The sequence below is a fragment of the Enterococcus sp. 7E2_DIV0204 genome (assembly GCF_002140855.1).
GTDB lineage: Bacteria > Bacillota > Bacilli > Lactobacillales > Enterococcaceae > Enterococcus_L > Enterococcus_L lemimoniae.
Genome location: NZ_NGKY01000001.1, coordinates 1679627 through 1737297 on the forward strand (window position 1 = coordinate 1679627; position 57671 = coordinate 1737297).

At 38.3% G+C, this 57671-nt stretch carries 59 protein-coding genes (1 of these 59 cut by a window edge); 50 read left to right on the forward strand and 9 right to left on the reverse strand.

Annotation, left to right across the window (positions count from 1 at the left end):
* Positions 1-296 precede the first annotated feature (296 nt).
* Both A5819_RS07825 and A5819_RS07830 read left to right on the forward strand, forming a co-directional pair.
* Positions 297-1517 (forward strand): hypothetical protein, encoded by a 1221-nt coding sequence (locus tag A5819_RS07825; RefSeq protein ID WP_086282419.1) that lies wholly within the window; start codon positions 297-299, stop codon positions 1515-1517.
* A 366-nt stretch (positions 1518-1883) separates the two neighbouring features.
* The gene (locus A5819_RS07830) at positions 1884-2501 is read left to right on the forward strand and encodes a hypothetical protein (RefSeq protein WP_254907245.1); all 618 of its coding nucleotides are present in this window, start codon (positions 1884-1886) and stop codon (positions 2499-2501) included.
* Positions 2502-2704: 203 nt separating this feature from the next.
* Here the strand turns inward: A5819_RS07830 and guaA are convergent, their stop codons facing one another.
* Positions 2705-4261 carry a glutamine-hydrolyzing GMP synthase gene (guaA, locus tag A5819_RS07835; protein ID WP_086278152.1) on the reverse strand — a complete coding sequence of 519 codons (1557 nt, stop codon included), beginning with the start codon at positions 4259-4261 and terminating at the stop codon, positions 2705-2707.
* A 335-nt stretch (positions 4262-4596) separates the two neighbouring features.
* Positions 4597-5520, reverse strand: a complete 924-nt coding sequence (coaA, locus tag A5819_RS07840) for a type I pantothenate kinase (protein WP_086279667.1) — start codon at positions 5518-5520, stop codon at positions 4597-4599.
* A gap of 158 nt (positions 5521-5678) precedes the next feature.
* Here coaA and A5819_RS07845 point away from each other — a divergent pair, with 158 nt between their 5' ends.
* The gene (locus tag A5819_RS07845; protein WP_086278156.1) at positions 5679-6269 is read left to right on the forward strand and encodes a GDSL-type esterase/lipase family protein; all 591 of its coding nucleotides are present in this window, start codon (positions 5679-5681) and stop codon (positions 6267-6269) included.
* A gap of 10 nt (positions 6270-6279) precedes the next feature.
* The gene (locus A5819_RS07850; protein WP_086278158.1) at positions 6280-6885 is read left to right on the forward strand and encodes a class I SAM-dependent methyltransferase; all 606 of its coding nucleotides are present in this window, start codon (positions 6280-6282) and stop codon (positions 6883-6885) included.
* A 67-nt stretch (positions 6886-6952) separates the two neighbouring features.
* On the opposite strand, the gene A5819_RS07855 is transcribed toward A5819_RS07850, so the two are convergent.
* Positions 6953-7288 carry a RidA family protein gene (locus A5819_RS07855; RefSeq protein ID WP_086278160.1) on the reverse strand — a complete coding sequence of 112 codons (336 nt, stop codon included), beginning with the start codon at positions 7286-7288 and terminating at the stop codon, positions 6953-6955.
* A 259-nt stretch (positions 7289-7547) separates the two neighbouring features.
* Between A5819_RS07855 and A5819_RS07860 the strand changes: the two genes are divergently transcribed.
* The 6 genes from A5819_RS07860 to A5819_RS07885 all read left to right on the forward strand — a co-directional run bounded on the left by A5819_RS07860 (position 7548) and on the right by A5819_RS07885 (position 14920).
* The gene (locus A5819_RS07860) at positions 7548-8429 is read left to right on the forward strand and encodes a sugar ABC transporter permease (protein WP_254907304.1); all 882 of its coding nucleotides are present in this window, start codon (positions 7548-7550) and stop codon (positions 8427-8429) included.
* A 15-nt stretch (positions 8430-8444) separates the two neighbouring features.
* Positions 8445-9365 carry a carbohydrate ABC transporter permease gene (locus A5819_RS07865; protein WP_086278164.1) on the forward strand — a complete coding sequence of 307 codons (921 nt, stop codon included), beginning with the start codon at positions 8445-8447 and terminating at the stop codon, positions 9363-9365.
* A gap of 27 nt (positions 9366-9392) precedes the next feature.
* The gene (locus A5819_RS07870) at positions 9393-10859 is read left to right on the forward strand and encodes an ABC transporter substrate-binding protein (RefSeq protein WP_086278166.1); all 1467 of its coding nucleotides are present in this window, start codon (positions 9393-9395) and stop codon (positions 10857-10859) included.
* Between the two features lie 178 nt (positions 10860-11037).
* Entirely contained in the window at positions 11038-11652 is a 615-nt protein-coding gene (locus tag A5819_RS07875; RefSeq protein ID WP_086278168.1) for a YesL family protein, read from the forward strand.
* Positions 11645-13411: a sensor histidine kinase gene (locus tag A5819_RS07880; protein WP_086278170.1), complete on the forward strand. Its 1767-nt coding sequence runs from the start codon at positions 11645-11647 to the stop codon at positions 13409-13411. The genes A5819_RS07875 and A5819_RS07880 overlap by 8 nt, the downstream gene beginning before the upstream one ends.
* 12 nt (positions 13412-13423) lie before the next feature.
* Complete coding sequence (locus A5819_RS07885; protein ID WP_086278172.1) at positions 13424-14920, forward strand: response regulator transcription factor; 1497 nt, start codon at positions 13424-13426, stop codon at positions 14918-14920.
* Between the two features lie 47 nt (positions 14921-14967).
* Here A5819_RS07885 and A5819_RS07890 read toward each other — a convergent pair whose 3' ends face one another.
* Both A5819_RS07890 and A5819_RS07895 read right to left on the reverse strand, forming a co-directional pair.
* Positions 14968-17109, reverse strand: coding sequence for a GH92 family glycosyl hydrolase (locus A5819_RS07890; protein WP_086278175.1), 2142 nt, complete (start codon positions 17107-17109; stop codon positions 14968-14970).
* Between the two features lie 4 nt (positions 17110-17113).
* Complete coding sequence (locus A5819_RS07895) at positions 17114-18148, reverse strand: substrate-binding domain-containing protein (RefSeq protein ID WP_086278177.1); 1035 nt, start codon at positions 18146-18148, stop codon at positions 17114-17116.
* 160 nt (positions 18149-18308) lie between these two features.
* On the opposite strand from A5819_RS07895, the gene A5819_RS07900 reads away from it, so the two are divergent.
* The 5 genes from A5819_RS07900 (at position 18309) to A5819_RS07920 (ending at position 27431) form a co-directional block, all read left to right on the forward strand.
* Entirely contained in the window at positions 18309-19598 is a 1290-nt protein-coding gene (locus A5819_RS07900; RefSeq protein ID WP_086278180.1) for a glycoside hydrolase family 125 protein, read from the forward strand.
* 22 nt (positions 19599-19620) lie between these two features.
* The gene (locus A5819_RS07905; RefSeq protein ID WP_086278182.1) at positions 19621-22311 is read left to right on the forward strand and encodes an alpha-mannosidase; all 2691 of its coding nucleotides are present in this window, start codon (positions 19621-19623) and stop codon (positions 22309-22311) included.
* Between the two features lie 18 nt (positions 22312-22329).
* Positions 22330-23193 (forward strand): ROK family protein, encoded by an 864-nt coding sequence (locus A5819_RS07910; RefSeq protein WP_086278184.1) that lies wholly within the window; start codon positions 22330-22332, stop codon positions 23191-23193.
* A gap of 1 nt (position 23194) precedes the next feature.
* Positions 23195-24490: a family 20 glycosylhydrolase gene (locus tag A5819_RS07915; protein WP_086278186.1), complete on the forward strand. Its 1296-nt coding sequence runs from the start codon at positions 23195-23197 to the stop codon at positions 24488-24490.
* 196 nt (positions 24491-24686) lie between these two features.
* Complete coding sequence (locus tag A5819_RS07920) at positions 24687-27431, forward strand: discoidin domain-containing protein (protein ID WP_086278188.1); 2745 nt, start codon at positions 24687-24689, stop codon at positions 27429-27431.
* A gap of 128 nt (positions 27432-27559) precedes the next feature.
* On the opposite strand, the gene add is transcribed toward A5819_RS07920, so the two are convergent.
* The gene (gene add, locus A5819_RS07925; RefSeq protein WP_086278190.1) at positions 27560-28567 is read right to left on the reverse strand and encodes an adenosine deaminase; all 1008 of its coding nucleotides are present in this window, start codon (positions 28565-28567) and stop codon (positions 27560-27562) included.
* A gap of 192 nt (positions 28568-28759) precedes the next feature.
* On the opposite strand from add, the gene A5819_RS07930 reads away from it, so the two are divergent.
* The 14 genes from A5819_RS07930 (at position 28760) to A5819_RS07995 (ending at position 42690) form a co-directional block, all read left to right on the forward strand.
* Positions 28760-29245: an AmiS/UreI family transporter gene (locus tag A5819_RS07930; RefSeq protein ID WP_086278191.1), complete on the forward strand. Its 486-nt coding sequence runs from the start codon at positions 28760-28762 to the stop codon at positions 29243-29245.
* A 203-nt stretch (positions 29246-29448) separates the two neighbouring features.
* Positions 29449-30477 (forward strand): LacI family DNA-binding transcriptional regulator, encoded by a 1029-nt coding sequence (locus A5819_RS07935; protein WP_086278193.1) that lies wholly within the window; start codon positions 29449-29451, stop codon positions 30475-30477.
* A gap of 123 nt (positions 30478-30600) precedes the next feature.
* The gene (locus A5819_RS07940; RefSeq protein ID WP_086278195.1) at positions 30601-31902 is read left to right on the forward strand and encodes a pyrimidine-nucleoside phosphorylase; all 1302 of its coding nucleotides are present in this window, start codon (positions 30601-30603) and stop codon (positions 31900-31902) included.
* Positions 31903-31920: 18 nt separating this feature from the next.
* Complete coding sequence (deoC, locus tag A5819_RS07945) at positions 31921-32583, forward strand: deoxyribose-phosphate aldolase (protein WP_086278197.1); 663 nt, start codon at positions 31921-31923, stop codon at positions 32581-32583.
* Between the two features lie 24 nt (positions 32584-32607).
* Positions 32608-33003: a cytidine deaminase gene (locus A5819_RS07950; RefSeq protein ID WP_086278199.1), complete on the forward strand. Its 396-nt coding sequence runs from the start codon at positions 32608-32610 to the stop codon at positions 33001-33003.
* Positions 33004-33189: 186 nt separating this feature from the next.
* Positions 33190-34287 carry a BMP family protein gene (locus A5819_RS07955; RefSeq protein WP_086278202.1) on the forward strand — a complete coding sequence of 366 codons (1098 nt, stop codon included), beginning with the start codon at positions 33190-33192 and terminating at the stop codon, positions 34285-34287.
* A 186-nt stretch (positions 34288-34473) separates the two neighbouring features.
* Positions 34474-36039, forward strand: a complete 1566-nt coding sequence (locus A5819_RS07960; protein WP_086278204.1) for an ABC transporter ATP-binding protein — start codon at positions 34474-34476, stop codon at positions 36037-36039.
* Positions 36032-37165, forward strand: coding sequence for an ABC transporter permease (locus A5819_RS07965; protein ID WP_176271384.1), 1134 nt, complete (start codon positions 36032-36034; stop codon positions 37163-37165). Before A5819_RS07960 ends, A5819_RS07965 begins: the two co-directional genes overlap by 8 nt.
* Entirely contained in the window at positions 37165-38127 is a 963-nt protein-coding gene (locus A5819_RS07970; RefSeq protein ID WP_086278208.1) for an ABC transporter permease, read from the forward strand. Before A5819_RS07965 ends, A5819_RS07970 begins: the two co-directional genes overlap by 1 nt.
* A 133-nt stretch (positions 38128-38260) precedes the next feature.
* Complete coding sequence (gene deoB, locus A5819_RS07975) at positions 38261-39427, forward strand: phosphopentomutase (RefSeq protein ID WP_086278210.1); 1167 nt, start codon at positions 38261-38263, stop codon at positions 39425-39427.
* Between the two features lie 10 nt (positions 39428-39437).
* Entirely contained in the window at positions 39438-40256 is an 819-nt protein-coding gene (locus A5819_RS07980) for a purine-nucleoside phosphorylase (protein ID WP_086278212.1), read from the forward strand.
* Between the two features lie 25 nt (positions 40257-40281).
* Positions 40282-40989 carry a purine-nucleoside phosphorylase gene (gene deoD / locus A5819_RS07985; RefSeq protein WP_086278214.1) on the forward strand — a complete coding sequence of 236 codons (708 nt, stop codon included), beginning with the start codon at positions 40282-40284 and terminating at the stop codon, positions 40987-40989.
* A 128-nt stretch (positions 40990-41117) separates the two neighbouring features.
* Positions 41118-42323, forward strand: a complete 1206-nt coding sequence (locus A5819_RS07990) for an iron-containing alcohol dehydrogenase (protein WP_176271385.1) — start codon at positions 41118-41120, stop codon at positions 42321-42323.
* Positions 42324-42354: 31 nt separating this feature from the next.
* Positions 42355-42690: a hypothetical protein gene (locus A5819_RS07995; RefSeq protein ID WP_086278217.1), complete on the forward strand. Its 336-nt coding sequence runs from the start codon at positions 42355-42357 to the stop codon at positions 42688-42690.
* Positions 42691-42733: 43 nt separating this feature from the next.
* On the opposite strand, the gene gpmA is transcribed toward A5819_RS07995, so the two are convergent.
* From gpmA to rpiA, 3 genes are all read right to left on the reverse strand, one after another.
* Complete coding sequence (gene gpmA, locus A5819_RS08000; protein ID WP_086278219.1) at positions 42734-43420, reverse strand: 2,3-diphosphoglycerate-dependent phosphoglycerate mutase; 687 nt, start codon at positions 43418-43420, stop codon at positions 42734-42736.
* Between the two features lie 189 nt (positions 43421-43609).
* Positions 43610-44194 (reverse strand): recombinase family protein, encoded by a 585-nt coding sequence (locus A5819_RS08005; protein WP_086278220.1) that lies wholly within the window; start codon positions 44192-44194, stop codon positions 43610-43612.
* Between the two features lie 130 nt (positions 44195-44324).
* Positions 44325-45002 (reverse strand): ribose-5-phosphate isomerase RpiA, encoded by a 678-nt coding sequence (gene rpiA, locus A5819_RS08010; RefSeq protein ID WP_086278222.1) that lies wholly within the window; start codon positions 45000-45002, stop codon positions 44325-44327.
* Between the two features lie 353 nt (positions 45003-45355).
* Between rpiA and rpsL the strand changes: the two genes are divergently transcribed.
* From rpsL to rplF, 21 genes are all read left to right on the forward strand, one after another.
* Positions 45356-45775, forward strand: coding sequence for a 30S ribosomal protein S12 (rpsL, locus tag A5819_RS08020; protein ID WP_069641179.1), 420 nt, complete (start codon positions 45356-45358; stop codon positions 45773-45775).
* Positions 45776-45831: 56 nt separating this feature from the next.
* Entirely contained in the window at positions 45832-46302 is a 471-nt protein-coding gene (gene rpsG / locus A5819_RS08025) for a 30S ribosomal protein S7 (protein ID WP_010761695.1), read from the forward strand.
* A gap of 82 nt (positions 46303-46384) precedes the next feature.
* The gene (gene fusA, locus A5819_RS08030; RefSeq protein WP_086278224.1) at positions 46385-48472 is read left to right on the forward strand and encodes an elongation factor G; all 2088 of its coding nucleotides are present in this window, start codon (positions 46385-46387) and stop codon (positions 48470-48472) included.
* A 141-nt stretch (positions 48473-48613) separates the two neighbouring features.
* On the forward strand, positions 48614-49801 hold the full coding sequence (gene tuf / locus A5819_RS08035; RefSeq protein WP_086278226.1) for an elongation factor Tu: 1188 nt from the start codon (positions 48614-48616) through the stop codon (positions 49799-49801).
* A 447-nt stretch (positions 49802-50248) separates the two neighbouring features.
* Positions 50249-50557, forward strand: a complete 309-nt coding sequence (rpsJ, locus tag A5819_RS08040; RefSeq protein ID WP_002389727.1) for a 30S ribosomal protein S10 — start codon at positions 50249-50251, stop codon at positions 50555-50557.
* A 24-nt stretch (positions 50558-50581) separates the two neighbouring features.
* Positions 50582-51211: a 50S ribosomal protein L3 gene (gene rplC / locus A5819_RS08045; RefSeq protein WP_010766222.1), complete on the forward strand. Its 630-nt coding sequence runs from the start codon at positions 50582-50584 to the stop codon at positions 51209-51211.
* A gap of 25 nt (positions 51212-51236) precedes the next feature.
* On the forward strand, positions 51237-51860 hold the full coding sequence (gene rplD, locus A5819_RS08050; RefSeq protein ID WP_086278228.1) for a 50S ribosomal protein L4: 624 nt from the start codon (positions 51237-51239) through the stop codon (positions 51858-51860).
* Complete coding sequence (gene rplW / locus A5819_RS08055) at positions 51860-52150, forward strand: 50S ribosomal protein L23 (RefSeq protein WP_010761688.1); 291 nt, start codon at positions 51860-51862, stop codon at positions 52148-52150. The genes rplD and rplW overlap by 1 nt, the downstream gene beginning before the upstream one ends.
* Before the next feature lie 38 nt (positions 52151-52188).
* Positions 52189-53019 (forward strand): 50S ribosomal protein L2, encoded by an 831-nt coding sequence (rplB, locus tag A5819_RS08060; RefSeq protein ID WP_086278229.1) that lies wholly within the window; start codon positions 52189-52191, stop codon positions 53017-53019.
* 42 nt (positions 53020-53061) lie between these two features.
* Positions 53062-53340, forward strand: a complete 279-nt coding sequence (rpsS, locus tag A5819_RS08065; protein ID WP_010761686.1) for a 30S ribosomal protein S19 — start codon at positions 53062-53064, stop codon at positions 53338-53340.
* Between the two features lie 21 nt (positions 53341-53361).
* Positions 53362-53709 carry a 50S ribosomal protein L22 gene (rplV, locus tag A5819_RS08070; RefSeq protein ID WP_010761685.1) on the forward strand — a complete coding sequence of 116 codons (348 nt, stop codon included), beginning with the start codon at positions 53362-53364 and terminating at the stop codon, positions 53707-53709.
* A 110-nt stretch (positions 53710-53819) separates the two neighbouring features.
* Positions 53820-54476, forward strand: a complete 657-nt coding sequence (gene rpsC / locus A5819_RS08075; RefSeq protein WP_010766221.1) for a 30S ribosomal protein S3 — start codon at positions 53820-53822, stop codon at positions 54474-54476.
* A gap of 2 nt (positions 54477-54478) precedes the next feature.
* A complete protein-coding gene (gene rplP, locus A5819_RS08080; RefSeq protein ID WP_002356208.1) occupies positions 54479-54913 on the forward strand; it encodes a 50S ribosomal protein L16 in 435 nt (144 codons plus the stop codon).
* Positions 54903-55091, forward strand: coding sequence for a 50S ribosomal protein L29 (rpmC, locus tag A5819_RS08085; RefSeq protein ID WP_010766220.1), 189 nt, complete (start codon positions 54903-54905; stop codon positions 55089-55091). The genes rplP and rpmC overlap by 11 nt, the downstream gene beginning before the upstream one ends.
* A gap of 23 nt (positions 55092-55114) precedes the next feature.
* Complete coding sequence (gene rpsQ / locus A5819_RS08090; RefSeq protein ID WP_010766219.1) at positions 55115-55381, forward strand: 30S ribosomal protein S17; 267 nt, start codon at positions 55115-55117, stop codon at positions 55379-55381.
* A 59-nt stretch (positions 55382-55440) separates the two neighbouring features.
* On the forward strand, positions 55441-55809 hold the full coding sequence (gene rplN, locus A5819_RS08095) for a 50S ribosomal protein L14 (protein WP_010766218.1): 369 nt from the start codon (positions 55441-55443) through the stop codon (positions 55807-55809).
* A 34-nt stretch (positions 55810-55843) separates the two neighbouring features.
* A complete protein-coding gene (rplX, locus tag A5819_RS08100; protein WP_010761679.1) occupies positions 55844-56152 on the forward strand; it encodes a 50S ribosomal protein L24 in 309 nt (102 codons plus the stop codon).
* Positions 56153-56178: 26 nt separating this feature from the next.
* On the forward strand, positions 56179-56718 hold the full coding sequence (gene rplE / locus A5819_RS08105) for a 50S ribosomal protein L5 (protein ID WP_010770625.1): 540 nt from the start codon (positions 56179-56181) through the stop codon (positions 56716-56718).
* A gap of 18 nt (positions 56719-56736) precedes the next feature.
* Complete coding sequence (locus A5819_RS08110; RefSeq protein WP_002356214.1) at positions 56737-56922, forward strand: type Z 30S ribosomal protein S14; 186 nt, start codon at positions 56737-56739, stop codon at positions 56920-56922.
* Positions 56923-56957: 35 nt separating this feature from the next.
* Positions 56958-57356 carry a 30S ribosomal protein S8 gene (rpsH, locus tag A5819_RS08115; protein WP_010761677.1) on the forward strand — a complete coding sequence of 133 codons (399 nt, stop codon included), beginning with the start codon at positions 56958-56960 and terminating at the stop codon, positions 57354-57356.
* A gap of 31 nt (positions 57357-57387) precedes the next feature.
* Positions 57388-57671, forward strand: partial view of a 50S ribosomal protein L6 gene (gene rplF, locus A5819_RS08120; RefSeq protein WP_025869795.1) — the 5' portion only. The gene runs 253 nt beyond the window's last position; only the first 284 of its 537 coding nucleotides appear in the window; its start codon is at positions 57388-57390; its stop codon lies off the right edge, out of view.

Below are 57671 nucleotides of genomic sequence, written 5' to 3' on the forward strand. Positions count from 1 at the left end.
AAAAGTATTTCTATTTTTTAGTTTTACTAGCAATACTTTGTATAGTTTATCCGTTACTATTAATTTATTCCCTCAACAATTTTAAACTGTAATAGATAAACAATCGTATGAACTTATAGTTACGTTCATACGATTGTTTTTTGTAAAATTAATATAGTTTATTCAATTGCTGTCTCTTATACACATCTAGATGTGTATAAGAGACAGACTTATAGATAAATCAATTGGTAAGAATATGTACTTAGTACTTAGTAGCAAATTTTTATTGACTGAAAAGAGAGGAAGATTAATTCTTCGTGAACAACATAATACTGCATTCATCAAAACAATTTTCTTTTACATCAAAAGAATTGAAAGGTAAACTAGAAAAAAAGAGAGAAAGGCATCAAACTGCTACTACGTATTCTAATACAGAAGCTTCATTATTATGGATTATACGTGGAGGTATTGACTATTTCGATAAGTTAAATAATGATTTTTTAGGAGCAGGAAATGCATCAGGTATTCCGAATATAGAAGCAGATCACTTTGCAAATAATATCTATCGATTAATCAATGCTATAGATTATTTTGGGGAATTATGGAAGCTAAAAATTGAAAAAACTGACGAGTTAAAACTATTGTTAGATATTCGTACATTAATTGTTCATTCTGGGCAACAATTGACTAAGCTGGAATCATTAGAATTAGAAGGGTATAAAGATAGTCAATTAGGGCGCATATTTAGTCATAAAGAGCACGACCCATTCCATTTTTTTAATGAGTTTTCTAATATGGATTACTGTATTCAAACATGGAACGATAAACATGATAAAACGAAAAAGTACAATGCATCAAAAGTTGATCATCATATAGAGAACGAAAGCTATTGTGATGTAGAGATTTATTTGAAGACGGCAGATGTAAGAGATGTCATATTGTGTCATGTTGAAAAGTTTCTTGAATGTGAAGGTGAATTAAGAATCAATGCGGAGTCAAAAGAGCTGCCTGATATAAAAAGTAAAGTTATAAATGAAGAAGCAGATAGTATTGATTTTGACAAAATTGCTGATTTAGTATCAAAAAATTTAAGAGGTGGATATATTAAGGAGAATGGGATGGAACATTGGGGTGGATTTGGTTTAAAAAGACTTTATGAGTACTCTCAAAGACGTTTGGATATCTCAGATGAAGTGCGAGGAATTATCAAAGGAAAAATAAATATAAGAATGTCGAAATATTGGGATGATTATCAAAATAAGGATTTAACAGATGATGAGTTGTCTGATTTAGATATTAGAACGTTGTTTTCAGAGTTCACACCAAAAATTGAAATGGATGGGGGAAAATTATTCTACCGTATTGCTCCATTTTTCAACACAAAAAATCAACATGATGCAACTGATATAGATTATTTAGCTCAATTCATTAATGAGGTGGAGAAGGCTTTAGGAAAGAAATTACTTCTAGAGCAGTCGGTTGATAGCTTAGTGTGCGAATATTTTGCTCAATCAATCCAAGTAAAAATTGACAGTTAGAAATTCAGTAGAAAAAGCATTTTCTTTTAATGGAATTTGGTGATGGAGGTATAAATTCATAGCAAGAAATGGGCTGGAGATTATATTCCATCATTAGAGTTAAGAACAATAGAACATGGAACAGGTGCAGAAATAGATGTTTTAGTAATCCATAAATCTTCAAGAGTCCCATTTTATATTAAAGAAAAATATCAAAGTGTACAACCTAATCAAATTTATGTTCGAAAAGGTGCAAAAAATACTTCGATTAATAAACAAGCTGAAATTCAAGATATTGAAAAATTATGGGAATTTAGGTTTGGGCTAGTTCCTTATCCGAAAGAAAGAGTACTAAATTATATAAAGGATATTGACTCGTGGATAAAAATGAAAAGTAGTTATGAAGGAATGTCATGGTATTATGAAAAATCCCCTGAATATACACTTGAATTTTTCGATGATCCTGAGAACGAGGACTTAAGAACCCCCCCTTTCGCTTTGATGCAGACTAATGCAAGAAGTTCATGGCATATTTTGAGGGTGAAGTATCATCAAACGATACTCTTAGAATTTTCAGCACATTATATTGATGAAACTCGAGGTATAGCAGTACATCCTAAAAGTGCGTTTCTCAAGTTATTTGCCAGTTATCCAAAAAGTGAATATGTAAATTCATACTATTATTATTTTGAAGATTCACCAGAAATAAATTTAATGTGGCTATTAAAATCATTGAATAATCATGATAATGGTGCTTGGTCTAAACATTTAAGTATGATCCCTAATTTTGAAAATTCACAACAGAAAGAATCTGTTGAAAAATTAATCAATAATGGTATCGAAGAGCATCAAAAATTGGTTTTTGAAAGTAAAGAAAAATGCTATGTTGGTTATAACAACAATCTTTCTGGTGAAGACCAAGAATATGCTCGAATCGATATGGCAACAACCTTGATGGTTAAAGCAGTCTTAAATGAATATAAAATTGAACAATTCTATCAATAAATGAAAACCATGTATTTATGAAGTATGCTATCTATAATATTCCTCATTTAAAAAATAGAATCACAAAAAATTCCCTGCTAAGTATTATCTTAGCAGGGTTTTATTTTGGTAGGGAACCATATCATTTTTAATGAAAATCAAGCATTTCATAAGTTGAAAAATGTTGATTTATCGGCATTCCCCATTCATATTATGTTGGCTCTTTATTCCCACTCCACAGTAGCAGGTGGTTTACTCGTAATATCATAAACAATCCGATTCACATGATCCACTTCATTCACGATCCTCACAGAAATCTTCTGCAAAACATCCCAAGGAATTCTCGCAAAGTCCGCCGTCATTCCATCAATCGAAGTCACTGCACGAATACCCACAGTATAATCATACGTACGGCCATCACCCATCACACCCACACTACGGATGCCAGGTAACACAGTAAAGTACTGCCAAATATCACGATCTAAACCAGCATTGGCAATTTCTTCACGTAAAATCGCATCAGAATCACGCACGATTTCTAATTTTTCTTCAGTAATTTCACCAAGTACACGAATTCCTAAACCAGGACCAGGGAATGGTTGGCGCCAAACAAGTGCTTCCGGCATGCCTAATTCGATTCCTAATGCACGAACTTCATCTTTAAATAACGTATTCAACGGTTCGATCAATTCAAATTGCATATCTTCCGGCAATCCGCCCACGTTATGGTGAGATTTGATCGTTTGTGCTGTTTCAGTTCCGCTTTCTACGATATCTGTATAAAGGGTACCTTGTGCTAGGAAGTCAATGCCATCAAGTTTTGTCGCTTCATCATCGAAAAGATAAACGAATTCATTCCCAATGATTTTACGTTTTTTCTCTGGATCAGAAACACCAGCTAATTTATCTAAGAAACGTTCTTTTGCATCTACTTTAATAATGTTTAAGCCGAATTTTCCGCCTAAACTATCCATTACTTGTTCTGCTTCACCTTTGCGCAATAAACCATGATCTACAAAGATACACGTCAATTGATCGCCTATGGCTTTTTGTAAAAGCACCCCAACAACGCTTGAATCCACGCCGCCTGAAAGGCCAAGAAGAACTTTTTTATCACCGACTTGTTCGCGGATTTTGTTGATTTCCATTTCGATGAAGTTGCCCATTGTCCAGTCGCCTTCGCAATGACAAATATCAAAAGTAAAGTGACGTAATAAGTCGTTACCATATTCAGAATGACGTACTTCTGGATGGAATTGCACACCGTAAAGGTTGCGGTCTGTATTTTGAACTGCTGCAAACGGACAATCTGAACTAGTTGCAACTGTTTCAAAGCTGTCAGGAATAGCGGCAACTAAGTCGCCATGACTCATCCAAGCGATTTGCTTTTCAGGTGTTCCTTTAAAAATAGGTGAATCAGGAATCAAAAGTGATAGCTCTGACTTGCCGTATTCACGGTTGCCGGCAGGTTCAACTTTTCCGCCTAGGTTATGCATCATCAACTGCATACCATAACAAATTCCTAGAATCGGAATCCCTAATTCATAAATTTCAGGATCGATTTGGAAGGCATTTTCATCATATACACTGTTGGGTCCGCCAGAGAAAACAATCCCTTTAGGAGCCATTTCGCGAATTTCATCCGCTGTGATTCGGTGGCTCAATAATTCTGAGAACACGCCAAATTCACGAATACGTCGAGTAATCAATTGGTTATATTGACTACCAAAGTCTAAAACAATAATTTTTTCGACAGTTGTCAAATCGGCAACATTGGTCACATTTATTACCCCTATCCATTTAGATTTATCTAATAAGAGGTTGTAAAAAAAGCGTTTAGGTTCGAGCAATTGGACTAAATCATGTAGAATCCTTTTTTTGGATTGTATATGATTTAGGAAATTGCCGAGAAACCTGCTTTTTTTACACCGTTTATGGAGAATTTTCCCTTAGGAAAATTCTGACCCCTTTAGAATCAAATTAAGTGTTGTTTTGTGATCTAGCTTCACGAACTAGTGCTTCGGAAAAAAGATGGAAAAGGCTAGTGACAAAAAGCGTCACAATCATTTTTCCCTATTTTTCTGTCAGCACTGAACGAGTTCACTCAGTTTTTCTTTTAATACTTCCGCATAAATATCTCATCAATAATATGATTTTCAGTCTTATGAAGTATAATATCCGCTCTGCCTCGAGTTGGCAAGATATATTCCTCTAAGTTTTTCAAATTCACCGTTTTCCAAACTTCTTTTGCCATCGCAAAGGCATCGTCACGATTGCCGATCGCATATTGATAATAGTAATTATCTGGATCAAGAAAAGCTGTATCAAGTAAGGCGCCAAAACGTTCAAGGTACCATTTTTCGATTAGCTTCGGTTCAGCATCTACAAAGACCGAAAAGTCAAAGAAGTCGCTGACGTAAATTTGCTGATTCGCTGGCAATTGCAGTGTGTTGATTCCTTCAACGATCAGAATATCTGGTTGTTGGATCACTTCATATTCGCCTTCGATAATATCATAGACACTATGAGAATAAAGTGGTGCTTTGATTTCATCTTGGCTATTTTTGACTTGATTTAAAAAGTCGATCAACTTTTCCATGTCATAGCTTTCTGGAAAACCTTTCCGATCCATAATGCCCTTTTCTTCCAATACTTTGTTCGGATACAAAAAGCCGTCCGTCGTAATCAGTTGGACATTGCGGCGTTTAAAGGTTCTGGATAAAATCAGCTGCAACAAGCGAGCGGTGGTACTTTTTCCAACAGCCACACTACCAGCGATCCCGATGATAAAAGGCGGAACAGGCACATATTCATGCAAAAACAGCCCTTTGCTAACAGTTAAAGACTCAAATTCTTTCATATATAAATGAATCAGGTGGGTCAGTGGCACGTAAATGTCCTGCACATCCTGCAATGAAATTTGATCATTGAAGCCTTTAATATCTTCTAATTCTTCTTCTGTCAGCGGCGCTTTGCCGTTATGATAGAAGCCCTGCCATTCCTTTCGTGAAATGGGGTAATAATTCATTTTATCGTCCATCGGTTCCTCCACCAAAGCCAACATTTATTTCTGCTCCTATTTTAACACAATTTAGCTAGACCTAACACCAATTACTGAAATAATTCTTTACCTCGGCAAAACAGTCTTTTCAATGGTATGATAAATAAAGAAAACAAGTCGAGAAAGGAAAATACCTAATGAAAAAAATCGTTTTATTTGGAGATAGTATCACAGCAGGATACGGCGAAGAAGCCATCACGCCGATTTTACAAAATCTAATCACAGAAGATCTAGCGGCTCAACATTATGAAGAAGTGATGATTGTAAATGCTGGGATGCCGGGAGATACCACGCAAGACGCAATGAAACGTTTAGAAAAAGAAGTCTTAGCGGAACAAGCTGACATCGTAACAATTTTCTTCGGTGCCAATGACACGAATAGCGACAATTTAGTTCCTTTAGAAAAATACGCAGAAAATATCGAAACAATGATCACTGAAATCAGCAAGGAGAAAGTCATTCTACTCACACCACCGTATGTAGATTGCGCTAGAAAACCAACGCGGGATGATGATCGGATTCGTGACTATGTAGAACGAGTAAAAGTAATCGGTGCTAAATATGAAATTCCTGTCATTGATTTATACAAAGCAATGGTCGTTTACCCTGGCACAGATGAATTTTTACAAGCAGATGGACTACATTTTTCCAAAACGGGTTATGACTTACTCGCTGCCTTGATTGTTCGGGAAATAAAAGGTAGACTGATGACAAAAGAAAATAGTTAGGAAGAAGAAAATGAATAATCATTATTATACAGAAAACCCAGACTTAGCTCATGATTTAGAGCAGTGGTCATTTGAATTAAAAGGAAAGAAGTTTCAGTTTTTAACCGATAGTGGGGTATTTTCTCGTAATACGGTGGACTTTGGTTCCCGTGTATTGATCGATGCGTTTGAGTGGGAAGATCTTCCAGAAGGGATGTTGCTGGATGTCGGCTGCGGTTATGGCCCGATTGGTTTAACATTGGCTTCATTTAGTGGCAGAACGGTAGAAATGATCGATGTCAATCAGCGAGCAGTCGCTTTAGCGCAAGAAAATGCGAAGAAAAATCATGTTGAAAATGTCGATATCCACACATCAAATATCTACGCTGATACACATGAACAGCAATATGCTGCAATTATTAGCAACCCGCCGATCCGAGCTGGGAAAAAAGTAGTGCATGAAATTTTGAGTGAGGCCCATCCTAGACTAGTTGTCGGTGGAACGTTGACTGTCGTGATTCAAAAGAAACAAGGTGCGCCAAGTGCTGAGAAAAAAATGGCGGAAGTCTTTGGCAATGTAGAAATCGTGACAAAAGACAAAGGTTACTATATTTTGAAAAGCGTAAAAGAAGCATAATTATAATAGGAATAAATGAGACACTCGTAAGCAGCTAAGCTTTTACGGGTGTCTCGTTTTTGATTTGCTAAAAAGCAGCGATCCCATCAATTTCTACTTTAAAAGCTGGATCGATCAATCCAGCAACAACAACCAATGTAGAGGTTGGTTTCGACTCCCCTACAAATTCAGCTAATTTACTTCTGAAACCCGGCAGATAAGAAACATCAGTAATATAGATCGTGATCTTAACTAAGTCATCAACAGTTAAATGATGTTCGTGTAAGACAGATGAGATTTTTTCTAGTACAACCTCTGTTTGTGCTTCAATACTTTGAGGTGTTATTCCGTCTTTACTTGGTGTTTGACCGGAAATATATAGGGACTTGTTGCTAGCGATTTTTGTGTTTTGATAAATTTGCATATTGTTTCCTCCATTCAAGTCGATAAGCTAATTGTATCATAGTCGAGTGGCTACATTAGAGAAGGCGGTTATCAAGTTTATTTTTTGGAACATCTATATTTTCTATAAGAATATCTATATTTTGTTTATTTTTATTTCTTTTTGAAAGCGCTACAATTCTATTGTAGACAATTTGATGAAAGGAGTTGAGTAAGTGAAGAAGAAGTCAAAGAGTGCGCTGTTTTTTAACAATGTTTGGCGGTATAAAGCGTTGATCTTGATGGCGATCCCAGCGATGCTATGGATGATTTTTTTCTTTTATATTCCAGTGTTGACCAATGTGGTGGCGTTTAAAGACTTTCATATTTCACCAGACGGGTTTATTGCTAGCTTAAAGGAGAGTCCTTGGGTTGGCTTAGAGAATTTTAAGTTTTTGTTTTCTTCTAATGATGCGTTTCTGATTACGAAAAATACAGTGTTGTATAACGTGACCTTTATTGTTTTGAACCTTGTCATTTCTGTATTTTTTGCAATCGTGATGAGTGAACTGCGGAATAAGCGTTTGGTAAAAGTCTACCAAACGATGTCTCTGTTACCTTATTTCTTATCTTGGGTAATCATTGGGTATTTTGTTTATGCCTTTTTAAGCCCAGATAAAGGGATCTTTAATCAATGGATTTCAAGTCGTGGAGGCACGCCGATCAATTGGTATAGTGAACCGAAATTTTGGCCGTTTATCTTAGTCTTTATCGGAACGTGGAAAGGAATCGGCTATAATAGTATTATTTATTTTGCTTCTGTCATGGGAATCGATCCAACGTATTATGAGGCCGCAATGGTTGATGGCGCCAGCAAATGGCAACAAATCAAGAATGTTACGATTCCGCAATTATTACCTTTGATGACGATCATGACGATTTTAGCAGTGGGGAATATTTTTAGAGCGGACTTTGGTTTGTTCTATAATGTGCCGCGTAATTCTGGCTCGTTGTACCAAGTTACGTCAGTTTTAGATACGTATATCTTTAATGGTTTGACTGCGACAGGGGATATCGGGATGACGGCAGCAGCTGGATTGTATCAGTCAACAGTCGGATTTGTTCTGTTGATGGTGACAAATGGGATCGTTCGTCGCTTTGACAATGATTCGGCATTATTCTAAAGAGGAGTGAAAACATTGAGGAAAAAGCCAGTTTCAAAAGTAGAAATTCGTTCGTTTAATAAACCAGTCAATTTATTTTTTAATGTGCTGATCGCTGTTTTTGCTCTATCTTGTGTGTTGCCGTTTTTATTTGTTGTGGCGATCTCACTTAGTAATGAAACCGCATTAGCTGCTCATGGATATAGTTTTTGGCCTAAGGAGTTTAGTATCTTTGGCTACACCTATCTATTTGATCAAATGCAGGATAAAATTTTTCAAGCGTTGTTTGTGACGGTTTTGGTTACGTTGGTCGGCACGCTGATCAATAGTACAGCGACATCCTTATATGCCTATGTGATTTCTAGATCTAATTTTCCGTTTCGTCGGTTTTTCACGGTTTTTTGTTTGATCACGATGTTATTTTCTCCAGGGATGGTCGCAAACTACTTAGTGATGACGAATTTACTTCAATTAAAAGATACGATTTGGGCGTTGATTTTGCCAATGGCAGTCAGTCCGTTTAATATTATTGTGATGCGGACATTTTTCAAACGCTCAGTGTCTGAGTCGATCATCGAGTCGGCACGGATTGATGGGGCTTCAGAGATGCGGATTTTTATTCAAATCGTATTACCGCTCGCGGTGCCTGGTATCGCAACAATCAGTTTGTTTGCAGCTTTAGGGTATTGGAATGACTGGTTTAACGCACTCTTATACATTCAAAAAGATAGTTTAGTTCCATTGCAATATTTATTGATGAAGATTCAAAATAATATTCAATATCTGACACAAAATGCTGGCGCCAGCAGTCAATTATCTGGTGGGATGGCAGCAATACCAGGAGAATCTGCTCGAATGGCGATCGTGGTTATTTCAACCTTACCGATTGCGATCAGCTATCCGTTTTTCCAAAAATATTTTGTTAAAGGGTTAACGATTGGTGGAGTTAAGGAATAATCTATAGAAAATGGAGATGAACAGAAAATGAAGACGTGGAAAAAAGTAGTCGGTTTAAGTACAGCAGTTGTTCTTTTAGGTGTGTTGACAGCATGTGGCGGAGGCAGTAAAGAAAAGACTGCTGGCAGTAGTAAAAAAGCAGATGAAGATACGTTATTGATGTATCAAATCGGTGATAAGCCTGAGAATTATGATGCGTTGATGGAAGTTGCCAATAAGAGAATCGAAGAGAAAACAGGGGCTAAACTAAATATCCAATATATTGGATGGGGCGATTACGAGAAAAAAATGAGCGTTATTGTTTCATCAGGTGAAAATTATGATATCGCTTTTGCGGATAACTATGTACCAAATGCTCAAAAAGGTGCCTATGCTGATTTAACTGAACTAGCACCAAAGTTTGCTAAGGATGCCTATGATCAATTAGATGAAGCGTATATTAAAGGGAACTTAGTTGACGGAAAACTATATGCCTTTCCAGTCAATGGTAATGTCTATTCGCAACAAGTATTGACATTTAACAAACAATATTTAGATAAATACAATCTATCGATTGATGACATTAAAACCTATAAAGATGCGGAAAGTGTCTTAAAAACCTTCCATGAAAAAGAACCGAATATTGCGGCATTTGCTATTGGTCAAGGGTTTAAAGCACAAGGGGATTTTGATTTCCCAATTGGAAACGGCTATCCATTTGCTGTTGATTTAAATGGGGACACTAAAAAAATCATCAACCAATACGAAAACAAAGACTTTATGGATGTCTTAAAAACAATGCATAAGTGGTATCAAGCGGGCTACATCCCATCAGATGCAGCAACAAGCAACACGGAGTTTCCATTAGAAGGAAATACTTGGTTCATTCGTCAAGAAACACAAGGACCTTACGATTATGGTGATACGATTTTAAGTAATGCGGCAGGCCAAGAATTAGTGTCTAAAGCATTTACTACAGCCTTGAAATCAAGTGATCAAGCAAGAATGGCTAACTTTGTAGTCTCAAATACGTCTAAAAACAAAGAAAAAGCAGTGGAAGTTTTAGGTCAGATCAATAGTGATCCAGAATTATTAAATGGTTTAGTTTGGGGAATCGAAGGCGAAGCGTGGGAAAAAATTCCTGATAAAGATGGAAAAATCAAACTGTTGGATGGCTATAAACCAAACATGCACTTACCAGCATGGAATACTGGTAACAACAAAATCTTATATACACAAGATACGATCACTGAAGATATGATCAAAGAGCGTGATGAATCGATCGCTAAAGCAGAAACATCACCAATCTTAGGCTTTAACTTTGTAACGTCGAATGTGAAAACAGAAATGAGTAACATTGCCAACGTGATGAGTCAATATTTAGATGGTTTAAACACAGGAACCGTAGATCCAGAAGAGACAGTGCCTAAATTAAAAGAAGCACTTGATAATGCTGGTTATGACAAAGTCTTAACTGAAATGCAAAAACAATACGATGAATTTTTGAAAAAATAAATCAGATATAGACCTTGGGACCAAGTGAATCGATACTACATCGTTTTTGCTTGGTTCTTTTATAAAAAAATAATATTCTGACTAAACTGCGTAGTTATATTATAAGCAGCAGTTTTTTATTTGGTATATCAGCCATAGTTATTTATTATACTAATTAGAGAGAGAAAGGAAGAGTTAGATGGTTGGAAAAGCGTTAGAAACGTTATTCATTAAAGTTTGGGTCATCGTAAAATTGAATCTATTCTTTTGGCTGTTCAGCTGTTGCGGTTTGATTGTCGCAGGCGTGGGTCCAGCCTTGAAAACAGTCAATGAATTATTTATCAGTCACGAATTCAATTATAAAGAAATCACTTTGAAGGACGGCTGGAACACTTTTAAAAAGAACTTTGTAAGAGGAAATCTGCTTTTTTATGGATTGGGCTTGTTATTAAGTATATTGGCGTACAATTTATTTTTATCTGTACAAATTCAGGGAATTGCTTTTTTAATGATCGATTTTCTGTTAGTTTTTGCAATGATTTATGGGATCGTTACGTATCAATACACATTGTTATTAGATAGCTATTATGAAATCGGTTTAAAAAATTTGTTGAAACTGGCGTTTATTTCGACATTATCTAATTTTACGAATTTATTGAAAATAGCGATTGGCGTAAGTTTGATTGTATTTATTACGTGGAAATTCAAAGGATTGATTCTATTCGGCACGGTTTCTATGATCCAAATATGGAGCTTTACAGCGACAAAATCATGGCGGCAAACGATCGATCAACGATTGGAACTTCATGCGTAAAAAGAAACCCTCTTCCTTTAATGATAAAACATTACTAAACCGATTACTGAAAAATTATGCGTTGATTTTGGTTACACTGATCTTGATTGGCATGGTCAGTATTGGAATGAATACCTATTGGCAATCGATGGGAAGAGGGGAAATCACGGCGCAAGAAGCAGTCGATACGATTGCTCGCTCGATCAATGATAAAAATATTCAAGGGAAGACAATGTTAAACGGGTTGACTGATAATCAAGAGAAGATCAACAATTTGAATCGTTATATGGACGAGCCAATTTCTAATTATTTGAATTATTCTTACGATCAACAATTAGCAACGGGCAACTATTTATTTTTACCAGGTCAAGTGAAAAATTTTTACACGATGTATGACAATATAGAATCGATCATTATGGTGTTGAATAATTACAATGATTACTATCTTTCTACCGCAGATTATAAGAGTGGTAAAAAAATCAGTGGAACCCCTCGCTTAAATAACAAATTTTATTTAGCCTATCCTATTACAAATCCAGTAACGCTAGAAGTTCTAGGTAGTTTTTATGTCGAATTTTCTCAAAAAGATATTATTGATAGTTTAACTCACTTAACGACGTTTGATGGCTTGTCAGCCTATGTTTTTTCAAGTACGGGCTACCAATTATTAACTTATACAGAAAAAAGTAACACCTTAGACCAGCAGTTGATCCAACAAAAAATGAAAGAAACTTCACTATTACCGATTCAAACGTTGGCCCAAACTAATCTGTTGGAACATCTGCAAACAACGAGCGGTTTTGATATTTTGGTAACTGTATCTAAGCAGCAGATCCTCACACATGTCTTTTTTGATTTGCGCATTCTAATGATAGGCGGCTTAGGCTTGATTTTGTTATTGCTGTATTTGTTGTATCGAACCTTTACGAAGTATTCACAGCAAGTTGATATTATTATGGACTCAATGGCACTTGTCACTAAAGGCGATCTAAATACACGAATCAATGAACAGGAGACGCAGTTTGAACTGAGAGAGCTCTCAAAGGGGATCAATACGATGTTGGATAATATTGAGCAATATATCGCCGACATTTATAAATTAGAGATCAAACAGCAAGATGCTCATATGCGAGCGCTACAATCTCAAATCAGCCCACATTTTTTATACAACACCTTAGAGTATATTCGTATGTATGCATTAAGTGAAGGCAGTGAAGAATTAGCGGATGTAGTCTATGCTTTTTCAACATTATTGCGTAATAATACGGATCAAGCTAAAACGACGACTCTGGAAAAAGAGCTAAGTTTCTGTGAGAAATATGTATATCTGTATCAAATGAGATATCCAGACCGAATCGCTTATCATTTTGAAATCGATGACGCATTGAAGAAATTGGTTTTACCTAAATTTTCCATACAACCATTGATTGAAAATTATTTTGTTCATGGTATCGATTTTTCGCGAAATGACAATGCAATCAGTGTTAAAGCACATTTAAGTAATGATCAAGTGAAGATTTTGATTCGTGATAACGGGAAGGGGATTTCACCTCAAAAACTAGCTTTGATTGAAACGAAATTGCAAAGTGAACAAATCGAATTACATGGTTCGATCGGGTTACAAAATGTGAATGAACGCCTGCGTGCTTATTTTGACCCAAGTTTTTTGATGACAATTAGGCCAAATGAAACCAAAGGAATCGCTATTGAACTTTCATTTGACGATTCCTTTTCTAAAATCGAAATCAGGTATAACAATAGTCAGACTAGTTCACAATAAAGGAGCGAGATAATGAAGTATAATGTTTTGCTAGTTGATGATGAATATATGATCGTTAATGGGTTGAAAAAAATTATTTCATGGGAAGAGGAAGGTTTTACCATCAAAGGGACAGCTCGAAATGCTAAAGAAGCATTGACCTTGATGGAGCTGGAATCGATTGATCTTGTGATAACGGACATTACGATGCCGGAAATGACAGGACTAGAGTTTATTGAAGCTGCTCAAAAAGAAGCGAGGCAGTTTGAATTTATGATTCTTTCTGGTTACCAGAAATTTGATTTTTTAAAGGGCGGATTACAGCTTGGGGCTATTAATTATTTGATGAAACCAGTAGATAAACTAGAGCTTTTAAAAAGTGTCCGGAAAGCAAAAAAACGTTTAGACAATCGGAATCAACAAGAAACTAGGAATGGTTTATACAGCGAAATTTTATTGTCACAATGGGTAAATGGTGAAATTGATAAAGATAACTTTGAAGAACTTGATCAGCTAGTCAACACTGCGGAAAAATCGGATTGGACGGTCTTACTAGTAGAAGTCACACGCGAGAAAAAAGCGCAAGTCGTAAAATGGCTGGAAGAACAGCAACAATCCTTATTTTTTTCACGAAATTTAGGTGATAAAAGTTTGCTTGTACATATCTTTAAAGGTGGTAAGTATCACTTGAATCAACTTCTAGCAGCAAATCCGCTGCAAATCGAAGAAGATGACAGCTGGCTGATCAGTGTAGGGGAAACGGTCAGTGATTGGGAAGATGTCCCGGATAGTTATGAAAAGGCAAATCAAACATTGCAGCGTTACAAATTTTATGAAGCAGGCGGTAAAAACTTACTCTATTCGGTTTTTTCAGATGACTTTGATCTTTCGGCAGATATTATTAACTTTAATAAAACATTGATGGTGGGGGATTTCACTACGATCGAGACAACGATCGCTGAAATTTTTTCTAAAACTCAAAAAATCGGTGCACGGCCAGAAGATGTCCGACACATTACATTTATGCTATTCATGGATATTTATCGGCGTTTCAATCATTTGGATGAAGGGGAATATCAACAGATACTGGATGATATTAATCACTCCTCAAATGTGGATAAACTACGTGAAATCCTATCGAATACAGTCAAACAAATCACCCGGGAAAAGATCGCCTACGATTATTCTGAAAATGTCCAAAATGTGATCGATAAAATCCGTTCAGACTATACAAGTGAATTGACGTTGAAATGCGTAGCGCAATCTTTGCATCTTAATGTGATGTATTTAGGGCAACTATTTAAGAAAGAAACAAAAAAGAGCTTTTCTCAATATTTGAATCAATACCGTATGAAAAAAGCCCAAAATTTATTGTTATACACAGATGATAATGTGAATGAAATTGCTGATAAAATTGGCTTTAATAATAGCACGTACTTCTCGCAGATCTTCAAAAAGATGAACGATTTGACACCTAAAGAGTTTCGAGAAAAATATAAGCATCATTACGATTCAGTAGGAGAAGAATGAAAAAGCGGACTGGCTGTTTTGTTGCGGCCAATCCGCTTTTTTAGTGATCAAATACTAAATGGAAGCTGGTCAGCTTCATAATTTTTCGGTCTAGGTACAATTCCCAACGTAAAGTCGATCAGTCCACCTTCCATCAATGATTTGTGATCAAAAACTAAACGCTTATGAAGAGCACCGTTATAGCGAATCTGGTCGACAAATTGCTGTTGCTCATGGTTTGGACTGGCCGTAACGGTCAATGTTTCACCATTCGACAAATGAATAATGGCTTTATCGAATAGCGGCATTCCAATCACATATTCTCCAGAACCAGGACAAACAGGATAAAACCCTAATGAACTAAAAATATACCAACTGGCCATACTGCCATTATCTTCATCGCCAGGGAACCCAGTTTGGCTATCATTGAATTCTTGGATCATTAATTGTTTTAACAAGGGTTGAGCAAATTCCGGTTTGCCAAGATAACTAAACAGATAAGGCAAATGGAAACTTGGTTGATTTGAAATCGCCAGTTGCCCAAATTCAGTAGCAGCCATTTCACTCATTTCATGAATTTCAAATCCATACCCTTCTACATTGAATGTGGGCGGTTGATTACAAAGACTGATCAATTTTTTTTGAAATTTTTCTGGCCCACCAAAAGCTTTGATCAACCCTTTAAAATCATGATAAACAGCAAAGCTACTTTGCCAAGCACTACCTTCGGCATAATCGCCACCCCAGCGATGACTGTTAAAGGGTTCTTTAAAGGCACCATCCATCAGTTTAGCACGCATGAAACCTGTGTTAGGGTCGAAAATAGTTAGATAGTTTTTAGCTTGTTGCGCATAATGTTCTGTTATACTCGTTTCGTTCAATGTCTTAGCGACTTGACTGATACAAAAATCACTGTAGCAATAATCTAAGGTATGATTGACAGACTCATGATAAGTAGCAGGGACGTAGCCGTATCTCAAATAATCATTCGTTCCTTGTCTACCATAATTAGAATTCTCACTTTGGATCGTTGCGCCTTTAATCATGGCGCCTAAGAACTCTGGCATCAAATCAGGACGAATTTTTTTAACTGCGGCATCAGCAATCACTGCATCGATCAGTGTCCCAGGCATCAGGCCTCGTTCATCAGGCGAAAGCCATTTAGGCAAATAACCACTTTCTCGATAACTATTTAAAAAACCTTCTAGCATTTCAGCATATTTGTCCTGTGCAATCAAGGAGTACAAAGGATAAACGGTTTTATAAGTATCCCAAAAACCATTATTTGTATAGAGAAATCCCGGTTTTACTTCTTTTGCTAAGGTATCATAATGGATAATTTGGTTATAAGAATCTTTTTCATAAAATGTTTGCGGAAATAAAAACGAACGATATAGATTATGGTAAAAAGTTGAACGACGTTGTTGGTTTTTATCCTGAATGTCGATTTTATTTAGGTAGTGTGCCCATTGATCTTCTGATTGTGTAAGGTAATCTTCCGGCTGCCAATCTAATTCACGAGATAAATTTAACTTGGCTTGCTCTAAACTGATAAAAGAAGTACCAAACTGAATCATTTGTTCCTGAATATCACCAAATGAAAAAGCAAGACACTCATTTTCCCCATTCTTTTCAAAAGGTTCTTCAAAAGTGAAGGGTTGTTTAAAACGCATCGTGAAAAAGAAAGAAAAGTCTTTGTCCTCACAGCCTGCATAGTTTATGATCGTGCCGGAGACGGAATGATCGTTTTCAACTATAAGCTGATATTTTCCTGGTAACGAAAGCAAAAAACGGGCATCTGCTTGAGTATACTTTGTTGTTAAAACACCGCCATACATACTTGGAATCAAACGGGAAGTTGATTGATAACGTTGTGCCGTGATTTCTAAGTGACTTGGATTAAAAACGCTTTCATCTGATCGGTAAGAAGACTGTGCATGAAAAACAGTTGCTTCTTTTAGTGTGCCGTTAAAGGGCTGCATCACTAAATAACTAAAGTCGCCCATCCAAGGGCTTGGTTGATGAGTCAAACGGAAGCCCTGAAAAACTCGGTCGCGAGGATTGAACCACCAGCTGCCGTTATCTCCGTTCGTTTGCGGAGCAAAATAGTTCATGCCAAATGGCACACCTGTATAAGGTAAACAATTTCCATTTGAAAAAGAATGTTGGTTATCAGTACCATGTCTAGTGTCGATTAGTGTTGGTTTCACTTAATTAATTCTCCTTTGTTGAGTGTCGAATGATTTGTTTTACAGGGATTTGTTGATCTGTTGGGATCACAAGGTTTTCGATCCATTCAATCAGCATCGTACCAGCAAGCTTACCCATACCTTTGAAATCTTGGGCAATTGTTGTAAGTGTTGGATCGATTAGTGAAGCTGCTTGGATATTATCAAATCCAATTACGGATAACTGATTTGGTATATCAATCGTTGCACGTTTCGCTTGATTTATTAACGAAATCGCCACTAGATCATTTTCGCAGACGATGCCTGTAATCTCATTTTCTTTGAGATAAGCAATCACATCTGCATTTAAAAAAGCTTGTTTATCCGTTAATGCTGTATGAAAAGATAAGTGCTGTTCTTTTGTGGCATGGATGTAGCCTAAATAGCGTTGTCGTACAGATTGCGGCAAGGTTGGTTCGCCAAAAATATAAGCGATTCGCTGATGACCTTGGGCAGCCAAATAATTGGTTGCCATAGCTCCACCTGAAAAGTTATCTGACTGAACTGTTGGATAAGGTAAGTCATGGATTTTTTTATCTAAAATAATGACTGGAAATTGCTGAATGGACAGTTCAAATAGTGTATCTAAAAAGTCTTCAGTATTGTGTGCATAGTAGATCATGCCATCAAAGTCTTCAATGATATCAGCTGCTTGTTTATTGATCAAAAACGCTGCAGAAGACATGATGACCTCGTAATGATGTTCACTTGTCACGGGTGCTAGCCCTTCATTAAAATTTCCAAGAGAAAGGTCATTTACAAAGGGGATCAAAAATAAGATACGAGAAACTTTTTTCTTTCTAGGTTTACGTTTTTGTACATAGCTGCCTTTACCTTGGATTCGATAAATCAACCCTTGGTTTTCCAATTCTGTCAAAGCACGTTTCGAGGTGATGCGGCTGACATTGTAGGTTTGAGAGAGTTCCTTTTCGGTCGGTAGTTGTGCATTTTCTGCTAACTGACCTGTTTCGATTGCATGTAATAAATCATCGGTAATTTTTTTATATAGTGGTTTGGACATTAGAATTCTCCTAAATGCGAAATGATATATCATTAATGCTAGTTTACCACAGAAGGAAAAAGAGTTCAATTTTAAAATGTTACTAAAAATAGTAGACAAAACGCTTTTATTAGCATATACTTTCGTTGTGAAATGATATATCAACTATTAGGAGGCAACTATGACTTATACTAAAATACCTACTTCTGTCCAAACGTTTATGGATAAAATCACGCAATTGTGTGGGGAAGAACATGCTGGCTGGGCGGAGAATTTTAACGCAGCTTTTGCCAATACCCTAACAACGACTGTCAAAAAGCAAACAGATGGCACCACATTTTTACTGACGGGCGATATTCCTGCCATGTGGTTGAGAGATTCGACCGCACAAGTTCGTCCATATTTAGTGATTGCAAAAGAAGATGAAGAACTTAGGAACATGATTTGCGGGTTGGTTCAACGCCAATTTTTTTATATCACGATGGATCCTTATGCCAATGCCTTTAATGAAACACCGAATAGCGCAGGACATCAAACGGATCACACAACAATGACTCCGTGGATCTGGGAGCGGAAATATGAAATCGATTCATTGTGTTATCCTGTTCAGCTAGCATATTTACTATTTAAAAACACTGGTTGCCAAAAACAGTTTGATGAACATTTTGTTACAGGTGTCAAAAAAATACTAGCCGTTTTTACAACAGAACAGGAACATCAACTTTCTCCCTATACATTTGAACGAGATACAACACGTTTAGAAGATACACTTCCAAATAATGGTCGCGGTAGTGAGGTTGGAAAAACGGGCATGACTTGGTCTGGTTTTCGTCCCAGTGATGATGCCTGTCGGTACGGTTATTTAGTTCCGTCGAATATGTTTGCAGTAGTCGTTTTAGGCTATATCGAAGAGATTTTCAGTGAGGTGCTTTCTGATCCAGAATTAGTCAAACAGGCCTCAGCCCTTAGAAAAGAAATCGATGTGGGCATTCAAAGCTACGGAAAAACGGCTAATCAAGATGGCGAATCTGTCTATGCATATGAAGTAGATGGCTTAGGAAATAGTAGTATTATGGACGACAGCAATATTCCTAATTTACTTTCAGCACCATATCTTGGTTATACAGCAGCCGATGATGGAACGTACCAAGCGACGCGTAAAACTATTTTAAGTAAAGAAAATCCTTATTTTTACGAAGGAAAATACGCTAAAGGGATTGGTAGCTCTCATACCCCAGAAAATTATATTTGGCCGATTGCTCTGGCGATGGAAGGGATGACTACGGAGGATAAAACAGAAAAAGAACGAATTTTGAATTCTTTGGTTGCAAACGATGGCGGAACCCATTTAATGCATGAAGGATTTGATGCCGATGATCCGTCAAAATACACACGCGAGTGGTTTTCTTGGGCAAACATGATGTTTTGCGAGTTGGTTATGGATTACTTTGATATCCGTGTAGAACGATAAAAAGGAAATGGAGTGTAAAATCATGAAGAAAAAAGTTTATATCATCTCGCATTCTCATTGGGATCGTGAATGGTACATGCCTTATGAACAACACCATATGCGTTTGGTTGAATTATTGGATGATGTATTAGAATTAGCTGAAACGGATCCGGATTTTAATAGTTTTCATTTAGACGGACAAACGATTATTTTAGATGATTACTTGCAAGTTAGACCAGAAAAAAAATCAGCTGTCCAAAAAGCGATCACGGATGGGAAATTACGGATTGGTCCGTTTTATATCTTGCAGGATGATTTTTTGATCAGTTCTGAATCCAATGTCCGTAACATGCTAATTGGCAAAAAAGACAGCGAAAAATGGGGACCAGCAGTTAAACTAGGCTATTTCCCTGATACGTTTGGAAACATGGGTCAAACACCGCAAATAATGCAACAAGCAGGGCTGGATGCAGCGGCTTTTGGTCGTGGAGTAAAACCAGTTGGCTTTAACAACGAAGTGCTTGAGGATGAAAATTATACTTCTCAGTATTCAGAAATGTGGTGGCAAGGACCAGACGGTAGTATCGTGTTAGGCTTACTGTTTGCGAATTGGTACAGTAATGGCAATGAGATACCCGCTGAAAAAGAAGCAGCACTGGCCTTTTGGACGCAAAAATTAGCGGAAGCTGAAAAATTTGCCTCGACTGATCACTTACTGATGATGAATGGTGTAGATCATCAGCCTGTTCAAAAAGATGTGACAAAGGCGATTGCGTTAGCGAATGAGCTGTTTCCAGAATATGAATTTATTCATTCAAACTTTGATGAGTATTTACAACAGATGCGTCAGGATTTACCCGAAAAAGTTGGGACGGTTCATGGAGAACTGACTAGCCAAGAAACAGATGGTTGGTTTACATTAGCAAATACGGCTTCTGCAAGAGTTTATTTAAAACAATGGAATACCAAAGTAGAACGACAATTAGAAAATGTAACAGAACCTTTAGCTGCTATGGCCTATGAGTTGACACAAAATTATCCTCATGATCAGCTAGAATACGCTTGGAAATTACTATTACAAAATCATCCTCACGATAGTATTTGTGGTTGTTCGGTAGATGAAGTGCATCGGGAAATGATGCCGAGATTTGAAAAAGCCAATGAAGTTGGAAAATTTATAGCTGAAGAGGCGTTGACACATTTAGTTAAAGCCGTTGATACAGAAGTGTTTGCTGAAACCAGTCATCCATTTGTCGTGTTTAATACGTCTGGCTATGAAAAATCGGACATTGTAAAAGTCAAAGTGGAAATCGAGCGAAAAATGTTCAAAGAGGGAATTCCCCATGAATTGTGGAAAAGTCTTGCTGAAAGCGATACGCCAATGTTTGAAGTGGTTGATATACAAGGAGAAATTATTCCAGTTGTGATCTCGCAACCAGAAGTGAGCTTTGGTTATGATTTACCAAAAGACCGTTTTAGAGTTCCTTATATGGCTAAATATGTCGAAATCGAGCTACCGATCACAAAAATGCCAGCTTTTTCTTGGAATACTTTTGCGCTTCAGGAAATGACAACACAAGTCAAAGAAGTTGGATCGATGATTAAGAAGCTAGAAAATCTTCAACTAGAAAATAGCTGTTTGACTGTAACGATTAATCAAGATGGTACATTGGACGTGTTAGACAAAGCAACAGGTAAAAACTATAGCAAGTTATTGACGATTGAGAATGTCGGTGATATTGGGAATGAGTATATTTTTAAACAACCAGAAGGAACGGGTCCAATTTTATCTAGTGGATGCCCCGCTGAGGTTTCGGTTATAAAAGATGAATCCTTCATGCCTCAAATCAAGATCTGCCAACGTATGATGATTCCGCAATCAGCAGACGAGCTATTAGAAAAAGAACAAACAGCTGTTGTTGATTTTCGTTACCGAAAAGCAGGACGCTCAGCCGTTTTAAAAGAGTTAACGATCGAAACTATAGTGACGATGGAAAAAGATTCTGCCCATTTGCGTTTTGAAACAACAGTGGATAATCAAATGAAAGACCACCGTCTACGGATGTTGTTTCCGACAGATATCAAAACGGAGACCCATGAAGCGGATAGCATATATGAAGTCGTGACGCGACCAAATAAAGTGAGCAAAAGTTGGGAGAACCCAACTAATCCTCAACACCAGCATGCTTTCGTCAATCTTCATGATGAACTATCTGGAGTGACTGTTTCTAATTTTGGATTGAATGAATATGAAATTTTACCTGAAGCGAATACGATTGCCTTAACGCTTATACGCGCTGTTGGAGAAATGGGTGATTGGGGCTACTTCCCGACACCAGAAGCACAGTGTTTAGGTCTGCATACATTTGAATACGGTATTGATTTTCATGGAGCAAAAGCGCAAAGATATGCAACGTATCAACGAGCTTATGCAGCTCAAATTCCTTTTAGTGTGAAACAAACCACTAAACATTCAGGTGAGCTAAAAGCCAAAGATACTTATTTAACGGTTAAAGGCACGACATTTGCTGTAACAGCAGTGAAGAATAGTGAAGACAATCAAATGCTAGTTGTTAGAGGATTCAATATGAGCGGGAAAACGGCTGAAGTGAGCATCAATAAAACAGGTAGTGATGCACCAATCGTATTGAATTTGCTAGAAGAAAAACAAAATGGACCTGTAGCACAGGAGTTAAAGGCTTATGAAATACGTACGATAGGTTTTGACCGATAAGAAGGAGAAGTGATTGAAATGGCGTATTATGGATCGATCGAAGCGGGCGGTACAAAATTTGTTTGTGCGGTAGCAGATGAGGAACTAAAAATCATTGAGCGAATCAGTCTGCCAACAACACTACCAGAAGCAACCTTAGAACAAGTTTTTGCCTTTTTTGATTCCTACGACTTAACAGCTTTAGGTGTAGGCTCGTTTGGACCAATTGATGTCAACCGTAAATCAAGCACGTATGGCTATATTACTTCAACACCGAAACCCGGTTGGCGAAATGTCGATCTTTTAGGGGCATTAAAGGCACGTTACGATATTCCGATTGCTTGGACTACGGATGTTAATGCGGCAGCTTATGGTGAAATGCATATAGGCGCTGGTAAAGACACTCAAAGTTGTATCTATTTAACCGTCGGTACAGGTGTCGGTGGTGGTGCTGTGGTCAATGGAGTCGTCTTGCAAGGATTTAGTCATCCTGAGATGGGGCATATTTCAGTTCAACGTTACCCAAATGATACGTTAGAAAGTACCTGTCCATACCATGATAATTGCTTAGAAGGGCTTGCTGCAGGTCCTGCTTTAGAAAAAAGAACAGGGATCAAAGGGCAATTATTAGCATCTGATCATGACGTTTGGGCGATTGTAGCATTCTACTTAGCTCAAGCATTGATGAACTATACATTGGTCCTTTCGCCAGAAAAAATTATTTTAGGTGGAGGCGTAATGAAACAAGCGCAACTCTTTCCGATGATTCGTGAGTCCTTGAAGCAACAGCTAGGAGACTATGTAGCGTTATCTCCGCTAGAAGACTATATTGTTGGGTGTGATTTAGAAGAAAATAGTGGAACGATGGGCTGCTTATTATTGGCCAAAGAACAGTGTGCATGATATGAACAGAAGCGAAAATTTAATCTGGTTTGATAGACAAGAAATTTACGTGTTTTTTGACAACGCTTTTGTTGGAGGAAAAGAAAGAGTAGCTTATCTATACGAGAAGTTCCTGGCTAAACAAATTAATTTTGTCGAGGCACCTGAACAAGCAGCAGTTGTTGTGAACTATTCGGCAGAATTAAAAGATAGCTTTGTGATCAAAATAGCTGAGACAATTGTAGTTTCAGCTAATAATCCATTGCTGGCTTTTCGTGGCATGATGTATTTAGCGCAGCAAGTAAAAGCAGGTGTTAAACTTAAATCAGGAAAATTTCATGATTGTTTACCTGAACGAATCATCATGTTGGATATTGGTAGAAAGTATTTTTCAGTTGCAGGGGTGCGCCAGCTTTTAGAGCACATGGCGTTACATGGTTTTAATTTCATACAGCTACATTTTTCCGAAAATACAGGATTTCGGATCGAATCAGAAAAATATCCTCAACTTGTTTCAGAAAAATTTCTGACAAAAGCTGAAATAAAAGAATTGATTCATTATGCTGCCTATTTATCAATCGAGATTATTCCGGATATTGATACACCTGGGCATATGGAGCATTTGTTGAAAGGTCATCCAGAGTGGCAATTAACGAGAGCTGAACCACAAAAGAAAATGAGTAAAGTTCCTTCTGCGCTAGATATTACAAATGAAGAAGCAGTAGCATTTGCGCTTTCTTTGTACGATGAATATATGACACTTTTTGCTGATAGTTGTTACTTTCATATTGGGGCGGATGAATTTATTGATTTTGATCAAATGGAACAATATCCAACCTTGGCTGATTCAGGGATCACAAAAGTTGAAGCATACGTCAACACTGTTGCAACATTTGTTAAAGCACGCGGCTTTATCCCAAGAGTCTGGAACGATGCATTCTTTAGAAATAGCCAAACATCCTCGTTGACTAAAGACGTCGAAATTACTTATTGGACAAAGTGGCAAAAAGAAATGGCTCCACTGCAAACTTTTTTAGATGAAGGATATTCAGTGGTTAATTTCAATGATAATTATCTCTATTATGTACTAGGTGAAAATGCTGGTTATACTTATCCGACGGCAGCAAAAATAAAGCAACAATGGCAGCCAAACTTGTTCTCTTCAGAACAACTGGTTCCGTTGGGAAATCAAAAACAAGTCAAAGGTGCCGCTCTAGCAGTTTGGTGTGATAAACCTAGAGCACAAACTGAAAAAGAAGTCATCATAGCACTGACCAAGCTAATGGAAGGATTTTCTTTTCATTTTCATAAAAACTAAATAGAAAGACAGCTGTAATAAAATGTGTAAAGCAGACTATTTCAGCTGTTTTTTTTCCGTTTCACAAAGAAAACCTATACTTTTTGATATAAATGCTATAGTTTCTCTATTTATAAGTTATAAAGAAAGCGTTAACATTTTTTGTAAGAATGAAAAATGCCGGAATTCTGGGCAAATAACTAAGGAGGTTCATTCGTTGAAAAGAAAAACTTGGAAAAGTGTACTATACTGCTGCACGGCAATGACTATTACGTTAGGGACAAATTTGTTGTTTACACCAACTGTTTCCGCAGAGCCATCAGAATTAAAAGTCGGTCAAGAAACGAGTATCCCTTTATTTGATCAAGTGCCAGAATCAACAGCTTTATTTCCTGAAACATTGTTAAAATGGAGTCCTCAAAGCGATCCTGATGCACCGTTTAATCTGTCTAAAGTGCCTTTAGTTACTCGGGTACAAGGAAAGAAAACAAATGCTGATCAAAGTACAGAAGCTAAAGTATTGTCGATTGCAATTGTCAATCGTCACACAAAAGGAACACCGTCTCAAGGTGGAACAGATAAAGCTGTCTATAACTTTACTAATTGGCAATATATCGACACCCTTGTTGCGTGGGCAGGATCCTCAGGTGAAGGGATCATCGTACCACCAAGTGGGGACGTTACTGATTCTGCACATCGAAATGGTGTACCAGTTGTCGGGACAGTGTTCTTTCCGCCAGAAGCCTATGGTGGGAAAAGTGAATGGGTAACCCAATTTGTCCAAAAGGATCAAAAAGGTAGATTCCCAATGGCAGACAAATTAATAGAAATGTCTACGGTTTATGGTTTTGATGGCTGGTTTATCAATCAAGAAACCAATGTTGATGCCCAAACAGCCACTGACATGAAAGAATTTATGAGTTATTTGCAGACTCGTAAACCGAAAAATCAGCAAGTTATTTGGTATGACTCCATGCTTCCAAACGGCAATGTTGACTGGCAAGGAGCTTTAAACGAGCAAAATCAAGGGTATTTTCAGGAGGGGAAAAAACGAGTTTCCGATAAACTGTTTATTGATTTTCGTTGGCAAGGACTCGCTGGATCACGAGAAAAAGCGACGCAATTGAAACGTGATCCTTACGACCTTTTTGCTGGGATCGATGTTCAGGCAAATGGCGTCAATAGTAGACGGAAGCCAAGCAGTATTTTAGGCGAAAACGGTCAACCACTGGTTTCTTTAGGGCTTTATTGTCCAGATTGGACGTTGCGTGATGGCGGACAATATAACATTGATCGTTATTGGGAAAATGAAAAGCTACTTTGGATAAATCCTCAAGGAGATCCTCGATCTGTAGTGAGTTCCATCAATGAGTGGCAAGGTGTTTCTCGTTATTATGTAGAAAAAACACCCGTAACTAGCTTGCCATTTTTGACGAATTTTAATGTGGGCAATGGCGATGCTTTTTATCAAAACGGAAGCAAAGTCAAAGAAGGAACCTTTAACAATCGTAGTATTCAAGATGTTTTGCCGACCTACCGCTGGGTCATTGATAACGGAGAGGGAAATCAACTAGAAGCAGCAATTAGTTATGAAGATGCTTTTAATGGTGGTTCATCGATCAAGTTATCCGGCGCAATGGCAGCCGAAACCTCAAGCTTTATCAAATTATACGCATCTCAAGTTAAGGTTAATGCAGCAGACACGGCAACTGTAGTGACAAAAGGAGTAAATGAGGCTGCACTAGTTTTAGAATTAAAAGGCAAAGAACAACCCTTAACGATCCAAGGAAAGCAGCAAACTTTAGCAAACGGTTGGGTTCAAACAACGTACTCACTTAAGCCTGCAAACTGTCAAACTGTGACAGCTGTTGGGTTGGATTTAAAAAATAGTGAGAGTGGTCCAGCAACGATTTATTTAGGTCAATTAAAACTTGGAAAGGAAAAAACAACACCAGTCAGTGCTATCAGTAAAGTTACTTTTTCTGGAAAAACTGTAGTCGATGACTTAACTGAAAGTATTCGGATAAGCTGGGATTCCAAAGGGAAAAATACGGCTTCTTATCGTATTTACCGGGAAGTAGCCGGTCAATTACAATTTGAAGGTGAAACAGCTAACCAAGCATATACCTTATTAAATCAAACACGTTCAACAGAAAATAATAGCTATCACGTGGTTCCGGTCGATCATTATGGTCGAGAAGATCAAAAGAAAGGAGCGTCAGCAGTCTACACATTTGAAGCGTTGAAAAAACCAGAGATTGCCATTAATGCGAGTAGTACACTGATCGCACCTGGGGAAACACTTACGTTATCTGCAACTGTTTCTAAATCGACAGAAACGGTCAATTGGGAAGTGCTCGGTGCAACACCGCAAACAGCTTCTGGGAAAGAAGTGTCACTCTCTTTTGATCAAGCGGGCGTTTATACCGTAAAAGCAACGGCAGTGAATGCGTCAGGTGAAACAGAAGTGATTAAAGAAAACTATCTCCATGTTTACGATCCAAGCACAGGCATCAAAATAGAAAATCTATCTACGTTGCCAACAACGACAGCTACTCAAGGGTCAGGTTATACGAATGACAGTGAAAGCTATCGCTTTGTGTTAGATGGCAACGTAAAAACGAAATGGTGTGATAACAGCAGTGATCAGCCGTGGATGATCGCTGATTTAGGAGCGGTAAAAACAATTGCTGGTTTTGGACTATTTCATGCAGGAGCAGGTGGCGAAAGTCCAGAATGGAATACCAGAGACTATGATATTTCTGTAAGCAGTGATGGAAATAATTGGACAACCGTTGTTCAGCATCGTGGCAATATTGAAAATAGTAGCCGTGATGCAATCGGTTTAGTTGAAGCAAGATATGTGAAACTTTCGCTAGAAAAAGCAGAACAAAATGGAAAAACGGCTAGAATTTATGATTGGCAGATTATTGGTGTTGATCAAACAGGAATCATCAAGTGACAGGGTATAACACTGCAAGTTTCACCCTAGCCACATAGTATCTGGGAAAATGGTAAGAGTTCAACCACGAAATAAAAAAGGTAGAATGAACGTTTTGCACGTTCGTTCTACCTTTTTTTTGGAACCGATCAATAACTATTCGTCAATTGATCATGAAGAAGCTGTTTTTCACTTTCAGAAATAAAGGCACCATTCACAGCGTTGTGACTCAATTGTTCCATGTCGGCATAAGTAATACCGTACCATTCATGAAGTTTCATAAACTCATCTGTTAATGTTGTATCCGAAACTGTCCGATTATCTGTGTTGATACAAATGTTGATCCCAGCTTCTAGAAACGTTTTGAAAGGATAGTCGGCTAGATGAGTAACGGTTTTTGTTTGGAAATTACTAGTAGGGCACATTTCGATTAAGATGTTTTCTTTTTGCAGTAAAGAGAAATATTCTGGAGTGTCTTTTAAGGCAATGCCATGTCCGATCCGTTTGGCACCCAGATGAATAGCATCGGCAACATTTTTACCGCAGCCGCATTCACCAGCGTGAAGCGTTAGTGGAATAGACAGTTGATTAACTAAATCTAGCGTTTCTTCAAAGGTGTACGGCGGAAAATCAATCTCATTTCCAGCGAGATCGAATCCCGCAACCCCGCTGTTCTTAAACGCTTCTGCTAACTGGACGATTTTTTCGATTTCCTTTAGTTCTTCGTGGCGCATGCCGCATAATAAAGCGTTACTTTTTACACCAAATTGTTGCTGTCCTTGTTCAAGACCTGCTAAAACCGCCGTGATCACTTTTGGCAAAGAGAGTCCTTTTTCAGTGTGAAGAGACGGGGCAAAACGAACTTCGATATACTGGATATTTTCTTCAGCTGCTTGACTGATAACGTCGATTGCCGCTGTTTTTAACGCTGCTTCTGTTTGAAGGCAAGCCAAAACTAAATCAAAACGCTCTAAATAATCATTTAAATTTTGACAATCCTTAGGTGCGATTAATAGCTCTTTTAATTGTGCGTGATCGTTGGGTAGAGCAATGCCTTGTGCATCTGCTATCTCTCGTAAAGTCTCTGGTCGGATTGATCCATCTAAATGACAGTGTAGCTCGATTTTAGGTAGATTTTTGACATGTTCACGTTTCACGGTATCATCCTCTCTATTTTGCTGGAACAAGTAGTACGTTCAATAAGTATTTTGAAGACTTTAACATGTGTTGCTGTCTCTGTCAATAAGAGAAGAGAAATCTGTAAAAGGAGGTAGTTTTTTCCGCCGTTTTGAAGTAAAATAATCCAGTAGTAAACGAGCTTTTTTTGAAAAGTTATTGGAGGGACTATCGTGTTAGGAGTAGGATTAATATTTGTAGCAATCACGTTGATCAGCAACGGTTATTGCGGATTAGCTGGAGTGGATAAAAAATCGACTGGTCTGATCAATTTGATGACTGGAAGTTTATCTTTTATTATCAATACGATTTATTTGTTTAAAGGTGCTTATTATGATGCTGGAACAGGCTACTTGTTTGCATTTACTTACTTGATGGTCGGACTGATTTATGTTTTTAATTTGGATATGCGTATTTATGGGATATTTGCTTTTTTTGTTGCTGTAAATACAATTCCAGCGGCTTATATTTCCTATACGGTCGATGGCGACTGGCGTTTTGCCTTGATTTGGCTATCGTGGGGGATTTTATGGCTGACAGGATTTATTGAGTATGTATTGAAAAAAGAAATTGGAAAACCTGTTTTATATTTTGCGATTTTTGAAGGAGTGGTCACTTGCTGGATACCAGGTCTTTTGATGTTGACGAATAACTGGTAACATTGGTTTAGACTGATTATTGATAATGACTGTTCAAGAGGTGGAAAGTATGCGCTTGGTCAGCTGTTTTGGTTTTAGCAAGTAGTTTTTTTCTGGTTAAGCTATTCTATTCTAGAAAATTCTGCTAAACTGTAGTCATTCGAAATCAATTTTGAAAACGTTGACATGTTTGGTAGGGCTTGTCGATAAAGGGAGAATGGACTATGAAATTGACCATTAAAGAAATTGCGGATATGGCTGGTGTATCAGTAACAACAGTTTCACAAATCATCAATGACAAAGGGAGTCGCTTTAGCGAAAGAACGAGAAATAAGGTTTTAGCTGTGGTAGAAGAATATGATTACAAACCAGATTATTTTGCGTCAAACATCATTACTCGTCATTCGAAAACGATTGGGATGGTGGTTCCAGATGTAACGGATTTTTTCTTTGCTAAAGTAATCGAAGGTGTGGAAACGTATTTGAACTCTTTAGGCTACATGATTTTGTTATGCAATTCTAAGCATGATGAAGATAAGGCGACGCAATATGTTACGGAGTTAGTTCATCGTTCAGTTGATGGGATCATTTTTGCAACACCTAATATTTTGCCGGTGAATCATATTTTACGAAATAAGAAAAAACGGAAGGTTCCAGTGATCTTAGTCGATCGTGGTATCAACCCTCGGGAAAATGGCCGTTTGATCGTAAAAGAATATGAGGGCGCTTACCAAGCGGTCTGCTCGTTGATCGAACAAGGTCACAGACACATTGGGATGTTAACAGAAAACGATGGGTATTATCAATTGACTGAACGAGTGACAGCGTACCAGCATGCACTAAAAGATCACGGTATTCCAGTTAGAGAAGAATACATGAGTAATGGCGATTTGAATTTAGGTGGCGGTTATACGGCGGCTAAAAACGTATTGAAAAATTCAGAGCTCACTGCTATTTTTTGCGGAAATGATGAAATGGCGATGGGCGCATATCAGGCAATAGAAGAATGCGGTAAAAAAATTCCTGAGGATATTTCTGTTATTGGATTTGATGGATTGGAAATTTCGGAATATTTAGTTCCAGGGCTGACAACTGTTTATCAACCTAGCTTTGATATTGGTTTTTATGCCGCACAGTTCTTGGTAGAATCAATCAATGATCCAGAGAAAAAAATACCAAATAAAATTTTCGATACGACATTTATTTTAAGAAATAGCACGAAATCGATTGACAATCGAGTAGATTTGATTTAACGTTCGTGTTATAAGCGTTTTCAATATATGAAAGCGTTAGTAAACTGTTTTACTAAAAGGTTTTAACCTGAACAATTTTAGTGTATAATACATCCTTGGGGATTGATTTGGAGGAAAAAAAGCATGAGAATGGTAGATTTGATCGAGAAAAAACGGGATGGACAGGTCTTGACGGATCAAGAAATTCAATTCATTATTTCCGGCTATACGAAAGGTGATATTCCGGATTACCAGATGAGCGCATTTTTGATGACTGTTTTTTACAAAGATATGACAGATGAGGAAATTACGACCCTGACATTAGCGATGGCAAATTCAGGTGAGATGATCGATCTTTCATCAATTCAAGGAATTAAAGTAGATAAGCACTCTACTGGTGGCGTTGGTGATACAACTACCTTGATTTTAGCACCGCTTGTTGCCAGCGTTGGCGCTAGTGTGGCTAAAATGTCCGGTAGAGGGCTCGGATATACAGGCGGTACGCTTGATAAGCTAGAAGCAATACCAGGATTTCATGTAGAAATCCCGGATGAAGAGTTCATTCGTTTAGTAAATGAAAGCTACGTAGCAGTTATAGGGCAGTCAGGTGACCTTGCGCCAGCAGATAAAAAACTATATGCCTTACGTGATGTGACAGCGACAGTTAATTCAATTCCGTTGATCGCAAGTTCGATCATGAGTAAAAAAATTGCAGCTGGAGCAGATGCAATCGTATTGGATGTGACAACTGGTGAAGGTGCTTTTATGAAAAATATCGATGAAGCACGTCGCTTAGCTGAAACAATGGTTCGCATCGGTCGCTTAGCGAACCGTCAGACGATGGCTGTGATCTCCGACATGTCTCAACCACTCGGTGAAGCAATTGGCAATAGTTTAGAAGTTGTTGAAGCAATCGAAACGCTTCAAGGCAAAGGGCCAGAAGATTTAATGGAGATGTGCTATATCTTAGGCAGCCAAATGGTTGTTTTAGCCAAAAAAGCTGAAACATTAGACGAAGCCAGAGCTATGTTGAAAGAGGCCTTGGAATCGGGCAAAGCACTAGATAAATTCCGAGAAATGATCCGTAATCAAGGTGGCGATGACAGTATTATCGATACGCCAGAACGGTTACTAACAGCTAAATATCAAATAGAACTCCCAGCAAAAGAGTCGGGTGTTGTACAAAAACTGGTAGCAAATGAAATTGGGATCGCGGCGATGCTTTTAGGTGCAGGACGTGCCACAAAAGAAGATTCAATCGATCACGCAGTTGGAATTAAACTCCATAAAAAAGTTGGGATGCCTGTAAAAGCAGGAGAATCATTATTGACTATTTATGCAAATTCAGACTCAATCGAAAACGTAAAAGAACTTTTATATAAAAATATCGAAATCGGCAGTTCTGGTACTGAACCTGAGCTGATTCATGATATAATAACAGCATAAAGGATGTGTAAAAAAATAATGGAATTAAATCAAATGATTGACCACACTATTTTAAAAGCAGATGCTAAGGAAGAGGATGTTTTACGGATTATTGAAGAAGCCAAAAAATACGAATTCTTCTCAGTATGTATCAATCCTTGCTGGGTTGCGCTAGCAAAAGAACACTTAGCAGGAACATCAGTTGATGTTTGTACAGTAATTGGTTTTCCTTTAGGAGCCAATACGTCAGAAGTAAAAGCATATGAAGCAACAGATGCGATCAACAATGGTGCAACAGAAGTTGACATGGTCATCAATGTAGGTGCGTTAAAATCTAAGCAGTATAAAAAAGTGTTGAAAGATATTCAAGCAGTTGTCGAAGCGGCCGAAGGGAAAGCTTTAGTGAAAGTAATCATTGAGACAGCTTTACTAACCGACGAAGAAAAAATCAAAGTATGTGAATTAGCAAAAGAAGCAGGTGCTGATTTTGTTAAAACATCAACAGGTTTTTCAACTGGTGGAGCAACGGTTGCAGATGTTACATTAATGCGCAAAACGGTGGGACCAGATATGGGTGTTAAAGCATCAGGTGGTATTCATAACGAAGCTGAAGCCAAAGCAATGATCGATGCTGGCGCTACACGTATTGGTACAAGTGCTGGTGTTGCTATTATGGAAGGCTCAATTGGAGCAGGCTATTAATCTAAAGCGGAAAGTGGCGGACAAATGACAGCAAAACAAGAGTGGTTAGCTATCGCAGATACTGCGTTAACAAAAGCTTATGTACCATACTCTCACTTTCCAGTGGGAGCATGTCTAGTTACTAAAGAAGGAAAAGTCTATCAAGGTGTCAATATCGAAAATGCTTCATATGGATTGACAAATTGTGCAGAACGGACAGCCATATTCAAAGCTGTTTCGGAAGGTGAACGTGAATTCCAACATCTAGTGATTGCAGGAAATACACCTGAGCCAATCTCTCCATGTGGTGCATGCCGACAAGTGATGGCTGAATTTTGCGCGCCTGAAATGCCAGTTACCTTGGTGGGCGTTCATGGCGTGATGAAAGAGACGACCGTTGGCGAGTTATTGCCATATGCCTTTACGGAAAAAGATCTATAACATGCTACATTGTTCTAAATGTGGCTTTGTAAGATCTAGCTATATGAATCAAATCTCTGAAAAAATCGTTATTTTGATGCTGAAAAGCACAAGACGGCCGAAGAGAGAGTTGTTTCACTATTATCTTGTTTCATTCAGTCATCCGGCTGTTGAAAATATAAAACTATTTTAGGGGGCTTTACAGAGATGAAAAAAGCAAAATTATTTGGTTTTGGCTTGACTGCACTAGCGTTAACAGTTGTCTTAGCGGCATGTGGTGGAGGTAAAAAAGATTCAACAGATGGAAAATCAGCAGGTGGGGACGCTGATCACAGTGTTGTGATCGTTACTGATATCGGCGGGGTAGATGATCGTTCGTTTAACCAATCAGCTTGGGAAGGCTTGCAAGCTTGGGGTAAAGAGCATGATCTTAAAAAAGGAGCAGACGGCTTTGATTACATTCAATCAAACGATGCTTCAGAATACGTAACAAATATCGATACAGCTGTTTCTAATGGATTTAAAACAGTCTTTGGTATTGGCTACTTGTTAGCTGATTCTATTGGTACAGCGGCAGATGCAAACCCAGATACACAATTTGGTATCATTGATAGTGTTATTGAAGGCAAAGATAACGTAGTATCTGCAACATTTAAAGACCAAGAAGCTTCTTACTTAGCTGGTGTTGCAGCAGCATATACAACAAAAACAAACACTGTCGGCTTTATTGGTGGTGAAGAAGGCGCGGTTATCGACCGTTTTGAAGCTGGTTTCCATCAAGGTGTGATCGACACTGCTAAAGCGTTGAACAAAGACATCAAAGTTGAAATCGAATACGCTGCTTCATTTGGGGATCCTGCTAAAGGGAAAGCATTAGCAGCATCTATGTACCAAAAAGGCGTAGACATCATTTTCCATGCTTCTGGTGGTACAGGACAAGGTGTCTTCCAAGAAGCAAAAGATTTAAACGAAACTGGCTCAAAAGACAAAGTTTGGGTTATTGGTGTAGATAGTGACCAAGATAAAGAAGGTAAATACAAAACTAAAGACGGTAAAGAAGATAACTTCACTTTGACATCAACACTTAAAGGTGTAGGTGCAGCAGTACAAGATATTTCTAACCGTGCCTTAGAAGATAAATTCCCTGGCGGCGAACACTTAGTTTATGGTTTGAAAGACGGCGGTGTTGATTTAACAAAAGGCTATTTATCAGAAGAAGCACAAAAAGCTGTTGATAAAGCAAAAGAAGAAATCATCGCTGAAAAAATCACTGTTCCAGAAGTACCAAAAGATGTAAAAGAATAGAACTTTCTGCTTAGCGCTGCATTCGTAGCAGCGCTAAGATTTTCTTAAGCCTTTAACGAAAGAAAACGAATGAAAAAACAACTCATTTTCTTTCTTTAAGAGCCTAAAAGCTACTTTATTTTTTAGAAGTACCGTATTAATAGATGATGTAAGTGTAAGTGATTAAATCGTTAGGAAGTGAAAAATGTGGCTCAGGAAAACTATGTAATTGAGATGCGCAATATCACTAAGCAGTTTGGAACATTTAAGGCCAATGATAATATCAACTTAACTGTTCGGCCTGGAGAAATTCATGCATTGCTTGGGGAAAATGGTGCGGGGAAATCTACCCTGATGAATATTTTATCTGGTTTGTTAGAACCAACATCAGGTGAAATTTTTATGAATGGTTCAAAAGTTACGATCAATGGACCTACTGCAGCGAATCGTTTAGGAATTGGGATGGTTCATCAACACTTTATGTTGGTAGATGCATTTACCGTGACAGAAAATATTGTTCTTGGAAGTGAACCAACAAATGCTGGTGTTTTAGACCGTAAAAAGGCAACAGCAGAAATCAAACGTGTTTCAGAACAGTACGGGTTATCAGTAGACCCAGGTGCCTATATTCGTGATATTTCTGTTGGGGCTCAACAACGTGTGGAAATTTTGAAAACGTTGTATCGTGGGGCGGATGTCTTGATTTTTGACGAACCGACCGCTGTTTTAACACCGCAAGAAATTGATGAGTTGATTGAAATTATGCGTGGTCTTGTTCAAGAGGGTAAATCTATTATCTTGATTACCCATAAATTAGATGAAATCAAAAAAGTAGCGGATCGTTGTACGGTTATCCGTCGTGGTCAAAGTATTGATACAGTCAATGTTAAAGATGTCTCTTCACAACAATTAGCCGATATGATGGTGGGACGTTCTGTTTCATTTAAAACAGAAAAAAAAGCTGCCGAGCCAAAAGAAGTCGTTCTTTCAATTAAAGATTTAGTGGTGAAAGAAAGTCGCGGCCTAGAAGCGGTTAAAGGGTTAAGCTTAGATGTACGTGCTGGTGAAGTAGTCGGGATTGCAGGGATCGATGGCAATGGTCAGACTGAATTGAATCAAGCACTAACAGGGTTACGTAAAGCTGAAAGTGGTTCAGTTGAACTTAGAGGAGAAGCAATCACAAATAAAAATCCTCGAACAATTACAGAAGCAGGTGTGGGTCACGTGCCAGAAGATCGACACAAATATGGTTTGATTTTAGATATGACGCTAGCAGAGAATATTGCATTGCAAACCTACTATAAAAAACCATTAAGTAATAACGGTGTTCTAAATTACAACCAAATCAATTCTTATGCGCGCAAGTTAATAGAAGAATATGATGTACGGACAGTAAGCGAATTGGTTCCAGCTAAAGCGTTATCGGGTGGGAATCAACAAAAAGCAATCATCGCTCGTGAGATCGATCGCGATCCAGATTTGCTAATTGTTTCTCAACCAACTCGTGGTTTGGATGTTGGTGCTATCGAGTACATTCATAAGCGGTTGATCGAACAACGAGATAAAGATAAAGCGGTATTAGTCGTTAGCTTTGAATTAGAGGAAATCTTAAATGTTTCTGATCGAATTGCTGTAATTCATGCAGGGAAAATCGTTGGGATCGTTGATCCAAAAGAAACCAGTGAAAATGAATTAGGGCTCTTAATGGCAGGTTACTCATTGGAAGAAGCTAGAGCCGAATTGAATCAAAGGGCAGGTGAGGCAGTTGAATAATCGGTCAGAAAAACTACGGAATATTTTAGTTCCTATATTATCAGTGTTGATGGGATTTATTCTTGGCGCAATTATTATGCTTATTTCAGGTCAAGATCCGATTGCAGGCTATCAAGCGATGCTTAAGACTGCTTTTCAAAGCCCAAAAAGTATCGGTGAGATTTTCGTAACAGCGGGTCCGTTGATTTTCACAGCCCTAGGATTTGCGGTAGCGAATTCAGCAGGATTCTTTAATATCGGGCTTTCAGGACAAGCTCTGTGTGGTTGGGTAACAAGTATTTGGGTAGCTTTAGCGATGCCGGACGCGCCACGTTTAGTAGTGTTACCAACAGCTATCTTGGCAGGTGCTTTAGCAGGAGCGGCAGCCGCTGCAATTCCTGGTTTATTACGTGCATTTTTCGGGACAAGTGAAGTAATCGTTACAATCATGTTGAACTATGTTTTCCTTTATACAAGCACGCACATTGTGAATAATGTGATGTCAAAAGATTATATGAGCAACAAAGGTGTGACCAAAGTAATTGGAGAAAACGCGAGTTTACGTACAGGCTTTTTGAAAGAACTGAGTAGTGGTTCTCGTTTGAATATTGGGATTTTTATGGCACTTATTTTCTTAGTCTTGATTTGGTTCCTGATGAAGAAAACGACTTTGGGCTATGAAATTCGTTCGGTTGGATTGAACCCGTTTGCGTCAGAATATGCCGGAATGAGCAGTAAACGAACCATTGTAATGTCGATGGTCATCTCAGGGACTTTAGCTGGTCTGGGCGGTGTGGTTCTTGGGCTAGGAACATTTGGGAATTTCTTTGTTCAAGGTTCTTCGTTAAGTATCGGTTTTGATGGAATGGCGATTTCCTTGCTAGGAGCAGGTAGCTCGGTAGGAATCTTCCTGTCGGCGATCCTCTTCAGTGTGCTGAAACTTGGCGGACAAGGTATGCCTTTACGTGCTGGTGTTCCAATCGAATTAGTCGATGTCGTAATTGCTGCGATCATTTTCTTTGTCGCAATCAGCTATCTTATCCGTTTCGTATTGGCGAAAGCTTCAGGTAGTAAAAAAGAAGTCGCAATCGTTGAAGAATTAGACGGAAAATCAGACCAAACAAGTCAAGAAGGAGGAAAAATCTAATGAATATTGCATTAATCGCTGTATTAGCGCCGATTATTACACAAACGTTGGTTTATTCCACTCCTTTGGTCTTCACGGCTTTGGGCGGGACATTTTCTGAGCGTAGTGGTATTGTAAACGTAGGACTTGAAGGTATTATGGTTATGGGTGCTTTCAGTTCGGTGGTATTTAACTTAACATTTGCTGAAACGTTTGGTGCAGCAACACCTTGGCTTGCTTGTTTAGTTGGTGGTGTAGTCGGGATGTTATTCTCGCTATTGCATGCAGTAGCAACGATCAATCTAAGAGCCGATCATATCATCAGCGGAACCGTAGTCAATTTGATGGCTCCTGCTTTAGGGATTTTCTTGATCAAAGTGATTTATGGAAAAGGTCAAACAGATACGATCACAGAATCGTTTGGTTATTTTTCATTTCCGATTTTAAAAGATATTCCAATTTTAGGTGATTTATTCTTTAAACAAACAACATTGCCAGCTTTTGTAGCGATCTTAGTCGCAATTTTATCTTGGTTTGTGTTGTTCAAAACGCGCTTTGGTTTACGTCTTCGTTCAGTTGGTGAAAACCCACAAGCAGCAGATACCCTTGGAATCAATGTTTATATAATGCGTTATGCTGGCGTTTTGATTTCTGGATTTTTAGGTGGAATCGGGGGAGCTGTCTTCGCTCAAACGATTGCTGGACGTTTTGCAGTTACAACGATTGCTGGACAAGGCTTTATTTCAATGGCAGCAATGATTTTTGGTAAATGGAATCCACTAGGTGCGATGGGCGCAGCATTATTCTTCGGTTTTGCGCAAAACATCAGTATTGCTGGCTCAAACTTACCAGTGATTTCATCGATACCAGCTGTTTATTTACAAGCGGCACCGTATGTATTGACCATTATCGTACTGGTCGTTTTCTTAGGAAAAGCATCTGGTCCAAAAGCTATTGGGAAGAATTATATCAAATCAAAATAAATAAATTTAGTATAAAAGGGCGGGCTATGGGAAGTTATCTTAAGTCATGCCCTTTTTATAATAATTATCATGCTAGTTTTACAGGATAAACGGGTAAAGCTTTTAAAACAATAGTAAAGAAAGAAGGATGGTTATGTTTAAACGTGTGCATTTAGTAGTAATGGATTCAGTTGGGATCGGAGAAGCGCCTGATGCTGAAAAATTTGGTGATGTCGGTAGTGATACGTTAGGTCATATCGCTAAAGAAGCAGGTTTGACGATTCCCAATTTAGAAAATCTAGGTCTAGGAACGATCGCGCCTTTGCATAATGTAGAAGCTGTTGCGGATCATAAAGGCTATGCAACAAAATTAGAAGAAATTTCAGTAGGTAAAGATACGATGACAGGACATTGGGAGATCATGGGCTTGAATATTCAAAAACCTTTCCGTGTATTTCCAGATGGATTTCCAGAAGAATTATTAAAACAAATCGAAGAATTTTCAGGGCGTAAAATCGTTTGTAATAAACCATATAGCGGAACAGCCGTGATTGACGATTTCGGTCCACATCAAATGGAAACAGGTGATTTGATCGTTTACACATCAGCTGATCCAGTCTTGCAAATCGCAGCGCATGAAGAGATCATTCCTTTGGAAGAATTATACCGTATTTGTCAGTATGTTCGTGATATTACCAAAGACGAGCCTTATATGATTGGACGTATCATCGCTCGTCCGTATCTTGGTGAACCAGGTAATTTTACTAGAACAAGTAATCGCCATGATTATGCTTTAGATCCATTTGGTCAAACAGTTCTAGATTCATTGAAAGATAACGGGAAAGAAGTGATTGCTGTTGGAAAAATCAATGATATTTTCAACGGTCAAGGGATCACAGACTCTGTTCGCACGAAAAGTAATATGGATGGTGTCGATCAATTGCTTAACGTAATGAAACGCGATTTTGAAGGATTAAGTTTTACGAACTTAGTTGATTTTGATGCGTTATACGGTCATCGCCGTGATGTAGTAGGATATGCACATGCAATCGAAGCCTTTGATTTAAGATTGCCAGAAATTATTGACGCGATGGAAGACGATGATTTATTAATGATCACAGCTGACCACGGAAATGATCCAACATTCCCTGGGACTGACCACACTAGAGAGTATGTTCCATTATTAGTTTACAGCAAAAAAATGAATGGACAAGGTAGTTTGGCACAAGGTCATTATGCAGATATCTCAGCAACGGTGGCTGAAAACTTTGCTGTTCCAAAAACTGAAAATGGCGAAAGCTTCTTAAATAAACTGGTATAGGAGAGAAATGATGACAAAACTAAGTGAAATGTTAAAAGAGACAACTAGTTTTTTAAAAGAAAAAGGAATTAAAGAAGTAGAATTTGGCTTGATCTTAGGTTCAGGATTAGGTGAATTAGCAGATGAAATAGAAGATGCGATTGCTATCCCGTTTTCTGAAATTCCTCACTTTGCTGTTTCTGCTGTTGTTGGTCATGCAGGTAAATTAGTTTATGGTACACTTTCAGGGAAAAAAGTGTTAGCAATGCAAGGTCGTTTCCACTATTACGAAGGTCATTCAATGCAAACTGTGACGTATCCAGTTCGTATGATGGCGGCGATTGGAGCGCATTCTATTATTGTAACGAACGCTGCTGGTGGAGTGAATGAGAACTTTACACCAGGGAATTTGATGCTGATTACAGATCATATCAACTTCACTTTCGATAATCCGTTGATTGGTGAGAACGATGACGAAATGGGTCCTCGTTTCCCAGATATGAGCCATGCATATACGCCAGAATATGCTGAGGTAGCAAGAAAAGTAGCGAAAACGCAAAATGTACCATTGCAGGAAGGTGTTTATATGGGCTTTTCTGGTCCAACCTACGAAACACCTGCTGAAATCCGGATGTCTCGTGTAATGGGAGCAGATGCGGTGGGGATGTCGACCGTTTCAGAAGTTATTGTTGCAGCTCATAGTGGGTTGAAAGTTCTGGGAATCTCATGTATTACTAACTTAGCTGCGGGTATGCAAAGTAGTTTAAACCATGCAGAAGTTGTTAAAACAACAGAACGTGTAAAAGGGCAATTTAAAGAATTAGTTAAAGCGGCATTAGCTGCATTATAAACTGTATGATTAAAGGAGAAAAAGTATGAGTATTCATATCGAAGCAAAACCAGGTGAAATCGCAGATAAAATTTTACTGCCAGGAGATCCATTACGCGCAAAATATATTGCTGAAACATTTTTAGAAAACCCAGTTTGCTACAATCAAGTTAGAGGAATGTTAGGTTACACAGGGACATATAAAGGTGAACGAGTTTCTGTTCAAGGAACAGGAATGGGGATGCCTTCAGCTACTATTTATGCGCATGAATTGATCAATTCGTATGATGTGAAAAAATTGATTCGTGTGGGTACCTGTGGTTCGATTTCTGAGAAAGTTAATGTTAGAGATTTGGTGATTGCACAAGCAGCCGCAACGTCGTCATCAATGATCCGTAATGATTTTCCTAAGTACGATTTCCCGCAGATTGCTGATTTTGATTTGCTGTTGAAATCATATACAACAGCGAAAGAAAAAGGTTTTGTTACGCATGTAGGAAACGTGTTGTCAGATGATGTTTTCTACAAAGATAGCATGGATGGTGTGTTTGAATTAGGTAAATTAGGTGTTTTAGCAATTGAAATGGAAGCTGCAGCCTTATATTATTTAGCAGCTAAATTTGATGTGCAAGCCTTAGCAATCATGACCGTTAGTGACAGTTTGGTAACTGGTGAAGAAACAACTGCTGAAGAACGCCAAACAACCTTTAACGATATGATCCAAGTTGGTCTTGAAACAGCAATCAACAATTAATGATAATAGTTAGTAAAACAGCTCCTGATTCTAGACGGAGCTGTTTTTATACCTCGATTTAATCGAGTGACTGTTTTTCTTGACACTCTTTTTTGATGGACTATCATAGAGTAAGAACCCTAATTTGAATGGAGGAAGAACAATTGGATAATTTTAGATTTTACGTACCGACAGATATTCGTTTTGGAAAAGATCGTTTAACAACAGAACTAACAGATGTATTGAATGTTTATGGCAAAAATGTATTGTTAGTTTATGGTGGTGGAAGTATTAAAAGAAACGGGTTGTACGATCAAGTGATCGGTTTGCTTGGACAAAATAAAAATAAAGTTGTGGAATTAAGTGGCGTTGAACCAAATCCTCGTATCGAAACGGTTTGTCATGGCGTGGCATTATGTCGTGAACATGATGTAGATGTGATCTTAGCTGTTGGTGGCGGGTCAACGATCGATTGTGCCAAAGTGGTTGCGGCGGGTTTCTATAGTGAAGAAGACCCGTGGACAGTCATTGCTGGACGAAAAGGGTTCCAAGGGGACGCTTTACCGATAGTTACGATTTTAACATTAGCTGCAACAGGTAGTGAGATGAATGCAGGGGCAGTGATCACAAACTTAGCAACGAATCAAAAACTAGGTGTTGGTGGTCCTGCGATGATGCCAAAAGTTTCTTTCTTAGATCCAACAACAACTTTTACGGTACCAGCGTATCAAACAGCAGCTGGTTCTGCTGATATCTTAAGTCATTTGTTTGAAAGTTACTTTAATGTAACAGAAGGTACTAACGTTCAAGATTTTGTTTCAGAAGGCTTGATGCGTGCAGTGATTAAAAATTGTCCAATTGCACTTGTTACACCTGATGATTATGACGCCCGTGCTAATTTGATGTGGTCAAGCAGCTTAGCACTGAATGGTTTGACAAGAAACGGGAAGCACGGTGTTTGGTCCTGTCATGCAATGGAGCATGAGCTAAGTGCTTTTTATGATATTACTCATGGAATCGGTTTGGCTATCTTAACACCACGTTGGATGAATTATGTACTTTCGGAACAAACGGTCGCTAAATTTGCTCAGTTTGCCCATAATGTGTGGGGAATCGTTGAGAAAGATCCAATGCTTGCGGCGAAAAAAGGGATTCAAGCAACTTATGATTTCTTCAAAGCGTGCGACATTCCGATGACATTACTAGCAGTTGGGATCGATGAGGAAAAATTTGAAGAAATGGCGAAACAAGCAGTGGCACATAGTACGATCAAAACAGATGCGTTTGTTCCGTTAACTGAATCCGATGTTGAAGCGATCTACCGTGACTGTTTGACAGAATCTAGTTTTGTTTAACAAAAAATGACTTGAGAAGAGGAAAGATCCTATGAAGAAGTTATTTGATGAAACATATTCCGGAAACCGGACACTTTGGTACGCTTATTTTAAGAATATAGAACAAAACGATTTAATAGAAACAATCAATCAAATTGTTCAAACGGATTTAAAGGGATCTACTGATGTTCTAGCAACAAGTTGGATATTTTACCGTGAAGAGTTACAAAAAGATGCACTAGAGGAGGAAGTAAGATCTTCGATCATGGTGCGTTTTGTAGACAGACGATATTATGTTCACTATAACATGTCTGATTTTGAATTTGTAACACAGCGCGAAGGTATCTCTAGTTGGCTTGATCGCTTAAAAGAAAGTTTAGAAAAATAAAAAAAGACCGCTGAAACTGGATTGTTTCAGCGGTCTTACTTTATTATAAGTAGTATTTCTTCGCTACTGTTAAGTCATCGTTTAATTCATAAACAAGTGGTTGACCTGTTGGGATTTCAAGATCCATGATATCTTCATCTGAAATACCTTCGATATGTTTTGCTAAAGCACGTAAAGAGTTACCGTGAGCTGCTACTAAGACAGTTTTGTTGTCAAGTAAAGCAGGAGCGATTTGATCTTGCCAGAATGGTAATGCACGTTCTAGCGTTACTTTTAAGTTTTCTCCGCCTGGTACATCACGTTGATCTAGCATTGCATAACGACGATCGTTTGCAGCTGATCCTTCATCATTTGCATCCATCAATGGAGGTAATGTATCGTAAGAACGACGCCAAATGTGTACTTGGTCATCTCCATATTTTTCAGCAGTTTCTTTTTTGTTTAAACCTTGTAATTTACCATAGTGACGTTCGTTTAAACGCCAAGATTTGATTTGAGGAACCCATAGTTGATCTGAATGTTCTAAAAGTAAGTTACATGTTTTGATAGCACGAGTTAATACAGAAGTATAGGCTACATCAAATTCAATTCCAGCTTCTTTGATTTTGCGTCCGCCTTCGATTGCTTCTTCAACACCTTCTGGTGCTAAATCTACGTCAGCCCATCCAGTAAATTGATTCAATGCATTCCATTCACTAAGTCCATGACGAGAAAATACTAATTTTGGCATGTATAGCTCTCCTTTGAGTTGTAGTTTCTGAAACTTTCATTTCCTTTTCTATTGTACACCGTTTTAAAATAGATTTCCATTGTAAATTAGTGAAATGGGTAATTATCTAAAGTAAGCTATCGCTATAGGAAAGAATCTAAATAAAAGAGACCGCAGCATTTTTAGCTGCAGTCTACCGTATCTGGGTTACTACTGAGAAAGCTTGGCAAGTTCTGTTTCGGATAAATTGATGTATTTGTAGCAAGTTCCCACAGAAACATTACATTTTGAAGAAATAAACTGAATTGTTTCTTTCTTTTCATGGTACAAATGACGGATTTTTTTTATAGTACGTACATCTATCTTTGGACGTCCGCCGATTTTCCCGTTTTTTCGAGCGTTATTTAAGCCAATTAAGGTTCGTTCTTTGATTAAATCACATTCCATCGCAGCTAAACCGTTCATCAACTTAAAATAAATTTTGCCCATCGGATCACGAGTATCGATTTCTTCATCAAGGCTGACCAAATGAATACCTGAACCTTTGAAGGTTTGGGTTAACTCTGTGAGTTGTCGAGTTGAACGACCTAAACGGTTCAATCGGCAAATGACTAACGTATCACCAGCAGCCAAACTGTTGAGAACAGTCTCTAGCTCAGAAATAACGTGAGTATCATTTGTGACGTCAAAAGATTCTTGATAGATGTGATCACAGCCGTAATCAGACAGCACCTTGATTTGAGTATCAAGATCGTCGTCAGTAATTGTTGTACGCGCATAACCAATTATTTTCATCGTTCGTCCTTTCTAGTACAAAAGTAAAATTGAATACTAAAAATGTAGCATAAAAACGAACGAAATGATAGTTGTTTTTTTATCTAATTTTAATCTTTTTGTTCTTTTTCAAATCAGATTCAAATATTTTTTAATTTGGGACATGGATCGTCTTAGGACCAGCCTCGCCACCTACAATCACAGTTGAAACGATTTGAAGAAATAGACCATGCTCAACTACACCGACTAACTGATCTAAATAAGCTCCAAGAGCAATAGGGTCATCGATTTTTTCTAAATGAAGATCAATGATGTAATGACCGCCATCTGTAATTAGCGTTTCACCATCAGTTGTTGTGCGTAAAATGGGTGAATAGCCTTTTTCTTCAAATAAACGTACTAATTGTTTGCTGCCGTATGGAACGACTTCAACAGGTAAAGGGAATTTGCCAAGTTTTTTTACAAGTTTTGATTCATCAACAATCCAAATACATTTTTTTGAGTAGGTTGCTACAATCTTTTCAAATAGTAAAGCTGCACCGCCGCCTTTGATTCCTTGGAAATCTTCACTGATCTCATCAGCGCCATCGATTGTCAGGTTAACGTAAGGAACCTCATCAATCCCTTTTAAAGGGATACCTAGTGCTTGTGCTTGACGCTCAGTTTCTTTTGATGTCGTGACACCTACGATCGATAAGCCTTCCTCTTTTACACGTCGCCCGATTTCATCTACCATGAATTTTGCCGTAGATCCAGTACCAAGACCGACAATCATACCATCTTCTACATATTTTGCTGCTTCGATTCCTGCCATTTGTTTAAGATTCATCCGTTTGTTTGCCCCTTTCAAATAATCAAAGATATTGTACCGTTAAACAAAAAAAAAAGATAGAATGATTTATGGAAATGTCGATTTTCTTCTATATAAATGCTAACTTAAATAAAGAAGTAAAAAAAATCCTCATTTTACTAGAAAAAAGCTGACAAGTGGTTGACATACCCGTATTATCGTGCTATCCTAGCAAAGGTGCTTTATCTACAGGTCTCTCGTTGGAGACGTGCTGACTGTCTATCGAAGCATATTTGATAATGAGTGCAGAGATTGCATTATTTTTTATCGCTAAAAAAGAACCACCTGGATGTGTGGAACTAGATGCGAAATGAGGAAGGAGGAAACAAGGAATGCCTACAATTAATCAATTAGTACGTAAACCTCGTAAATCAAAGGTGGAGAAATCTAATTCACCAGCGTTGAACAAAGGATATAATAGTTTTAAGAAAGCCCAAACAAACGTAAACTCACCACAAAAGCGTGGGGTTTGTACTCGTGTGGGAACAATGACACCTAAAAAACCTAACTCGGCTTTACGTAAATATGCCCGTGTTCGTTTGTCTAACTTAATCGAAGTAACAGCTTATATCCCAGGTATTGGTCATAACTTACAAGAACATAGCGTGGTACTATTACGCGGTGGACGTGTAAAAGATTTACCAGGGGTACGTTATCATATCGTACGTGGTGCGCTTGATACAGCTGGTGTTACAGATCGTAAACAAAGCCGCTCTAAATATGGTACTAAAATGCCTAAAGCAGCTAAATAATTTGACAATCACTAAGGTGTTATACAATAAAGAATTTTCGGAAGGAGGAGTTACGGATGCCACGTAAAGGTCCTGTTACAAAACGCGATGTTTTACCAGATCCAATTTATAACTCAAAATTAGTAACTCGCTTGATTAACCGTGTAATGGTTGATGGAAAACGCGGGATTGCTGCTAATATTATCTATAATTCATTTGATATCATCAAAGAATCTACAGGTAACGATCCATTGGAAGTTTTCGAACAAGCAATGAAAAACGTTATGCCTGTCTTAGAAGTAAAAGCTCGCCGTGTTGGGGGTTCTAACTACCAAGTACCAGTTGAAGTTCGTCCAGAACGTCGTACAACTTTAGGTTTACGTTGGGTTGTTAATTATGCTCGCCTACGCGGTGAACATACAATGGAACAACGTCTAGCGAAAGAAATCATGGATGCAGCCAATAACACTGGCGCTTCAGTTAAAAAACGTGAAGATACTCACAAAATGGCTGACGCTAACCGTGCGTTTGCACATTATCGTTGGTAAAATCCTCTCTGTATGTAATTTAACTTTACAACAGACAGTCACTTTACAATCGATTTAAATAAAGAGAGGAGATCAACCTAAAATGGCAAGAGAATTTTCGTTAGAAAACACTCGTAATATCGGTATTATGGCTCACGTTGATGCTGGTAAAACAACAACAACAGAGCGTATCTTATACTATACTGGTAAAATCCATAAAATTGGTGAAACGCACGAAGGTGCTTCACAAATGGACTGGATGGAACAAGAACAAGAACGTGGTATTACCATCACATCTGCTGCAACAACTGCAGAATGGAAAGGTTACCGAGTAAATATCATTGATACACCAGGACATGTGGATTTCACTATTGAAGTTCAACGTTCGTTACGTGTATTAGATGGTGCTGTAACCGTTCTTGATTCACAATCAGGTGTGGAGCCTCAAACAGAAACAGTTTGGCGTCAAGCAACTGAATATAAAGTTCCTCGTGTTGTTTTCTGTAATAAAATGGATAAAATCGGTGCGGATTTCTTATACTCTGTAAACTCATTACATGATCGTTTACAAGCAAATGCTCATCCAATCCAATTACCAATTGGTTCAGAAGATAGCTTTACAGGGATCATCGATTTAATTACGATGAAAGCTGAAATCTATACAAACGACTTAGGTACAGACATTCAAGAAACTGAAATTCCAGAAGAATATATGGAACAAGCAGTTGAATGGCGTGAAAAATTAGTTGAAGCAGTAGCTGAAACAGATGAAGACCTAATGATGAAATATCTTGATGGTGAAGAAATTACAATCGAAGAATTAAAAGCGGGTATCCGCCAAGCAACGATCAACGTTGAATTCTTCCCAGTAATGGCTGGTTCTGCCTTTAAAAATAAAGGTGTTCAATTAATGCTTGATGCAGTTCTTGATTACTTACCATCACCATTAGATATCGAAGCAATCAAAGGAATCGACACAAAAACAGACGAAGAAACAACTCGTCCTGCAGATGACGAAGCTCCTTTTGCTTCATTAGCATTTAAAGTTATGACTGACCCATTCGTAGGTCGTCTAACATTCTTCCGTGTCTATTCTGGTGTCCTTGAAAGTGGTTCATACGTATTGAACGCTTCTAAAGACAAAAAAGAACGTATCGGTCGTATTCTACAAATGCATGCAAATACTCGTAAAGAAATCGATAAAGTCTTCTCAGGCGATATCGCAGCAGCGGTTGGATTGAAAGATACAACAACTGGTGATACTTTATGTGCGATGGATGCGCCAGTTATTCTTGAATCAATCGAGTTCCCAGAACCGGTTATCCAAGTAGCTGTTGAACCTAAATCAAAAGCCGACCAAGATAAAATGGGGATTGCTTTGCAAAAACTTGCAGAAGAAGATCCATCATTCCGCGTTGAAACAAACGTTGAAACTGGTGAAACAGTTATCTCTGGTATGGGTGAATTGCACTTAGACGTATTAGTAGACCGTATGAGACGTGAGTTCAAGGTTGAAGCTAACGTTGGTGCTCCACAAGTATCATACCGTGAAACTTTCCGTGCACCTTTAACTCAGGCAGAAGGTAAGTTTGTACGTCAGTCTGGTGGTAAAGGTCAATACGGACATGTCTGGGTTGAATTTACACCAAACGAAGAAGGAAAAGGGTTTGAATTTGAAAATGCCATCGTCGGTGGTGTGGTTCCTCGTGAATACATCCCAGCGGTTGAAAAAGGCTTGGCAGAATCTATGAACAACGGTGTTCTTGCTGGATATCCATTAGTGGATATTAAAGCAAAACTTTACGATGGTTCATACCATGATGTCGATTCAAATGAAACAGCATTCCGTGTAGCTGCTTCTATGGCACTACGTGCGGCTGCTAAGAAAGCTAACCCAGTTATCTTAGAACCAATGATGAAAGTAACGATCACTGTACCAGAAGATTACTTAGGTGATATCATGGGACACGTTACAAGTCGTCGTGGACGTGTTGAAGGTATGGAAGCGCACGGTAACTCACAAATCGTTAATGCGATGGTGCCTCTAGCTGAAATGTTCGGTTACGCTACAACATTACGTTCAGCAACACAAGGTCGCGGTACGTTTATGATGGTCTTTGACCACTATGAAGATGTACCAAAATCTGTACAAGAAGAAATCATCAAGAAAAATGGCGGAAACAACGCATAATAGTTAAGAAATAAGTACATGCTTATTTATGACTAGGATTTTCTGCGGATTTCAGTTAGAATAATAAAAGATGATCAGGTAGCTGTAAAACTATCTATCAAATAAAAATAAAATTTATATATTTTAGGAGGAACATTTAAAATGGCTAAAGAAAAATTTGACCGTTCTAAACCCCATGTAAACATTGGTACTATTGGACACGTTGACCATGGAAAAACTACATTAACTGCTGCAATCGCAACTGTGTTAGCTAAACACGGTGGCGGTGAAGCTCAAAACTATGCTGATATCGATAACGCTCCAGAAGAAAAAGAACGTGGTATCACAATCAACACTTCTCACATCGAGTATGAAACTGATGCTCGTCACTATGCCCACGTGGATTGCCCAGGACACGCGGATTACGTTAAAAACATGATCACTGGTGCTGCACAAATGGATGGAGCTATCTTAGTAGTATCTGCTGCTGATGGTCCTATGCCTCAAACTCGTGAGCACATCTTGTTATCACGTAACGTTGGTGTACCATACATCGTTGTTTTCTTAAACAAAATGGATATGGTAGATGATGAAGAATTATTAGAATTAGTAGAAATGGAAGTTCGCGATTTATTATCTGAATATGACTTCCCAGGTGACGACACTCCTGTTATCGCTGGTTCTGCTTTGAAAGCATTAGAAGGCGACGCTTCATACGAAGAAAAAATCATGGAATTAATGGCTGCAGTTGATGAGTACATCCCAACTCCAACTCGTGATACTGACAAACCATTCATGATGCCAGTCGAAGACGTATTCTCAATCACTGGACGTGGTACTGTTGCTACAGGCCGTGTTGAACGTGGAGAAGTTCGCGTTGGTGACGAAATCGAAATCGTTGGTATTAAAGAAGATACTGCTAAAACAACAGTTACTGGTGTTGAAATGTTCCGTAAATTGTTAGACTACGCTGAAGCTGGCGATAACATCGGTGCTTTATTACGTGGTGTAGCCCGTGAAGATATCGAACGTGGACAAGTATTGGCAAAACCTGCTTCAATTACTCCACACACAAAATTTAAAGCTGAAGTTTATGTTTTATCAAAAGAAGAAGGCGGACGTCACACTCCATTCTTCACAAACTACCGTCCTCAGTTCTACTTCCGTACAACTGACGTAACTGGTGTAGTTGAATTACCAGAAGGTACTGAAATGGTAATGCCTGGTGATAACGTTGCAATGGACGTTGAATTAATCCACCCAATCGCTATCGAAGACGGAACTCGTTTCTCTATTCGTGAAGGCGGACGTACTGTTGGTTCAGGCGTTGTTTCTGAAATTACTAAATAATTACAGATTAATATAAAGTAACAAAACCGACGTAAAACATCGGCGTACTCGGACGTAAGTCGAAGGGATTTCCCTTCGACTTTTTTTGATCTTAAAATAGATAAAACAAAAAGAGGGGAGACGCTAAAATCTTTTTTCTTCTATATATAATGGATTAAGTTGGTTGATTAAATTATTTGAATATAAGAAAATAATTTTCAAGAAAATGCTTGCAATAAAAAAATGACTTTTTTCTGAAAAAAACCTTGCTATTACTATGTTTCTATAATATAATGACAAAGGTGCTATTTATAGAAGTGTAAAAAGCATTGGTAAATCAAGCTTTTGATCTACCGGCTAAGAAACGAGAGGTTGCGACACGCCCGGACGCTTTGCCACGAACGAGCGTGACGGAAAAATTTTCGTGGAGCTATGTCTACTTTCAAAATAGGCGAAGGAGGGAACAAGATGGCAAAACAAAAAATTCGTATCCGTTTAAAAGCGTATGAACACCGTATTTTAGATCAATCAGCGGATAAAATTGTGGAAACAGCAAAAAGAACTGGAGCTGACGTATCAGGACCAATTCCATTACCAACAGAACGCTCGCTTTACACAGTTATTCGTGCGACTCATAAATACAAAGATTCACGCGAACAATTCGAAATGCGTACGCACAAACGTCTAATCGACATTGTGAACCCAACACCAAAAACAGTTGATGCTTTAATGAAGCTTGACTTACCATCTGGTGTGAATATTGAAATCAAACTATAAAATCAAGATGATGGAGGTGTACTCATGACCAAAGGAATCTTAGGAAAAAAAGTGGGAATGACACAAATCTTTACTGAGTCTGGTGAATTAATTCCAGTAACAGTAGTTGAAGCTACGCCAAACGTAGTTTTGCAAGTAAAAACTGTTGAGACTGACGGATACGAAGCTATCCAAATCGGTTACCAAGACAAACGTGAAGTATTAGCGAACAAACCTGCGAAAGGTCATGTTGCAAAAGCAAACACGGCTCCTAAGCGCTTCATTAAGGAATTCAAAAATGTTGAGCTAGGAGAATATGAAGTAGGTAAAGAAATTAAGGTAGATGTTTTCCAAGCAGGAGACATTATTGATGTTACAGGAACTTCGAAAGGTAAAGGATTCCAAGGCGTTATCAAACGTCACGGACAAAGCCGCGGACCAATGAGTCACGGATCTCGTTACCACCGTCGTCCTGGGTCAATGGGTCCAGTTGCACCTAACCGTGTATTTAAAAATAAAAAACTTGCCGGCCGTATGGGTGGTAACCGCGTAACAATTCAAAACCTTGAAATTGTTAAAGTGGACGCTGAAAGAAATGTAATCATGATCAAAGGTAACATTCCTGGAGCGAAAAAATCATTAATCACAATCAAATCAGCTGTGAAAGCTAAATAAGCGTAGGGAAAGGAGGAACTAAGGAATGCCGAATGTAGCATTATTTAAACAAGATGGAACTCAAAATGGTGAAATCACTTTAAACGAAGAGATTTTCGGAATCGAACCGAATGAAACAGTTGTCTACGATGCAATCATCATGCAACGTGCTTCATTAAGACAAGGTACACACTCAGTAAAAAACCGCGGAGAAGTTCGTGGCGGCGGCCGTAAACCATGGCGCCAAAAAGGAACTGGTCGTGCTCGTCAAGGGTCAATTCGTTCACCACAATGGCGTGGAGGTGGCGTAGTCTTCGGACCAACACCGCGTTCTTACAGCTACAAACTTCCTAAAAAAGTTCGTCGTTTAGCAATGAAATCTGTATTGTCAGATAAAGTTGCTGAAAACAACTTGGTAGCAGTTGAAGCGTTAGGCTTTGATGCACCAAAAACAAAAGAATTCAAACAAGTTTTAACTAACTTATCTATTGATACGAAAGTATTAGTTGTTTTAGAAACAGGAAATGATTTTGCAGCATTGTCTGCACGTAATCTACCAAACGTTTCTGTAGTAACTTCTGATAACGTAAGTGTTTTAGATATCGTTTCTAATACTAAAGTATTGGCAACACAAACTGCTCTTACTCAAATTGAGGAGGTGCTTGCATAATGAACTTACTAGACGTAATCAAACGCCCAGTGATCACTGAAAAATCCATGCTTGCTATGGACGAAAAGAAATACACTTTCGAAGTGGACACTCGTGCGAACAAAACTTTAGTAAAACAAGCTGTTGTAGCAGCATTTGATGTTAAAGTTAAAAACGTAAACATCATTAACGTGCGCCCTAAATTTAAACGTATGGGTAAACACGCTGGTTACACAAAAAAACGTCGCAAAGCTGTTGTGACATTAACAGATGATTCAAAAGAAATTCAAATTTTCGATGCTGCTGAATAAGCAGTCCATGTTAACTATTAAATGGGAGGGAAAAAGACGTGGCGATTAAAAAGTATAAACCTACCACAAATGGCCGTCGTAATATGACAGCATCTGATTTTGCTGAAATCACGACATCAACACCTGAAAAATCGTTGTTGGCGCCATTAAAAAATCATGCCGGTCGTAACAACAATGGTCGTATTACAGTTCGTCATCAAGGTGGCGGTCACAAACGTCAATACCGTATGATCGACTTCAAACGTAATAAAGATAACGTTGTAGCGGTTGTCAAAACTATCGAGTATGATCCAAACCGTTCTGCTAACATCGCGTTAGTACATTACGAAGATGGAATCAAAGCATATATTCTAGCACCAAAAGGATTGGAAGTAGGCATGCGCCTTGTTTCCGGTACTGAAGCAGATATTAAAGTAGGGAACGCATTACCATTGGAAAATATTCCAGTAGGTACTGTTGTTCATAACATTGAAATGAAACCTGGTAAAGGCGGTCAATTGATCCGTTCTGCTGGAACAAGTGCACAAGTACTTGGTAAAGAAGGCAAATACGTATTAATCCGTTTGAACTCTGGTGAAGTTCGTATGATTTTAGCAACTTGCCGTGCAACTATCGGTGCTGTTGGTAACGAACAACACGAATTAATCAACATTGGTAAAGCTGGCCGCTCTCGTTGGATGCGTAAACGCCCAACAGTTCGTGGTAGCGTAATGAACCCGAACGATCACCCACACGGTGGTGGTGAAGGGAAACAACCGATTGGACGTAAAGCTCCAGTATCACCTTGGGGTCAACCAGCTATCGGCTTGAAAACTCGTAACAAAAAAGCTAAATCAGACAAACTTATTGTTCGTCGTCGTACTAAATAATTTTTTTGACCATGTGTCGTACATTTTGAGAGGAGGTTCACCATGGGTCGTAGTTTGAAAAAAGGACCTTTCGCTGATGAGCATTTAATGAAAAAAGTAGAAGCTCAACAAGGTGCCGAAAAGAAGAAAGTAATTAAAACTTGGTCTCGCCGTTCTACAATTTTTCCAACATTCGTTGGATTTACAATTGCCGTATATGATGGACGTAAACACGTTCCTGTATACATCCAAGAAGACATGGTAGGACATAAATTAGGTGAATTTGCACCAACTAGAACTTATCGTGGCCACGGAGCCGACGATAAGAAAACTAGACGTTAATTTTGAGGGGAGGAAATGCAAATGTCAGAACAAATTACATCAGCTAAGGCAACTGCAAAAACAGTTCGCACTTCACCTCGTAAAGCCCGTTTAGTAATCGATCTTATCAGAGGTAAAAGCGTTGCGGATGCAATTTCTATCTTGAAATTCATGCCAAACAAATCTGCTGGAATCATTGAAAAAGTTTTAATGTCAGCAGTTGCTAACGCAGAAAATAACTTTGACTTAGACGTTGAAAACTTAGTAGTATCTGAAGCATTTGTCAACGAAGGACCAACAATGAAACGCTTCCGTCCACGTGCAAAAGGTTCAGCATCACCAATTAACAAACGTACAAGTCATCTTACAGTAGTCGTATCAGAAAAATAATCTGTTTTTAAACAGACGTCACTTAATAAGAGGAGGATCATTATCTTTGATACTGAGTATTAAAAGATAGTGACGACCGAACCTTAAAAGATTAAGAGGAGGGACAATCAGTGGGTCAAAAAGTACATCCAATTGGAATGCGTGTAGGCATCATCCGCGACTGGGATGCAAAATGGTATGCTGAAAAAGAGTATGCTGAGTTCTTACACGAAGATTTAAGAATCCGTAAATTTATCGCGACAAAACTTGCTGATGCCGCTGTGTCTACAATTGAGATCGAGCGCGCTGCAAATCGTGTGAACATTTCAATCCACACAGCTAAACCAGGTATGGTTATCGGTAAAGGCGGATCTGAAGTCGAAAACCTAAGAAAATCATTAAATTCACTAACTGGTAAAAGAGTTCATATCAACATCATTGAAATCAAAAAACCAGATTTAGATGCAAAATTAGTAGGCGAAGGAATTGCACGTCAATTAGAAAACCGTGTTGCTTTCCGTCGTGCTCAAAAACAAGCGATCCAACGCACTATGCGTTCAGGCGCTAAAGGTATCAAAACACAAGTATCAGGTCGTTTAAACGGTGCTGATATCGCTCGTTCAGAAGGTTACTCTGAAGGTACAGTTCCACTTCACACTTTGCGTGCTGATATTGATTACGCATGGGAAGAAGCAGACACAACTTACGGAAAATTAGGAGTTAAAGTGTGGATTTACCGTGGAGAAATTCTTCCAACAAAAAAAAACACTGAGAAAGGAGGGAAATAATCATGTTAGTACCTAAACGTGTAAAACACCGTCGTGAATTTAGAGGTAAAATGCGTGGTGAAGCCAAAGGCGGAAAAGAAGTAGCATTTGGTGAATGGGGTTTACAAGCAACTGAATCTCACTGGATTACTAACCGTCAAATCGAAGCTGCCCGTATTGCTATGACTCGTTATATGAAACGTGGCGGGAAAGTATGGATTAAAATTTTCCCTCACAAATCATACACAAGTAAAGCAATTGGTGTTCGTATGGGTAAAGGTAAAGGGGCTCCTGAAGGCTGGGTTTCACCAGTTAAACGTGGCAAGATCATGTTTGAAATCGCAGGCGTACCTGAAGAAGTAGCTCGTGAAGCACTTCGCCTTGCATCCCACAAATTACCGGTGAAAACCAAAATTGTAAAACGTGAGGAAATGGGTGGTGAATCGAATGAAGGTTAAAGAAATCAGAGAATTAACCACTGCCGAAATGCTTGAAAAAGAAAAGCAATTCAAAGAAGAACTATTTAATCTTAGATTCCAACTAGCAACAGGTCAATTAGAAAACACTGCACGTATTAAAGAAGTACGTCAATCGATTGCACGCATCAAAACAGTATTGCGTGAACAAGCTAACTAATAGTGGAAGGAGGCCAAACGCGTATGACTGAAGAAAGAAATCAACGCAAAGTTTACCAAGGTCGTGTTGTTTCAGATAAGATGGATAAAACTATCACTGTTGTCGTAGAAACAAAGAAAAACCATCCTATTTACGGTAAACGTATGAAATATTCTAAGAAATACAAAGCTCATGATGAAAACAACACTGCAAAAGTTGGAGACATCGTAAGAATCATGGAAACTCGTCCATTATCAGCTACAAAACGTTTCCGTTTACTAGAGGTAGTCGAAGAAGCAGTTGTCATCTAATAAAAACGAGATTTTCCTATATAGATTGAAACATAAAATCTGAAAGGGGGATACACATCGTGATCCAACAAGAAAGCCGATTAAAAGTCGCAGATAACTCAGGTGCTCGTGAAATCTTAACGATTAAAGTACTAGGTGGTTCTGGACGTAAAACTGCTAACATTGGTGACGTGATTGTTGCTACGGTTAAACAAGCAACGCCAGGTGGGGTTGTCAAAAAAGGTGAAGTCGTAAAAGCCGTTATCGTTCGTACTAAATCAGGAGCTCGTCGTACAGACGGTTCATACATTAAATTTGATGAAAATGCTGCTGTAATTATTCGTGATGATAAGAGCCCGCGTGGAACTCGTATCTTCGGTCCTGTTGCACGTGAATTACGTGAAAACAACTTCATGAAGATCGTTTCTCTAGCACCAGAAGTATTATAATCAGGACACGTATCAAAGGAGGTGCGAAACAGTAATGTTTGTTAAAAAAGGCGATAAAGTGAAAATTATCACTGGCAAAGACAAGAATAAAGAGGGCGTTGTATTAGCAGCGTTTCCTAAAAAAGACAAAGTCATCGTTGAAGGTGTTAACATCATGAAAAAACACCAAAAACCAAATCAAGCAGCGCCGCAAGGCGGAATCCTAGAAGTCGAAGCGCCGATTCATGTTTCTAATGTAATGGTGATTGACGGAACAGGTGTAGCTGGTCGTGTAGGTTACAAAGAAGTCGATGGTAAAAAAGTCCGTGTTTCTAAAAAAACCGGTGAAGTCTTAGATAAATAGATTAAAAGGAAGGAGGGGCTTACTAAATGAACCGCCTGAAAGAAAAATATATTAAAGAAATTACTCCAGCATTAGTGGAAAAATTTAATTATAGTTCAGTTATGCAAACACCAAAAGTTGATAAGATCGTTATTAACATGGGTGTGGGCGACGCTGTTTCAAACGCAAAAAATTTAGATAAAGCAGTTGAAGAATTAGCATTGATCACAGGTCAAAAACCATTGATCACGAAAGCTAAGAAATCAATCGCTGGTTTCCGTTTACGTGAAGGCATGCCAATCGGTGCGAAAGTTACTTTACGCGGAGAAAGAATGTACGAATTTTTAGATAAATTAGTATCTGTTTCTCTACCTCGTGTACGTGATTTCCACGGAGTAAGCAAAAAAGCTTTTGACGGACGTGGTAACTATACTTTAGGTGTTAAAGAACAATTAATCTTCCCAGAAGTTGATTATGATTTAGTAGATAAAGTACGCGGTATGGACATCGTTATTGTAACTACAGCAAACACAGATGAAGAATCTCGTGAATTGTTGACACAATTAGGTATGCCATTCCAAAAATAATAAAAGGAGGCGAACTACGTGGCTAAAAAATCAATGATTGCTAAAAACAAACGCCCTGCCAAACATTCAACACAAGCGTATACTCGTTGTGAACGTTGCGGACGTCCACATTCAGTTTATCGTAAATTTCATCTTTGCCGTATTTGCTTCCGCGAACTTGCCTATAAAGGTCAAATTCCCGGCGTGAAGAAAGCTAGCTGGTAAACAAGTAAACTCGCATAAAGGAGGTAAATAGTTCAATGGTCATGACAGATCCAATTGCAGATTTTCTAACGCGCATTCGTAATGCAAACATGGTTAAACATGAAAGCTTAGAAGTGCCTGCGTCAAAAATCAAACGTGATATCGCTGAAATCTTGAAACGTGAAGGTTTTGTACGCGATGTAGAATATATCGAAGATGACAAACAAGGTGTGATTCGTGTTTTCCTTAAATACGGTAAAAACGAAGAACGTGTTATCACAAACTTAAAACGTATCTCTAAACCAGGTTTACGTGCTTATGTCAAATCTGACGAAGTACCTAAAGTATTGAATGGTCTAGGAATCGCGATTATCTCTACTTCTGAAGGTGTTGTAACTGATAAAGAAGCAAGAGCTAAAAACATCGGCGGCGAAGTAATCGCCTACGTATGGTAATTTAAAAAAACACACAAGGAGGTGTCTCTAAGTGAGCCGTATTGGTAATAAAATCGTTGTACTTCCTGCTGGCGTTGAAGTCAAACAAGAAGGAAACAACATTACTGTAAAAGGACCTAAAGGTGAATTAACACGTGAATTTTCTGCTGATATCACAATGAATATCGAAGGAAATGAAGTAACATTCACTCGTCCAAATGATAGCAAAGACATGAAAACAATCCACGGAACAACTCGTGCGAACTTCAACAACATGGTTGTTGGTGTAAGTACAGGCTTTGAAAAAGGTCTTGAACTTATCGGGGTTGGGTACCG

Excerpts from the sequence above, each read along its gene's own strand:
- A5819_RS07935 (WP_086278193.1), top strand. The coding sequence starts at position 29,449 with ATGAAATTGACCATTAAAGAAATTGCGGATATGGCTGGTGTATCAGTA.
- tuf (WP_086278226.1), top strand. The coding sequence starts at position 48,614 with ATGGCTAAAGAAAAATTTGACCGTTCTAAACCCCATGTAAACATTGGT.
- A5819_RS07895 (WP_086278177.1), bottom strand. The coding sequence starts at position 18,148 with ATGTCCAAACCACTATATAAAAAAATTACCGATGATTTATTACATGCA.
- A5819_RS07855 (WP_086278160.1), bottom strand. The coding sequence starts at position 7,288 with ATGCAAATTTATCAAAACACAAAAATCGCTAGCAACAAGTCCCTATAT.
- rplW (WP_010761688.1), top strand. The coding sequence starts at position 51,860 with ATGAACTTACTAGACGTAATCAAACGCCCAGTGATCACTGAAAAATCC.
- A5819_RS07980 (WP_086278212.1), top strand. The coding sequence starts at position 39,438 with ATGACAAAACTAAGTGAAATGTTAAAAGAGACAACTAGTTTTTTAAAA.
- rpsL (WP_069641179.1), top strand. The coding sequence starts at position 45,356 with ATGCCTACAATTAATCAATTAGTACGTAAACCTCGTAAATCAAAGGTG.
- A5819_RS08005 (WP_086278220.1), bottom strand. The coding sequence starts at position 44,194 with ATGAAAATAATTGGTTATGCGCGTACAACAATTACTGACGACGATCTT.
- rpsH (WP_010761677.1), top strand. The coding sequence starts at position 56,958 with ATGGTCATGACAGATCCAATTGCAGATTTTCTAACGCGCATTCGTAAT.
- rplV (WP_010761685.1), top strand. The coding sequence starts at position 53,362 with ATGTCAGAACAAATTACATCAGCTAAGGCAACTGCAAAAACAGTTCGC.
- rplD (WP_086278228.1), top strand. The coding sequence starts at position 51,237 with ATGCCGAATGTAGCATTATTTAAACAAGATGGAACTCAAAATGGTGAA.
- A5819_RS07860 (WP_254907304.1), top strand. The coding sequence starts at position 7,548 with ATGGCGATCCCAGCGATGCTATGGATGATTTTTTTCTTTTATATTCCA.
- A5819_RS07915 (WP_086278186.1), top strand. The coding sequence starts at position 23,195 with ATGAACAGAAGCGAAAATTTAATCTGGTTTGATAGACAAGAAATTTAC.
- A5819_RS07875 (WP_086278168.1), top strand. The coding sequence starts at position 11,038 with ATGGTTGGAAAAGCGTTAGAAACGTTATTCATTAAAGTTTGGGTCATC.
- rpiA (WP_086278222.1), bottom strand. The coding sequence starts at position 45,002 with ATGAATCTTAAACAAATGGCAGGAATCGAAGCAGCAAAATATGTAGAA.
- A5819_RS07950 (WP_086278199.1), top strand. The coding sequence starts at position 32,608 with ATGACAGCAAAACAAGAGTGGTTAGCTATCGCAGATACTGCGTTAACA.
- A5819_RS07905 (WP_086278182.1), top strand. The coding sequence starts at position 19,621 with ATGAAGAAAAAAGTTTATATCATCTCGCATTCTCATTGGGATCGTGAA.
- rplE (WP_010770625.1), top strand. The coding sequence starts at position 56,179 with ATGAACCGCCTGAAAGAAAAATATATTAAAGAAATTACTCCAGCATTA.
- gpmA (WP_086278219.1), bottom strand. The coding sequence starts at position 43,420 with ATGCCAAAATTAGTATTTTCTCGTCATGGACTTAGTGAATGGAATGCA.
- rpmC (WP_010766220.1), top strand. The coding sequence starts at position 54,903 with ATGAAGGTTAAAGAAATCAGAGAATTAACCACTGCCGAAATGCTTGAA.
- A5819_RS07955 (WP_086278202.1), top strand. The coding sequence starts at position 33,190 with ATGAAAAAAGCAAAATTATTTGGTTTTGGCTTGACTGCACTAGCGTTA.
- A5819_RS07990 (WP_176271385.1), top strand. The coding sequence starts at position 41,118 with ATGGAGGAAGAACAATTGGATAATTTTAGATTTTACGTACCGACAGAT.
- rplX (WP_010761679.1), top strand. The coding sequence starts at position 55,844 with ATGTTTGTTAAAAAAGGCGATAAAGTGAAAATTATCACTGGCAAAGAC.
- A5819_RS07995 (WP_086278217.1), top strand. The coding sequence starts at position 42,355 with ATGAAGAAGTTATTTGATGAAACATATTCCGGAAACCGGACACTTTGG.
- A5819_RS07940 (WP_086278195.1), top strand. The coding sequence starts at position 30,601 with ATGAGAATGGTAGATTTGATCGAGAAAAAACGGGATGGACAGGTCTTG.
- deoD (WP_086278214.1), top strand. The coding sequence starts at position 40,282 with ATGAGTATTCATATCGAAGCAAAACCAGGTGAAATCGCAGATAAAATT.
- rpsJ (WP_002389727.1), top strand. The coding sequence starts at position 50,249 with ATGGCAAAACAAAAAATTCGTATCCGTTTAAAAGCGTATGAACACCGT.
- rpsG (WP_010761695.1), top strand. The coding sequence starts at position 45,832 with ATGCCACGTAAAGGTCCTGTTACAAAACGCGATGTTTTACCAGATCCA.
- A5819_RS07900 (WP_086278180.1), top strand. The coding sequence starts at position 18,309 with ATGACTTATACTAAAATACCTACTTCTGTCCAAACGTTTATGGATAAA.
- A5819_RS07830 (WP_254907245.1), top strand. The coding sequence starts at position 1,884 with ATGAAAAGTAGTTATGAAGGAATGTCATGGTATTATGAAAAATCCCCT.
- A5819_RS07850 (WP_086278158.1), top strand. The coding sequence starts at position 6,280 with ATGAATAATCATTATTATACAGAAAACCCAGACTTAGCTCATGATTTA.
- deoC (WP_086278197.1), top strand. The coding sequence starts at position 31,921 with ATGGAATTAAATCAAATGATTGACCACACTATTTTAAAAGCAGATGCT.
- deoB (WP_086278210.1), top strand. The coding sequence starts at position 38,261 with ATGTTTAAACGTGTGCATTTAGTAGTAATGGATTCAGTTGGGATCGGA.
- A5819_RS07870 (WP_086278166.1), top strand. The coding sequence starts at position 9,393 with ATGAAGACGTGGAAAAAAGTAGTCGGTTTAAGTACAGCAGTTGTTCTT.
- A5819_RS07880 (WP_086278170.1), top strand. The coding sequence starts at position 11,645 with ATGCGTAAAAAGAAACCCTCTTCCTTTAATGATAAAACATTACTAAAC.
- rpsS (WP_010761686.1), top strand. The coding sequence starts at position 53,062 with ATGGGTCGTAGTTTGAAAAAAGGACCTTTCGCTGATGAGCATTTAATG.
- rplC (WP_010766222.1), top strand. The coding sequence starts at position 50,582 with ATGACCAAAGGAATCTTAGGAAAAAAAGTGGGAATGACACAAATCTTT.
- A5819_RS07970 (WP_086278208.1), top strand. The coding sequence starts at position 37,165 with ATGAATATTGCATTAATCGCTGTATTAGCGCCGATTATTACACAAACG.
- rplP (WP_002356208.1), top strand. The coding sequence starts at position 54,479 with ATGTTAGTACCTAAACGTGTAAAACACCGTCGTGAATTTAGAGGTAAA.
- A5819_RS07910 (WP_086278184.1), top strand. The coding sequence starts at position 22,330 with ATGGCGTATTATGGATCGATCGAAGCGGGCGGTACAAAATTTGTTTGT.
- coaA (WP_086279667.1), bottom strand. The coding sequence starts at position 5,520 with ATGGACGATAAAATGAATTATTACCCCATTTCACGAAAGGAATGGCAG.
- A5819_RS07845 (WP_086278156.1), top strand. The coding sequence starts at position 5,679 with ATGAAAAAAATCGTTTTATTTGGAGATAGTATCACAGCAGGATACGGC.
- A5819_RS07885 (WP_086278172.1), top strand. The coding sequence starts at position 13,424 with ATGAAGTATAATGTTTTGCTAGTTGATGATGAATATATGATCGTTAAT.
- fusA (WP_086278224.1), top strand. The coding sequence starts at position 46,385 with ATGGCAAGAGAATTTTCGTTAGAAAACACTCGTAATATCGGTATTATG.
- rpsQ (WP_010766219.1), top strand. The coding sequence starts at position 55,115 with ATGACTGAAGAAAGAAATCAACGCAAAGTTTACCAAGGTCGTGTTGTT.